Annotated in this window: 53 protein-coding genes; 22 read left to right on the top strand and 31 right to left on the bottom strand. The window is 59.7% G+C overall.

The window, feature by feature from the left end; all coding sequences use genetic code 11:
• Positions 1-440 precede the first annotated feature (440 nt).
• From AC1D35_RS04935 to AC1D35_RS04925, 3 genes are all read left to right on the top strand, one after another.
• Positions 441-1925 (top strand): cyclic nucleotide-binding domain-containing protein, encoded by a 1485-nt coding sequence (locus AC1D35_RS04935; RefSeq protein ID WP_477938289.1) that lies wholly within the window; start codon positions 441-443, stop codon positions 1923-1925.
• A 69-nt stretch (positions 1926-1994) separates the two neighbouring features.
• The gene (locus tag AC1D35_RS04930) at positions 1995-2891 is read left to right on the top strand and encodes a LysR family transcriptional regulator (RefSeq protein ID WP_477938288.1); all 897 of its coding nucleotides are present in this window, start codon (positions 1995-1997) and stop codon (positions 2889-2891) included.
• 257 nt (positions 2892-3148) lie between these two features.
• A complete protein-coding gene (locus AC1D35_RS04925; RefSeq protein WP_113301726.1) occupies positions 3149-3628 on the top strand; it encodes a carboxymuconolactone decarboxylase family protein in 480 nt (159 codons plus the stop codon).
• Between the two features lie 102 nt (positions 3629-3730).
• Here the strand turns inward: AC1D35_RS04925 and AC1D35_RS04920 are convergent, their stop codons facing one another.
• The 3 genes from AC1D35_RS04920 to AC1D35_RS04910 form a co-directional block, all read right to left on the bottom strand.
• Entirely contained in the window at positions 3731-4012 is a 282-nt protein-coding gene (locus AC1D35_RS04920; protein WP_477854516.1) for a GNAT family N-acetyltransferase, read from the bottom strand.
• A 184-nt stretch (positions 4013-4196) separates the two neighbouring features.
• Positions 4197-4907, bottom strand: a complete 711-nt coding sequence (locus AC1D35_RS04915) for an MgtC/SapB family protein (RefSeq protein WP_477938287.1) — start codon at positions 4905-4907, stop codon at positions 4197-4199.
• A gap of 177 nt (positions 4908-5084) precedes the next feature.
• Complete coding sequence (locus AC1D35_RS04910; RefSeq protein WP_477938286.1) at positions 5085-5999, bottom strand: hydrogen peroxide-inducible genes activator; 915 nt, start codon at positions 5997-5999, stop codon at positions 5085-5087.
• A 206-nt stretch (positions 6000-6205) separates the two neighbouring features.
• On the opposite strand from AC1D35_RS04910, the gene katG reads away from it, so the two are divergent.
• The 4 genes from katG to AC1D35_RS04890 all read left to right on the top strand — a co-directional run bounded on the left by katG (position 6206) and on the right by AC1D35_RS04890 (position 12717).
• Positions 6206-8389 (top strand): catalase/peroxidase HPI, encoded by a 2184-nt coding sequence (gene katG, locus AC1D35_RS04905; RefSeq protein ID WP_477938285.1) that lies wholly within the window; start codon positions 6206-6208, stop codon positions 8387-8389.
• A 224-nt stretch (positions 8390-8613) separates the two neighbouring features.
• Positions 8614-10476 (top strand): glycoside hydrolase family 15 protein, encoded by a 1863-nt coding sequence (locus AC1D35_RS04900; protein WP_477938284.1) that lies wholly within the window; start codon positions 8614-8616, stop codon positions 10474-10476.
• A gap of 41 nt (positions 10477-10517) precedes the next feature.
• On the top strand, positions 10518-10730 hold the full coding sequence (locus tag AC1D35_RS04895) for a hypervirulence associated TUDOR domain-containing protein (RefSeq protein ID WP_477938283.1): 213 nt from the start codon (positions 10518-10520) through the stop codon (positions 10728-10730).
• Between the two features lie 181 nt (positions 10731-10911).
• On the top strand, positions 10912-12717 hold the full coding sequence (locus tag AC1D35_RS04890; protein WP_477938282.1) for a diguanylate cyclase: 1806 nt from the start codon (positions 10912-10914) through the stop codon (positions 12715-12717).
• A 25-nt stretch (positions 12718-12742) separates the two neighbouring features.
• Here AC1D35_RS04890 and AC1D35_RS04885 read toward each other — a convergent pair whose 3' ends face one another.
• The 4 genes from AC1D35_RS04885 to AC1D35_RS04870 form a co-directional block, all read right to left on the bottom strand.
• Entirely contained in the window at positions 12743-12943 is a 201-nt protein-coding gene (locus AC1D35_RS04885) for a hypothetical protein (protein WP_113307105.1), read from the bottom strand.
• 143 nt (positions 12944-13086) lie between these two features.
• Positions 13087-14106: a quaternary amine ABC transporter ATP-binding protein gene (locus AC1D35_RS04880; RefSeq protein ID WP_477938281.1), complete on the bottom strand. Its 1020-nt coding sequence runs from the start codon at positions 14104-14106 to the stop codon at positions 13087-13089.
• On the bottom strand, positions 14099-14986 hold the full coding sequence (locus tag AC1D35_RS04875) for an ABC transporter permease (RefSeq protein WP_477854945.1): 888 nt from the start codon (positions 14984-14986) through the stop codon (positions 14099-14101). Before AC1D35_RS04875 ends, AC1D35_RS04880 begins: the two co-directional genes overlap by 8 nt.
• A gap of 106 nt (positions 14987-15092) precedes the next feature.
• A complete protein-coding gene (locus AC1D35_RS04870; RefSeq protein WP_477938280.1) occupies positions 15093-16091 on the bottom strand; it encodes an ABC transporter substrate-binding protein in 999 nt (332 codons plus the stop codon).
• A gap of 489 nt (positions 16092-16580) precedes the next feature.
• Here AC1D35_RS04870 and AC1D35_RS04865 point away from each other — a divergent pair, with 489 nt between their 5' ends.
• The 10 genes from AC1D35_RS04865 (at position 16581) to AC1D35_RS04820 (ending at position 28444) form a co-directional block, all read left to right on the top strand.
• Positions 16581-17369, top strand: a complete 789-nt coding sequence (locus AC1D35_RS04865) for a GntR family transcriptional regulator (protein ID WP_477938279.1) — start codon at positions 16581-16583, stop codon at positions 17367-17369.
• A complete protein-coding gene (gene kduI, locus AC1D35_RS04860) occupies positions 17359-18195 on the top strand; it encodes a 5-dehydro-4-deoxy-D-glucuronate isomerase (protein WP_477938278.1) in 837 nt (278 codons plus the stop codon). Before AC1D35_RS04865 ends, kduI begins: the two co-directional genes overlap by 11 nt.
• 5 nt (positions 18196-18200) lie before the next feature.
• The gene (gene kduD / locus AC1D35_RS04855; protein WP_477938277.1) at positions 18201-18956 is read left to right on the top strand and encodes a 2-dehydro-3-deoxy-D-gluconate 5-dehydrogenase KduD; all 756 of its coding nucleotides are present in this window, start codon (positions 18201-18203) and stop codon (positions 18954-18956) included.
• Between the two features lie 87 nt (positions 18957-19043).
• The gene (locus AC1D35_RS04850; RefSeq protein ID WP_113301775.1) at positions 19044-19727 is read left to right on the top strand and encodes an amino acid ABC transporter permease; all 684 of its coding nucleotides are present in this window, start codon (positions 19044-19046) and stop codon (positions 19725-19727) included.
• 8 nt (positions 19728-19735) lie between these two features.
• On the top strand, positions 19736-20389 hold the full coding sequence (locus AC1D35_RS04845; protein WP_477938276.1) for an amino acid ABC transporter permease: 654 nt from the start codon (positions 19736-19738) through the stop codon (positions 20387-20389).
• Entirely contained in the window at positions 20373-21101 is a 729-nt protein-coding gene (locus tag AC1D35_RS04840) for an amino acid ABC transporter ATP-binding protein (RefSeq protein WP_477938275.1), read from the top strand. The genes AC1D35_RS04845 and AC1D35_RS04840 overlap by 17 nt, the downstream gene beginning before the upstream one ends.
• Before the next feature lie 110 nt (positions 21102-21211).
• On the top strand, positions 21212-22006 hold the full coding sequence (locus AC1D35_RS04835) for a transporter substrate-binding domain-containing protein (RefSeq protein ID WP_477938274.1): 795 nt from the start codon (positions 21212-21214) through the stop codon (positions 22004-22006).
• 232 nt (positions 22007-22238) lie between these two features.
• The gene (locus tag AC1D35_RS04830) at positions 22239-25865 is read left to right on the top strand and encodes a hydantoinase B/oxoprolinase family protein (RefSeq protein ID WP_477938273.1); all 3627 of its coding nucleotides are present in this window, start codon (positions 22239-22241) and stop codon (positions 25863-25865) included.
• Positions 25866-26051: 186 nt separating this feature from the next.
• The gene (locus AC1D35_RS04825; protein ID WP_477938272.1) at positions 26052-26582 is read left to right on the top strand and encodes a winged helix DNA-binding protein; all 531 of its coding nucleotides are present in this window, start codon (positions 26052-26054) and stop codon (positions 26580-26582) included.
• Between the two features lie 137 nt (positions 26583-26719).
• On the top strand, positions 26720-28444 hold the full coding sequence (locus tag AC1D35_RS04820) for a M14 family zinc carboxypeptidase (RefSeq protein ID WP_477938271.1): 1725 nt from the start codon (positions 26720-26722) through the stop codon (positions 28442-28444).
• A gap of 186 nt (positions 28445-28630) precedes the next feature.
• On the opposite strand, the gene AC1D35_RS04815 is transcribed toward AC1D35_RS04820, so the two are convergent.
• The 5 genes from AC1D35_RS04815 to AC1D35_RS04795 are packed head-to-tail and all read right to left on the bottom strand — an operon-like array spanning position 28631 to position 34599.
• Complete coding sequence (locus AC1D35_RS04815; protein WP_113301743.1) at positions 28631-30145, bottom strand: ABC transporter substrate-binding protein; 1515 nt, start codon at positions 30143-30145, stop codon at positions 28631-28633.
• A 19-nt stretch (positions 30146-30164) separates the two neighbouring features.
• A complete protein-coding gene (locus tag AC1D35_RS04810) occupies positions 30165-31874 on the bottom strand; it encodes a dipeptide ABC transporter ATP-binding protein (RefSeq protein ID WP_477938270.1) in 1710 nt (569 codons plus the stop codon).
• Entirely contained in the window at positions 31871-32722 is an 852-nt protein-coding gene (locus tag AC1D35_RS04805) for an ABC transporter permease (RefSeq protein WP_477938269.1), read from the bottom strand. The genes AC1D35_RS04810 and AC1D35_RS04805 overlap by 4 nt, the downstream gene beginning before the upstream one ends.
• Entirely contained in the window at positions 32719-33657 is a 939-nt protein-coding gene (locus AC1D35_RS04800; RefSeq protein WP_113301746.1) for an ABC transporter permease, read from the bottom strand. Before AC1D35_RS04800 ends, AC1D35_RS04805 begins: the two co-directional genes overlap by 4 nt.
• Positions 33658-33708: 51 nt before the next feature.
• Positions 33709-34599 carry a proline iminopeptidase-family hydrolase gene (locus AC1D35_RS04795; RefSeq protein WP_477938268.1) on the bottom strand — a complete coding sequence of 297 codons (891 nt, stop codon included), beginning with the start codon at positions 34597-34599 and terminating at the stop codon, positions 33709-33711.
• A gap of 126 nt (positions 34600-34725) precedes the next feature.
• On the opposite strand from AC1D35_RS04795, the gene AC1D35_RS04790 reads away from it, so the two are divergent.
• Together AC1D35_RS04790 and AC1D35_RS04785 are read left to right on the top strand one after the other, a co-directional pair.
• On the top strand, positions 34726-35508 hold the full coding sequence (locus AC1D35_RS04790; RefSeq protein WP_477938267.1) for a LuxR family transcriptional regulator: 783 nt from the start codon (positions 34726-34728) through the stop codon (positions 35506-35508).
• A 53-nt stretch (positions 35509-35561) separates the two neighbouring features.
• On the top strand, positions 35562-36476 hold the full coding sequence (locus AC1D35_RS04785; protein WP_477938266.1) for a proline iminopeptidase-family hydrolase: 915 nt from the start codon (positions 35562-35564) through the stop codon (positions 36474-36476).
• A gap of 171 nt (positions 36477-36647) precedes the next feature.
• On the opposite strand, the gene AC1D35_RS04780 is transcribed toward AC1D35_RS04785, so the two are convergent.
• From AC1D35_RS04780 to AC1D35_RS04735, 10 genes are all read right to left on the bottom strand, one after another.
• On the bottom strand, positions 36648-37598 hold the full coding sequence (locus AC1D35_RS04780; RefSeq protein ID WP_477938265.1) for a HEPN domain-containing protein: 951 nt from the start codon (positions 37596-37598) through the stop codon (positions 36648-36650).
• Between the two features lie 250 nt (positions 37599-37848).
• Entirely contained in the window at positions 37849-38760 is a 912-nt protein-coding gene (locus AC1D35_RS04775) for an ABC transporter permease (protein WP_477938264.1), read from the bottom strand.
• Positions 38757-39857, bottom strand: a complete 1101-nt coding sequence (locus tag AC1D35_RS04770) for an ABC transporter permease (protein WP_477938263.1) — start codon at positions 39855-39857, stop codon at positions 38757-38759. The genes AC1D35_RS04775 and AC1D35_RS04770 overlap by 4 nt, the downstream gene beginning before the upstream one ends.
• Positions 39854-41377: an ABC transporter ATP-binding protein gene (locus AC1D35_RS04765; protein WP_477938262.1), complete on the bottom strand. Its 1524-nt coding sequence runs from the start codon at positions 41375-41377 to the stop codon at positions 39854-39856. Before AC1D35_RS04765 ends, AC1D35_RS04770 begins: the two co-directional genes overlap by 4 nt.
• 3 nt (positions 41378-41380) lie before the next feature.
• Positions 41381-42481 (bottom strand): BMP family ABC transporter substrate-binding protein, encoded by a 1101-nt coding sequence (locus tag AC1D35_RS04760; protein WP_477938261.1) that lies wholly within the window; start codon positions 42479-42481, stop codon positions 41381-41383.
• 23 nt (positions 42482-42504) lie between these two features.
• On the bottom strand, positions 42505-43884 hold the full coding sequence (locus AC1D35_RS04755) for an amidohydrolase (RefSeq protein WP_477938260.1): 1380 nt from the start codon (positions 43882-43884) through the stop codon (positions 42505-42507).
• A gap of 1 nt (position 43885) precedes the next feature.
• Positions 43886-44545, bottom strand: coding sequence for a glutathione S-transferase family protein (locus AC1D35_RS04750; RefSeq protein WP_477938259.1), 660 nt, complete (start codon positions 44543-44545; stop codon positions 43886-43888).
• The gene (locus AC1D35_RS04745) at positions 44542-45390 is read right to left on the bottom strand and encodes an aromatic ring-hydroxylating dioxygenase subunit alpha (RefSeq protein ID WP_477938258.1); all 849 of its coding nucleotides are present in this window, start codon (positions 45388-45390) and stop codon (positions 44542-44544) included. Before AC1D35_RS04745 ends, AC1D35_RS04750 begins: the two co-directional genes overlap by 4 nt.
• Entirely contained in the window at positions 45387-46028 is a 642-nt protein-coding gene (locus tag AC1D35_RS04740; protein WP_477938257.1) for a Rieske 2Fe-2S domain-containing protein, read from the bottom strand. The genes AC1D35_RS04745 and AC1D35_RS04740 overlap by 4 nt, the downstream gene beginning before the upstream one ends.
• A 140-nt stretch (positions 46029-46168) precedes the next feature.
• Entirely contained in the window at positions 46169-46462 is a 294-nt protein-coding gene (locus tag AC1D35_RS04735; protein WP_477938256.1) for an acylphosphatase, read from the bottom strand.
• A gap of 190 nt (positions 46463-46652) precedes the next feature.
• Here AC1D35_RS04735 and AC1D35_RS04730 point away from each other — a divergent pair, with 190 nt between their 5' ends.
• Entirely contained in the window at positions 46653-47210 is a 558-nt protein-coding gene (locus AC1D35_RS04730) for a DsbA family protein (RefSeq protein WP_477938255.1), read from the top strand.
• 153 nt (positions 47211-47363) lie between these two features.
• Here the strand turns inward: AC1D35_RS04730 and AC1D35_RS04725 are convergent, their stop codons facing one another.
• Positions 47364-48653 carry a DUF763 domain-containing protein gene (locus tag AC1D35_RS04725; protein ID WP_477938254.1) on the bottom strand — a complete coding sequence of 430 codons (1290 nt, stop codon included), beginning with the start codon at positions 48651-48653 and terminating at the stop codon, positions 47364-47366.
• A gap of 262 nt (positions 48654-48915) precedes the next feature.
• Between AC1D35_RS04725 and AC1D35_RS04720 the strand changes: the two genes are divergently transcribed.
• Positions 48916-49494 (top strand): BA14K family protein, encoded by a 579-nt coding sequence (locus tag AC1D35_RS04720; RefSeq protein WP_477854968.1) that lies wholly within the window; start codon positions 48916-48918, stop codon positions 49492-49494.
• A 188-nt stretch (positions 49495-49682) separates the two neighbouring features.
• The gene (locus AC1D35_RS04715; RefSeq protein WP_477938253.1) at positions 49683-50249 is read left to right on the top strand and encodes a twin-arginine translocation signal domain-containing protein; all 567 of its coding nucleotides are present in this window, start codon (positions 49683-49685) and stop codon (positions 50247-50249) included.
• On the opposite strand, the gene AC1D35_RS04710 is transcribed toward AC1D35_RS04715, so the two are convergent.
• The 8 genes from AC1D35_RS04710 to AC1D35_RS04675 all read right to left on the bottom strand — a co-directional run bounded on the left by AC1D35_RS04710 (position 50246) and on the right by AC1D35_RS04675 (position 57472).
• Complete coding sequence (locus AC1D35_RS04710) at positions 50246-50869, bottom strand: response regulator (protein ID WP_477938252.1); 624 nt, start codon at positions 50867-50869, stop codon at positions 50246-50248. The genes AC1D35_RS04715 and AC1D35_RS04710 overlap by 4 nt on opposite strands.
• A 1-nt stretch (position 50870) precedes the next feature.
• Entirely contained in the window at positions 50871-52259 is a 1389-nt protein-coding gene (locus tag AC1D35_RS04705) for a sensor histidine kinase (protein WP_477938251.1), read from the bottom strand.
• A gap of 58 nt (positions 52260-52317) precedes the next feature.
• Positions 52318-52488, bottom strand: coding sequence for a hypothetical protein (locus tag AC1D35_RS04700; RefSeq protein WP_477836766.1), 171 nt, complete (start codon positions 52486-52488; stop codon positions 52318-52320).
• 394 nt (positions 52489-52882) lie between these two features.
• Positions 52883-53860 (bottom strand): glycosyltransferase, encoded by a 978-nt coding sequence (locus tag AC1D35_RS04695; RefSeq protein WP_162747061.1) that lies wholly within the window; start codon positions 53858-53860, stop codon positions 52883-52885.
• Positions 53861-53948: 88 nt separating this feature from the next.
• Positions 53949-54692, bottom strand: a complete 744-nt coding sequence (locus AC1D35_RS04690; RefSeq protein WP_477938250.1) for a glycosyltransferase family protein — start codon at positions 54690-54692, stop codon at positions 53949-53951.
• Positions 54685-56178, bottom strand: coding sequence for a glycosyltransferase family 2 protein (locus AC1D35_RS04685; RefSeq protein WP_113296315.1), 1494 nt, complete (start codon positions 56176-56178; stop codon positions 54685-54687). The genes AC1D35_RS04690 and AC1D35_RS04685 overlap by 8 nt, the downstream gene beginning before the upstream one ends.
• Positions 56175-56804 carry an HAD family hydrolase gene (locus AC1D35_RS04680; protein ID WP_477938249.1) on the bottom strand — a complete coding sequence of 210 codons (630 nt, stop codon included), beginning with the start codon at positions 56802-56804 and terminating at the stop codon, positions 56175-56177. Before AC1D35_RS04680 ends, AC1D35_RS04685 begins: the two co-directional genes overlap by 4 nt.
• A complete protein-coding gene (locus AC1D35_RS04675) occupies positions 56801-57472 on the bottom strand; it encodes a PI-PLC domain-containing protein (RefSeq protein WP_477938248.1) in 672 nt (223 codons plus the stop codon). The genes AC1D35_RS04680 and AC1D35_RS04675 overlap by 4 nt, the downstream gene beginning before the upstream one ends.
• Positions 57473-57671 lie beyond the last annotated feature (199 nt).

Genomic DNA, 57671 nt, shown 5'->3' with positions numbered 1-57671 from the left:
GATGTGCATAAAAGTTGCTGGGACGGTGGGTGGCGGCAGCCCGATGGATTCGTACGTCAAGGCTGTCGAACAATGGATAGCAGGCTTCGTGTCAAGCCCACCCTTGATTTAGTAGTCACGCGGACTGGTGAGTGACTATGCTATGTGTCGTGCACTGCCCAAGGCCCGATCATGCTTCTCCTTTATAACGGTGGATTTTCCTGAGACACGGCGAGAGTCAGTATCCTACTGAATCGGCTGGAACTACCAATCGAACTCTGAGCTCTCGATCTCGATGCGGGCGAAACCAAGATGCGCCAGCGGAATTTCTGAGAACCCGGAGTCGGGCTAAGCCCGACAGGAGCGACCTCGAAAGCTGTCTCTTTGCGACTATCCGGTCGCTGCGTACCAAGCAGACGCGTAGGTGTGGCTGCCTCTACCGTTATCGATGAGAAAACTGGATGCCGCAGGAAATCATTTCGTTTGTCGTCTTGCTGAACGCCCTGGGCATAGCGGGCGTCGTCGTATGGCATCTGCAAGGGCGCTCCCGGCCAAACGCGCGCCTGATCGTGCAGATCATCTTCTTTACCGCGATGACGATCGTTCTCCTGCTGAGCGGGATCGTTCCGTTTCGCTTTGACCCGCCGCATCTGGAAAGCGTAAGTGCGCTGTTTGTCTCTGCCAAGATCCTTTGGTGGGTTCATCTCTCCTGGGCCGTCATCGGCTTCCTGCGCATCTACATCGTGCTGGACGGCAGGCCGAGAGAAGCAAGGCTCATTCAGGACCTGTTGATCGCGGTCGTTTATCTCGGTGTCGCCCTGTCGGTCATGGCCTTCGTTTTCGGGGTTCCGATCGGCACGTTGCTGGCGACATCAGGCGTCATCGCCGTGATCCTCGGTCTCGCCTTGCAGAACACGCTGGGAGACGTGTTCTCCGGGATCGCTCTGACGCTGGGACGTCCCTATGTCATCGGTGATTGGATTTTGCTCAGCGACGGCACGGAAGGACGGATTGTCGCCAGCAACTGGCGCTCTACGCATCTGCTCACCGCTGCTCACAATATCGTCGTCCTGCCGAACAGCGTGCTTGCCAAGCTTGGGCTGACCAATATCAGCCAACCGGATGAAAACCATCTGATCACGCTGTCGATCCGGATTGTTCCGACACGCATGCCGCACGTCATCCTCGGCGTCATGCAGACGGTGCTCGATAGCTGCAATTCCATCATCAAGGATCCGCCGCCAGCCGTTTCGCTTGTCGGCATAGATGCCAGCGCAGTTAATGTCGAACTCTATTTTCAGGTGACCAGTCCGCTGCGGCGAGGCCTTGCCCGCAGCGAGGTGATCGATCTGGTATACCGCCACTGCAAGTCCAGTGGGCTTCAGCTTGCGATGCCGCTCAGCAAGGTGATCATGGCAAACGAGTCCCCAGCACAGAATACGTTGGTCTCCAGCGCAGGCCCGGCTCAAAGTCTTATCGAAGCGATCCCCGTTTTCTCGGTACTCACAGGCGACGAAATGACGACGCTTGCGGCATCTGCGACCAAGCGCACTTTTTCTCCCGGTGACGAGATCGCAAAAGAGGGAGACTCCCTCGCCAGCCTTATGATCATCCGGGCAGGCATCGTTTCGATGCGAAGAGATGACAGGGAGACGGCGCGCCTGGCACCGGGCGACTTTTTTGGCGAAGGGGGTTTTCTCGCCGGAATAGGAGAGAGCCACGCGCTTCAGGCGGTAACGCGGGTGACCGTCTATGAGATTGGCAAGGAGGCGTTTGCACCGCTCCTGCAAGAGCGCCCCGAACTCGCGGAAGACCTTGCGGCAAATCTCGCCCATCGCGAGGCGTTGAGCGAAAATATCGGCAATCATGCCATGCAGCACGATCGCCGCCGATCCTACCTGGTGCAAGCCATTCGATCGGTATTCCGCAACCATGCACATGGATGACCATGCGGTAACCGCAGTGGACTATCGGGGCGTTGCCACCTATCCGCAGATCAAGTTCGTGGAGGCGAGATGCGTAATTTGCTGGGCGAAACCGCGGGTTTGGTGGCATTTGTCCGGACCGTGGAAACGGGGTCCTTCAGTGCCGCGGCGCGCAGTCTGCGGACAACGCCGTCGGGCGTATCGAAGAGCATTTCCCGGCTGGAAAGCCTGTTGGGGCTGAAGCTCTTTCGTCGTTCGACGCGTATCTTGACGTTGACGCCCGACGGCGAAACCTTCTTCGGAAGCATCGCGCCGCTTCTTCGGYAGATCGAGGAATCTTCGGATGTCTTTCAGGCGGATCGCGGAGCCACCGGCCATTTACACGTAAGCCTGCCAAGCGAGCTTGCGAGGCTGCTCATGGTGCCCATCTTCACGCATTTCCTGCCGCAGCATCCCGGCATAACGCTCGATCTCGGTACGACGGATCGCCACGTGGACCTGATCCGCGAAAACTACGACATCGCCTTTCGCGTCGGCAAAGTCACGGGAAGCGACTTGATGATGCGAACGCTGATGCATCTGGACATGGCGCTGGTCGCATCTCCTGCCTTTGTCGATACATCGGGACCGGTCGGCACGGTGGAGAGGCTGCGCGAACTGCCCTTCGCGCGATATGCGATCGATGGCCACACATATCCCATTCACTTTGCCGATGGCGCGACGATGATACCGACGGGCCAGGTGGACCTCGACACGGCGACAGCGATCCGCATTGCCGCCTTGAGTGGAGTAGGCGTCGCTTATCTGATGAAATGCATCGTTCAGGAAGAGCTGGATAGAGGGGAACTGATCCAGATTCTGCCCGACCTTGAGCTGGAAACGATGCCGTTCCAGGCTGTCCACGCTTTCGGTCGAATGCCGACCTACCGCCTGCGGCTCTTTTCGGATTTCATCGAAACCGAAATGCAGAAGCGCGCATCGCGATGACCTAGCTCACGGGACCGCGACAGATGCAGCAGTCCCGCCTGAAATCTTGGCCAGCCATTTTGCCGCCTACTTGCCTGTGTCCGCTGCATTGCCGGCAGGCCACGTGAAGTAAATGGTGCCGTCACGCTCGGCCCATCCCCCAACCGATGTTTAGCTACCGCTTTTTCCGGTGCTTGGTACTCATTTCATGACCGTATGCAGGCGCTTGCCTTGGCGGTCGGCTCCCCAAATCAGCAATCTCGAAAGACGAGGATGACATGACGCAAAGACTGAATTACGCCCAACTTTCGCCGGAACTCGTAAAAAAGCTCACCGCCTTCACCATGGAGCTGAATGAGAGCTCCATCGAGAAGACGATCAGGGATTTGGTCGAAATCCGCGCGTCTCAGATCAATGGCTGCAGCTTCTGCGTGGACATGCATTCCAAGGCGGCAAAGATCCACGGTGAACGCGAGCTCCGTCTCTATCACGTTGCCGCCTGGCGTGAATCGACGCTGTTCAGCCCGCGCGAGCGTGCCGCGCTTGCCTGGACGGAGGCGGTCACCAAGCTCTCCGACACCGGCGTTGCGGACGAACTCTACGAGAAGGTCCGCGGTCAACTTTCCGAGAAGGAAGTTTCCGACCTGACGTTCCAGATCATGGCCATCAACGCATGGAACCGGATCAGCGTTGCGGTCAAGGCCGTGCCGGGTTCGGCGGACAAGCTTTACGGCCTGGACAAGGCCGGACTGGAGTAGAAACCGGTCGACAGATATCGCGGCCGCATGAGAGTGCGGCCGCGGCAAAATTGACCCGCTGTGGCTGCTCCTCACGTCTTGTAGCGGCAAGAGGCGAAAATATCAGCCGGTGATCAGGTCGTTATATTCGGGGTGTTTTGCGGCATAGGCCGCCATGAACTCGCATTGCGGAACGACCTTCTGGCCGTTTTTCCTGATCTGCGCGAAGACGCCGTCAGCGAGCTTGGTTCCGATTCCAGCGCCGGAATATTCGAACGGAACTTCGGTGTGGGTAAGGACGATCTTGTCGCCCGCCATCCTGTAGTAGGCCATGGCCATTGCATTAGTGTTGATCGGCAGTTCATAGCGCTGCATCCGGCTGTTGTTCTCAACAAGAAGCGGCATGGTCATCTCCATTCGTTGCCCCAGCCTTCCGTCATCTCTTTATTTCGTCAACTAAACGATCGTTTGGCTAATTGATCGATCGATTTCATCTGGACGTGAGATCGTGCTTTCAAGCACCTCACGTGCCCTATATGAGAGCATCAGGACGGTCACTCGCTGTGAAGGACGCTTGAAGCCTTTGGTTTTATGTCACGGTGGCGCGATGCTCGAAACGCGTGACGCGAAAGTTCTTTTCCAATGATGCGGCTATTTGATCTGCGCCTGGAACACCTCCAACGGATTTCCACCTGATCTCGTAGATCAACTCGCGATGCCCGTCATTGCTATCGGTGAGCCCTGTAAAGGTTGCTTCGGAGAGCTCGAGAGCCGTTGTCTTCAGGTTCGGGATCTCGGCGTCAACCGGGAGTTTGATTGCGACCATGCCGTTCTGTTGACCGGATATCCACCGGTCTACCTGTTTCAGCGGGGAAAGGATCAGGACCGCGAGAATTGTTACGATGGCACCGACCACGATCTGTCCACCGCCGAAGCACAGGCCGATTGCCGTGATCAGCCACAGCGTGGCCGCCGTGGTTACGCCGGTTGTGATGTCGCCCCTTTTCAGGATCGCCCCGCCGCCGATAAAACCCACGCCTGTGAGTACGCCGAGCGGGAACCGCAATATGTCCATCGACCCGTTGGCGCTCTGGCTCGTCGCCAACAGGATATTTGCCTGGATCATCGAGAGACAGGCCGCCAGTCCGACGAGGATGGTCGTGCGCAATCCCGCGACGTGGCCCCCTCGCTCCCTGTCGAGGCCGATGAATGCGCCGGCGATGATCGTTGCCGTCAGACGGATTGCGATGTCCACCCAGTTCGGCGTGATCGGCATCAGGTCGATCAAATCCAATTCCATGCTCCCCTTGTCACGGATCAGCGCCTCTATTCTTGAGATGGAAGCCGATTTACACCGGGATGGCTCCCATAAGCCGGATTGCTGCCGATCGTTTCGTGCGGGAAGCTAGAGCGCAGCCGGCAAGCTGGCCAGTGGGGCAGTAAAAACCAGTCATGAAATCGGCAGGTGCAGGATCGGCTACTCCGCCGAGATCTGACGGCGCTGGCTTCCTGCCGAATGCCGGATGACCTCGGAAATCTGGAGCAGTTGTTTGGCCAGAGGCGTCGAATTGCGCCAGATGATTCCGATCGTTCGCAGGGGGCGGGGCGTGCGGAACCGGGAGATGGAGACATCCGCCGAGCGCGTCTCAACCGGTACCGCCATTTCGGGGATCAGGGTTACACCAATGCCGGCGCTGACCATCTGCACCAGCGTCGAAAGAGAACTGCCCTCCATGATTTCCCGAGGGCGTGTCGATTCTATGCCGCAAAATGACAGGGCCTGATCGCGAAAGCAGTGCCCTTCCTCAAGCAGAAGTAGGCGCATTTCGCGCAGGGCCTCGGGTTCCGGCACCGGCTTGCCTTCGTCTTCGCGGTGCCGGACCAACACGAATTCCTCTTCAAACAATTTGATCTCGGTGAGGGATGGCTGCGATACCGGCAGGGCGACCACTGCCAGATCCAGTTCGCCTYGCGCCACCTCGTGAACCAGCCTAGCTGTCAGCGTCTCGCGGACCTGTATTTCAATGCTGTCGAAGGTCCTGTTCAGATCTCTGATGATGGTTGGCAGTAAATAGGGTGCGATGGTTGGAATGATTCCGATTCTGAGCCGCGTCAGCAGCTTGTCCTGCGAAGCACGGGCAAGATCCGCGAGCTCGTCCACGGCGCGAAGAATGTCGCGGACGCGGAGCGCAAGCAGTTGCCCGAAGGCGGTGAGTTTTACTTCTTTGGCGCCCCTTTCGAAGAGGTTGCCCCCCAATTGTTCCTCAAGCTCCTTGATCTGCATGGACAGAGCGGGCTGCGAAATCGCACATGCATCGGCGGCGTGCCGGAAACGGCCATGGCGCGCCAGGGCTTCAAAATAGCGAAGCTGTTTGAGTGTAAGGTTGGTCATAATTTCAGCTTATCGCAGCCATCAGTAAATCCAACTTAAATTTATGATGGGCTTCCGATAAGAAGGAACGAAGGGGAGGATGCGCAGCGATCCTGCTGCTGACCCGTACGGGGTTGGAACGCAGTCGGGCAGGCAGCCAAGCCGAATGGTTTAGACGCACAGGCTGCCCTGAAGCGGCAGCCACAGGGAAGCAACAGGAGAAAACTATGGACCAGAAACCTGACAGCGCGGGCAAATGTCCCGTCGACCATACGGCTCACCGCAGCAGAGGGAACCGCGACTGGTGGCCGAACCATCTCGACCTGCAGATGCTTCACCATCATTCCGGTCTTTCCGACCCGATGGGCAAGGATTTCGACTATGCCGAAGAGTTCAAGAAGCTCGATCTCGAAGCAGTGAAGGCGGATCTCCATGCGTTGATGACGGATTCGCAGGACTGGTGGCCGGCGGACTTCGGCCATTACGGCGGCCTGTTCATCCGCATGGCCTGGCACAGCGCCGGCACCTATCGCATTACCGACGGCCGCRGCGGCGCCGGTCAGGGCCAGCAGCGTTTTGCGCCGCTCAACAGCTGGCCTGACAACGTCAACCTCGACAAGGCCCGCCGCCTTCTTTGGCCGATCAAGCAGAAATACGGCAACAGCATTTCATGGGCCGACCTGCTCATCCTGACTGGCAACGTCGCGCTCGAATCCATGGGCTTCAAGACCTTCGGTTTTGCCGGCGGTCGCGCCGACGTCTGGGAGCCGGAAGAGCTTTACTGGGGTCCGGAAGGCACCTGGCTCGGCGACGAGCGCTATAGCGGCGAACGCGAACTGGCAGAGCCACTTGGCGCCGTGCAGATGGGCCTCATCTATGTCAACCCGGAAGGCCCGAACGGCACTCCCGATGCGCTTGCATCCGCTCGCGACATCCGCGAGACCTTCGCGCGCATGGCGATGAATGACGAAGAGACCGTGGCGCTGATTGCCGGTGGCCACACTTTCGGCAAGACCCATGGTGCCGGCGATCCGTCGTTTGTCGGCGTCGATCCTGAAGGTGGCGAGCTCGAGGCCCAGGGCCTTGGCTGGACGAGCAAATTCAACAGCGGCGTCGGTCGCGATGCCATCGGCAGCGGCCTGGAAGTCACTTGGACCCAAACGCCGACCCAGTGGAGCAACTACTTTTTCGAAAACCTCTTCGGTTTCGAATGGGAGCTGACCACGAGCCCTGGCGGTGCCAAGCAGTGGGTGGCGAAAAATGCCGAGGCTTCCATTCCGGATGCCTTCGACCCCTCGAAAAAGCAACTGCCGACCATGCTGACCAGCGATCTGGCGCTGCGTGTCGATCCGATCTACGAGAAGATCTCACGCCGTTTTCTGGAAAACCCGGACCAGTTCGCCGACGCCTTTGCCCGCGCCTGGTTTAAGCTGACCCACCGCGACATGGGTCCGAAGGTCCGCTACCTTGGCCCGGAAGTGCCGGCCGAAGACCTGATCTGGCAGGACGTCATTCCGGCCGTCGATCACCCTGTTGTCGATGACGCCGATATTGCCGAGCTGAAGGTCAAGGTCGTTGCCTCGGGCCTGTCGGTACAGGAGCTGGTCTCGACCGCCTGGGCCTCCGCCTCGAGCTTCCGCGGCTCCGACAAGCGCGGCGGCGCCAATGGCGCACGCATCCGTCTTGCTCCGCAGAAGGATTGGGAGGTCAACGAACCGGCGCAGCTCGCCAAGGTTCTGGGCGTCCTCGAAGGCATCCAGAAGGCCTTCAATGCCGCCCAGACCGGCGGCAAGAAGATCTCCCTTGCCGACCTGATCGTCCTGGCCGGCGCAGCAGGCGTCGAGAAGGCCGCAAGAGCAGGGGGGCACGACGTCGTCGTGCCGTTCACGCCGGGCCGCGCGGATGCCTCGCTGGAGCAGACCGACGTTGCATCCTTCGCAGCTCTGGAGCCGCGCATCGACGGTTTCCGCAACTATGTGAACAGCAAGCGCCTGCAGTTTATGAAGCCGGAAGAAGCGCTCGTCGACCGCGCACAACTGCTGACGCTGACCGCACCTGAGATGACGGTTCTCGTCGGCGGTCTGCGTGTGCTGAAGGCCGGCAAGCCGGAGCACGGCGTCTTCACCTCGCGTCCGGAAGCGCTGACGAACGATTTCTTCGTCAACCTGCTCGACATGGGCACGGTTTGGGCTCCCGTTGCAGGTAAGGAAGGCGTTTACGAAGGACGCGACCGCAAGACGAACGAAGTCAAGTGGACCGGCACCCGCGTCGACCTGGTCTTCGGTTCCCACTCGCAGCTTCGCGCCCTCGCCGAAGTCTACGGCCAGTCGGACGCCAAGGCGAAGTTCGTCAAGGACTTCGTCGCGGCATGGACCAAGGTCATGAACGCAGATCGTTTCGATCTCGTCTGATTGAAGCTCTGTCTGGACGCGGCGGAAACGCTGCGTCCAGACGTCCGGCGTTTAGTATTGAGCGCTCAATTCTTTCGCTATTGCGGCTGGCAACCGCCATCAACCTCCAAGTAAAACTCTTCCTGACCCAAGGCGCGCGCCCGTCGGCAGTCAATCACGATCCTTTCGGCCTGAAACCAACCCAATGCCGATGCGTTGTCGGAACACAGCGGGTGGAAGAGATCATGGATTCCAAAGCATCGACCAGAAGTTTGCATGTCTCGGGCGCGCGAGATGACGATCGCAGCATACCAAGATTGGTCGGCGATCACGGGGTGATTGGCGATCTCGCGACGATCGCTCTGGTGGCGAAGGATGGCGCGGTCGATTTTCTGTGCTGGCCGAATTTCGACAGCCCATCGATTTTTGCTGCGCTGCTGGATCCGGAACGCGGCGGCGTTTTTGAGCTTTATCCTGATATCCCCGACGCCCGCGTCACGCAGCAATATCTGCCCGACACGAATGTCTTGCTGACGCGGTGGATGGGCGTCGGGCTGAGCGCCGAGATCACCGATTTCATGGTGGTCAAGGATGCTGATCCCGACGGGCCGACAACGGTTGTCAGGCGTATACGCGCTACGCGCGGCGACGTTGCTGTCAGGATGCGTTGTGCGCCGCGTTTCAACTATGCGATGGAATCGGTCCGACCGGAGATCGTGGGCAATTGCGCGACTTGGCGCTCGCCGTCGGCGGCGGGCTTCCGCATAAGCTCTAATGTTGCGCTGATGCAGGACGGACACGATGTCATCTCGCCGGATATCCGGCTCAAGGCCGGCGAGACGGCAGATTTCGTGCTTGCCGCTGTCGATAGCGATCCGGTGGAATCGTGCGACATTCAGGCCCTCGAAGATGGCACGATCGATTATTGGCAGAATTGGGCCGGGCAATCCACCTATCGTGGGCGCTGGCGCGAGATGGTCAACCGGGCCGCCTTGGCCTTGAAGCTGCTCACCTCCCGTCGGCATGGCTCGATCATCGCCGCCGGAACCTTCGGGCTGCCGGAGGCTCCGGGTGGCACGCGCAACTGGGACTATCGCGCCACCTGGATCAGAGATGCGTCTTTTAGTGTTTATGCGCTGATGCGTCTTGGTTATCGGAAGGAGGCCGAGGCTTTCAATGCATGGATCGGAAAACGTGCGTCCAACTGCGACTACGGCGGACGACTGGATATCATGTATGCCCTCGATGGTGGCGATGTGCCCGACGAAGTTGTCCTCGACCATCTCAGTGGCTATGGCGGAGCGCGTCCGGTTCGCGTTGGCAACAAGGCCTCGGAGCAGTTTCAGCTCGACATCTACGGCGAGCTGATGGACTCGATCTATCTCAGCAACAAATATGGACATGCCATTTCGCATAAGGCGTGGCAGGGCGTGTGTGAGGTGATCGATTACGTTTGCGAGCATTGGCAGGACGCGGATGCCGGGATCTGGGAAATGCGGCGGGCGCCGCAATATTTCCTGCATTCGCGCCTGATGTGCTGGGTGGCGGTCGACCGGGCGCTGCGGCTGGCAAACAAGCGTTCCCTTGCCGCCCCCTTTGCCCGATGGCTCGAAACCCGCAACGATATTCACGATGATATATGGCAAAATTTCTGGAACAGCGAGAAGGGCCATTTCGTGCAGACGAAGCACGGCGACAGTCTGGATGCGTCACTGCTCTTGATGCCGCTTGTGCGATTTGTCAGTGCGACCGATCCACAATGGCTCGCGACGCTCCATGCAATCGGCAGGGAACTAGCGGATGATGGCGTTGTCTATCGCTACAAGAGCGCCGATGGGCTGGGCGGCCGGGAAGGGGCCTTCTCTGCCTGCTCCTTCTGGTATGCGGAATGCCTTGCCAGGGCGGGCGATCTCAAGAAAGCCCGCCGCGTCTTCGAGGCGGTATTGAACCACGCGAACCATGTCGGTCTCTATGCCGAGGAATTTGACATGAGATCGGAGCTTTCAGGGAATTTTCCGCAGGCGTTCACCCATCTCGCGCTCATCAGCGCCGCCTATTATCTGGATCGTGAACTGGATATCCGGAATGATCAGGAATGGCGGCCTTAGCAAATTGCCGCTGTAGCCGCCGAGTGTTGGAAGGAGACACAATGAGCAAGGATCTCAAGACAGGTAACAAGGTGTCGTGGAATACGAGCCAGGGAGAAACCGCCGGCAAAATTGTCAAAAAGCAGACGACGCGGACCAAGATCAGAGAGCATGAGGTGAAAGCCTCGAAGTCCGATCCGCAATATATCGTGGAGAGCGAAAAATCCGGCAAAAGGGCTGCGCACAGGCCCGATCAGCTGCACAAAAAGCAATGACTGCAGTCATTCTTTGTTGACGTGACAGGACCGTGATTGCCAAGGGTTCTGACGCCACCTCGCGTATCGGCGGGTATTTTCGATCCAGACTTTCTGCTTTTTTCCAAAACGCATAGCGCAACAACGCTGTGTTAGAAGTTTCTTTAATTCTCCTTCACTCCGATTTCGCTATCATGGCCTCATGAGAATAAGCACCATCACCAACTGGGCCTACGGCATAACCGTGATCCTTACGGCGCTTTCGGCTGTGGCCTTTATCATGTCGTCACGTAGTGCCGAAGACGAAAGGCGTGCGGTTGAGGAGCATCTCGCGCTCGACACACTTGCCGAACAGCTTCAGATGGGTGCGGAATTCTCAAGCGATGAAGCACGGCTCTATGTCATGCGGGGCGAACAGCGCCACCTTATTGCATTCAAGGCGGACGAGGAAACAGAGCGGCAGCGCGAAACAGCCGCCGAGCAGATCGCGGCGAGGGATATATCTGCCGTAGAGCGGAATATTATCGAGGACATAGACAAACAGGCCGAGGCGCTTGACGCTGTGGAAGCCGCCGCTGTCGATGCCTATCAGAAAGGAGATCGGCAGGCAGCACAGCAGGCGCTTTTTGGACCGGAGCACGAGCGGTTGCAGACGGCTCTGGTGGAATCGGCTGGGCGTTTGCGCGATATCACGGCGACACGCACCGGCGCGGCACTCGACGATGCGCGCCGGCGCAGTGACCAATGGAGCCTTGTCGCAAAGATCATGCTGGGCATCACCGGGCTGCTCTTCCTCGCCGTACTCTACTTTATCCTGCGGCGTCGCGTGGCCATGCCCCTCGTGCGCATGACGGGCATCGTCACCCGGTTGGCCAAGCAGGACTATGCCGTCGAGGTTCCTGACGATCGCCGCCACGACGAAATCGGCGAGATGAACGAGGCCATCCAGATTTTTCGCGAGAACGGCCTTGAACGCGAGCGTCTGGATGCCGAGCGGCGGGCGGACCAGCACACCAAGGATCTCATCCTGCAGATGATGCATCGCCTTCAGGCCTGTGAGAATCAGCATGAACTGGCCGATGTCGTCGCGCGCTTTGCGCCGCAGATCTTTCCGGGCATTGCCGGAAGTCTTTATACGCTGAACGAGGACAAGTCCTCTCTCGCGCAGGCCGGCACGTGGCTGGAGCCTGTCAATGCGCAGGCGGCCTTTTCGGCCAATGCCTGCTGGGGTCTGCGGCGCGGCCGCCCCCATATGAGCGGCATCGGCGATGGCGATGTGACCTGCCTTCATGTCGAAGGCAGCGGTGTTACGGCCTCCTGTTTTCCGCTGACCGCGCAGGGCGATATGATTGGCCTTCTCTATCTCGAGGAACGCGACGGGCGGGTGCCGGTGCTGGAAAATGCCCGCCTCTATCTTGAGTTGATTGCCGAGAATGTCGGACTGGCGGTCGCCAACCTGCAGCTTCGCGAGAAGCTGACCGATCTTGCGGTGCGCGATCCGTTGACCGGGCTTTTCAACCGCCGCTTCCTCGATGACACGTTGCACCGGCGCGGCCGTGACGATGCCGATGAGCCGTTGGTATGCCTGATGATCGACATCGATCATTTCAAGGGCTTCAACGACAAGTTCGGCCACGATGCCGGTGACTTGGTCATGCAATATGTCGGGCAAATCCTGCGAAATGCCGCTGCCGGATACGGCTACGCATTTCGTTTCGGCGGTGAGGAATTCACAATACTACTGCCTGACCACAGCGAAGAGGGCGGCTTCCAATTCGCCGAAATGCTGCGTGCACAGATCAGTTCAGCGGCACTCTCCCACTCAGGTCAGATTCTCGGCGCCGTGTCGGTGTCGATCGGTGTGGCTGTGTCACCCGGGGAAGGTGCAGTCGATACGCTGGTGAGCCGAGCAGATGCCGCCCTTCTGGATGCCAAGGCCAAGGGCCGCAACCGAACGGTCCTGGCAAGCAGCCTGAGCCGGAAAGCGCAGGAAACCCTACGCCCCTGATGCCTGCAAACAGGTAATCAGCCGATTAATTGCCGACTGCGCCGTGTGGCGCAAGTTCGCCGATTTCGCGGCTTGCGCCGTAATCGCGCTCATGGGCCGAACGGAAGCGGTTTTCCTGGCGACCGCTCAGATCACGGTAGTAGCGCTCAGTGATGCCGTCGGCATAGGTGCCGGTATCGACATCAAAGCTGTCAGCCGACGGCTTGATCGAGAAAAATTTGAACATCGTCAGGGTCCCTCCACAGCGAGCTATCAACACGCAGGTATGTCGTTCTGTTCCTTCCTTAAGGCTAATATAGTTAAAAAATTAACCATGTTTGAACAAGCTGCATTTGCATGGGGCAAATGCCGCTCGATTGCGGAAAAATGTCAGATCTGATGAAGAAGCAACGCCAGCAACTGTTGCAGCGAAACGCAGCCTAGCTGCTGGCCACTTGGTGACATGACAACGGCAGAGGAGACGTCGGTGCGCGACATTTCTCGCAACGCTCCCTCGATATCCATGTCCTCAGAAAGCTGAAGCCGGCTTTCGGCAGGGGCCTGTTTGGCGACCGCACCGATCTTGATGACCCGGCCGCGATTGACCTCCTTGACGAAGGCGGCAATGTAATCGTTGGCGGGATTGAGAACGATTTCAGCCGCCGAACCCTGCTGGATGACCTCGCCGTCCCGCAGGATGACGATTTTCTCCCCGAGCCGCAGTGCTTCGTCGAGATCGTGGGTGATGAAGACGACCGTCTTCTTCAGATCCTTCTGCAGGTCGAGGAGGACGGTCTGCATGTCGACGCGGATCAGCGGATCGAGTGCTGAATAGGCTTCGTCCATCAGCAGGATTTCAGCATCGTTGGTCAACGCCCGTGCAAGCCCGACACGCTGCTGCATGCCGCCCGAGAGCTGGTTCGGATAATGTTCGGCGAAGCCTTCCAGGCCGACGCGCTTGATCCAGGCATTCGCCCGTTCCTCGCGCTCTGCCTTCGCAACGCCCTGGATCTCCAGCCCATAAACGGTGTTCTGCAGCACGTTGCGGTGCGGCAGGAGCCCAAAACGCTGGAACACCATGGCGGTCTTCCGGCGTCGGAATTCGCGAAGCTGCAGCGCATCCATGCGACAGACATCCGCGCTGCCATAGAGGACTTCCCCCGATGTGGGATCGATCAGCCGGTTGATATGGCGGATCAGCGTAGACTTGCCGGAACCGGAAAGGCCCATGATTACGGTGATCCTGCCGMCCGGTATAGTGATGTTGATGTCCTTTAACCCCAGCACATGACCATGCTCCTTATTGAGCTCGGTCTTCGACATGCCTTTGCTGACGGCTTCCACATAGTCGCGGCCGCGCGGGCCGAAGATCTTGAAGAGGTTCCGGATCTCGATCGAATTGCTATCCATGCACGATCTCCCGGTGCTTCTGGAGCCGCAGACCGTAGGCCTGGCTGATGCGGTCGAAGATGATGGCAATGCCGACGATTGCCAGACCGTTGAAGACGCCGAGGGTGAAGTACTGGTTGGCAATGGCTTTAAGAACCGGCTGGCCGAGGCCCTGAACACCGATCATGGAGGCGATGACCACCATGGCGAGCGCCATCATGATCGTCTGATTGATGCCGGCCATGATGGTCGGCAGCGCCAGCGGCAGCTGGACGTTGCGAAGCTTCTGCCAGCTGGATGAGCCGAAAGCGTCTGCCGCCTCCAGTACATTCTCGTCCACCATGCGGATGCCGAGATTGGTCAGGCGGATCATCGGGGGAAGGGCGTAGATCACGACGGCGATGACGCCGGGCACGCGACCGATGCCGAGAAGCATGACGACTGGGATAAGATAGACGAAACTCGGCATCGTCTGCATGACATCGAGGATCGGATTGACGACCCTTTGCACGGCATTGGAGCGCGACATCAGGATGCCGAGCGGCAGGCCGATAACGATGGACAGCACAGTGCAGACGAGGATCATCGACACCGTCTTCATCGTGTCCTGCCACATGTCGAAATAGCCGATKATCAGAAGCGTCAGAACGCAGCCGATAACGATCTTCCAGCTGCGGGTGGCAAACCAGGCGATGGCGGCCAAAGCCAGCAGGATGATTGGCCAGGGCGTGCCGGTCAGCAGCCGTTCAGCCCAGATGAGAAAACTCTGCAACGGGCTGAAGGCTGCTTCGATACTGTCGCCATAGGCGCGGGTGAAGGCGCGAAATCCTTCATCCACGCTCTTCTTCAGCTCGCGCAGCATGTCGTCGTTCATTGTCGGAAATTTCCAGAGCCAATCCATAACGGTTCCCCAAAATAGATAGTGGCGGCGGCCGATTGTTGTTTTGGCCGTCGCGCCGAAGGATTGTCTGGGCAGCGGCAAGGCTGCCCATGTCATGTCTGAATGATTAGAGCGAAGCCTTGATCTTTTCGGCGGCTTCCGGGGAGACCCAATCCTTCCAGAGGGGTTCGTTGTTCTTCAGGAAGTATTTCGCGCCGTCTTCACCGGTTGCCTGGTTGTCGGTCATCCAGGCGATCAGCTTGTTGACGGTGTCATTGGTCCAGGCACGCTTCTTCAGGTAATCGATGGCCGGGCTGCCGCGATCGGCAAAGCTCTTGCTGATCAGCGTCTTCACGTCATCGGCCGGCCAGGCATTCGGCTTGGGATCGGCGCAATCTGCAACCGAGGTGCAACGCTTCCATTCGGCGGCATCGTATTCGGTGCCGTAGCCGAGCTTGACCATCTCGTATTTGCCGAGCAGGGAGGTCGGTGCCCAATAATAACCGACCCAGGGCTGCTTGCCCTCATAGGCCTTGGCGATCGAGCCATCGAGGCCTGCGGCCGAACCGGTGTCGACAAGCGTGAAGCCGGCTTTTTCAGCGTCATAGGCCTTGAAGAGCTGAGATGTGACGACAGTGCCGCCCCAGCCCTGCGGGCCGTTGAAGACAGCGCCCTTGCTCTTGTCTTCCGGTGCCGGGAAGAGTTCGGGATGCTTGAGAAGGTCGGGGATGGTCTTAACGTCGGGATGGGCGTCCGCGATGTATTTGGGGATCCACCAGCCCTGGATTGCGCCATCGGAGAGGATCTTGGCGCCTTCGACGACCTTGCCGCCTTCAAGGCCACGCTTGACCAGTTCCGGCTGAAGGCTGACCCAGGCTTCCGGGGCGATATCCGGTTCGCCTTTTTCTGCCATGGAGGTCAGCGTGGGGACGGTATCGCCGGTGACGATTTCGGCCGTGCAGCCATACCCTTCCTCGAGAATGATCTTGTCGAGGCTTGCGGCCACTTCCGCGGACTGCCAGTTCATGCTCGCAATCGTGACATTACCGCAATCGGCTGCAAAAACGCTGCCGTTTGCGAGCATCGTGCCGGCGGCAAAGATGGTGGATGCCAAAAGTACTTTCATTTTCTTGTTCCCTCTGGTCCGCGGTGCGTCCTTAACCCGGGCGCCGGCGGCACCGCGTGCGCCGACCCTTGCATTGAGCCTGCTTTAGGACCGCAACGGCCATTCTGGTTGCGCCAGAAAATGGCGCATTAGAACCTTCTTTCAATGCTGTCTTAAACACGGCGTCGCTGATGGAATGACGGCGTGGCGTAGTCGCGCCCTGGTTGCGCTTTTCATTCGAAGGGCCATCGGCTGAGAACGCGGACCACCATCCACTTATTGCAGATGGTTCGCGAGAATCGCTGGAACAGATCGCGACACACCCTCTTCCTTTTAACGCTTGGCGTATTTCCCCCCTCGGCCTCGTTTTCCACAATCGCAAAAACGGCTTATCGACGCGCTTGCCAGAAGTTGGATACTAATATATTACTTTTTTCATCAGGCCGATTGGAGGCGGTTCCCGATGATTTCAAACGCGCGATTGCTGATCTGCTTCTTGGAAGGAATGCGATGAATTCGCCCTCCGCAACCGTGCGCAAGAAGCGCTCCCTGCAGGGGGTCACGGTGCTTTCGCATCAGCGGGCGGCTGCCCCGCGGGCGGCGACCCTGGTCTATGATGCGCTTCTCGACGATATCGTCTCGCTGCGTCGCAAGCCGATGGAACTCCTGAACGAGAAGGAGTTGGAGGCGCAGTTCGGTGTCAGCCGCACGCCGATTCGTGAGGCGATCATCCGGCTTTCCGATGACGGCCTGGTCGACGTCTTTCCGCAATCCGGCACTTTCGTTTCCCGCATTCCGCGCCGCGCGCTTTATGAGGCAATCCTCGTGCGCAAGGCGCTGGAGGACACAACGGTTTCGATCGCCGTCGAGAAGATGACGCCGGCCGGCCTCAGGGCACTGGAGCGTAATCTTGCTGATCTGGATGCCTGCCACCGTGAAGGCGATGTGGCGAGCTTCCACGTCATCGATAATGATTTCCACCAGCTCATCAGCAACATCGCCGGGTTTCCAGGCATCTGGGCAATCATCCAGCAGGTCAAGGTTCACAGTGACCGTTATCGCCTGCTGACGCTGCCTCAGCAGGGCCGCCTGACGCGCGTCATCGAGGAACATGCCGCGGTCATCGATTGCATGCGCAACGGCGACGAGGAAGGGGCCAAGGCCGCCATGGGGTTCCATCTCGGCAAGCTGCTGCACGAAGTCGAAAAGGCCGAGATGCTCGACCCAGCCTATTTCATTGAGGATGCCCCGCAGATGGTGGCATCCGGAGGAGAGAAGGATCATTCCAATGCAGATTGACGTACGACACGCCTCCCATCCCGAAGCAGTCAGAGGCTTCGATACGGACACGCTACGGCGTCATTTCCTCGTCGAGACGGTGTTTGCACCTGACGAGATCAGGCTTACCTATTCCCACTATGACCGTATGGTCATCGGCGGTGCCGCGCCGCTCGGCACAGGCCTCGCACTCACGGCGCCAAAGGCGATCGGCCAGGACACGTTTCTGGCTGAACGTGAACTCGGCGTGCTGAATGTCGGTAGTTCGGGCCGCGTGATCGTCGACGGCACGGTTTACGCTCTGGCGAAGTATGATTGCCTCTATATCGGCAGGGGCGTTGTCGATGTCCGCTTTGAAAGTGTGGATGCCGGCAGTCCGGCAAAATTCTACCTGGTTTCCACGCCGGCTCATGCCAGCCACCCGACCGTGCTTCTGACGCGCGACAAGGCGCGGCATCTGACGCCGGGGGAGGCGGCAACCGCCAACAAGCGTTCGATCTACCAGTATATCCATCCGGAGGTCTGCCAGTCCTGCCAGCTCACCATGGGCTTCACCAGCCTGGAGACCGGCAGCATCTGGAACACCATGCCGAGCCRCACGCATGACCGACGCATGGAAGCCTATCTCTATTTCGATCTCGATGCCGACCAGCGTGTCTTCCATTTCATGGGCGAGCCGCGTGAGACGCGCCATATGCTCGTCGCCAACGAGCAGGCGATCATTTCGCCGCCCTGGTCGATCCATTCCGGCGCCGGCACCAAGAACTACAGCTTCATCTGGGCGATGGCCGGCGACAACAAGAGCTTCACCGACATGGACCATATCGCCATCGGCGATCTGAGGTGATGACGATGCAGGCTCTTTTCGACCTCTCGGGAAAAACCGCCGTCGTCACCGGTGCCAATACCGGCATCGGCCAGGGGATCGCCGCTGCATTGGCGCAAGCCGGTGCGTCGATCGTCGCCGTCGGCCGCTCGTCGATGGATGAGACGGAAGCGATGGTGACGAAGGCGGGTGCGAAATTCCACGTCATCAAGGCCGATCTCGGCACGATCGAGCCGGCCAAGCCGATCGTTGCAGAGGCGTTGGAGCGTTTTGGTAGGCTCGACATCCTCATCAACAACGCCGGCATAATCCGCCGCGCTGATGCGATCGATTTCACCGAGGAAGATTGGGATGCGGTGATGAACGTCAACCTGAAGACGGCTTTCTTCCTGTCTCAGGCCGCCGCCCGCCATATGCTTGAACAGGGCCGCGGCAAGATCATCAATATCGCTTCGCTGCTCTCCTTTCAGGGCGGCATCCGCATTCCGTCCTACACAGCCTCGAAGAGCGGTCTTGCGGGACTGACGCGGCTACTTGCCTGTGAATGGGCCGGCAAGGGCGTGAACGTCAATGCCATCGCGCCCGGCTATTTCGTCACCAACAACACGACGGCACTGCGCGAAGATGCAGATCGCAATGCGAGCATCCTTGCCCGCATTCCGGCCGGCCGCTGGGGTGAGCCAGGCGATATCGGCGGTGCCGCGGTGTTCCTGGCATCAGCAGCATCCGACTACGTGCACGGCACCGTGCTGCCGGTCGACGGAGGCTGGCTGGCGCGCTGACGCGACGGCCATGAGGACAAATGACGCTTTCCCACGGGAAAGCGGGGTCGCGTCAAAGGAGTTGACACGGCCGGAATGGAGGAGGACATGCAGTACCAGTTCGATTTTGCGGCCCTTTTGCCCTATTGGGGCGATTTCCTGTCGGGCGCGCTCGTCACGATCGAGATCACCGTCTTTTCGGTCATCATCGGTCTTGTCATCGGCGTTGCTTGCGCCATTGCCCGTCGCTCGAACATCGGCCCGCTCCGCACCCTCGTCAGCGTCTATGTCGAGACTGTGCGCAACACGCCTTTCATCGTGCAGATCTTCTTCATTTTCTTCGGGCTTTCCTCGATCGGCTTCCGCCTGCCGATCATCGCAGCTGCCGTTTTCGCCATGGTCATCAATGTCGGCGCCTATACGGCTGAGATCGTGCGTGCAGGCATGGATTCCATTCATCCGAGCCAGATCGAGGCAGCCGAAGCGCTTGGCCTGTCGAAGCTGCAGATCTACCGCGACATCATTCTCCTGCCTGCCATCGAACGCGTCTATCCGGCACTTTCCAGTCAGTTCATCCTGATGATGCTGTCGACCTCGATCGCCTCGCAGATATCAGCAGAAGAGCTGACGGGTGTCGCCAACAACATCCAGTCGAACACGTTCCGCTCGCTGGAAACGTATATGGTCGTCGCTGTCCTCTATATCGCCATCACCTATCTGATGCGGGCCGGCTTTTACGGCATCGGTCTCATCGCTTTCCCGCGCCGCCGCCGGCTCGGCACGTCGCTTTAGAGGTCGCCATGCTCGGTGGGTTTTCCTTCAATCATCTGATCTATCTGCTTGACGGTCTTGTCTGGACCGTCGTGCTATCCGCTCTCGCCTTCCTGCTTGGCGGCATTGCGGGCTTTTTTGTCATGCTATGCCGCATCTCGCGCTTCCTGTGGCTGCGCCGCGCCGCCCTTATTTACATCCAGCTGGTCCAGGGCACGCCGCTCCTGATCCAGATGTTCATCCTCTATTTCGGCCTCGGGGTGATCAACATCTCCGTGCCGGCGCTGGTGGCGGCGGGCCTCGGCATGATGATCTATTCGAGCTCCTATCTCGGTGAGATCTGGCGCGGTTCGGTCGAATCCATCTCGCGCACCCAGTTCGAGGCCGCCGAGTGCCTCGGCCTGACGCGCTGGCAGGCTCTGAGGGACGTGATCCTGCCGCAGGCGCTGAAGATCGCCACGCCGCCGACGGTCGGCTTCCTCGTCCAGCTCATCAAGAACACCTCGCTCGCCTCGGTCGTCGGTTTCCTGGAACTGACCCGTGCGGCGCAGGTCATCAACAACTCCCTGTTCCAGCCCTTCCTGGTCTTCGGCATCGCAGCGCTTTTGTATTTCTGCGTCTGCTACCCGCTGTCGGTCTGGAGCCGCTCTCTTGAGAGGAAACTCAATGTCGGTCGCCGTTAAGCTCACCAATGTCGTCAAGCGCTTCGGCGCGCTGGAAGTGCTGAAGGGCGTCTCCTTCGAGATCAATGCCGGCGAAGTGGTGGCGCTGATCGGCCAGTCCGGTTCCGGCAAGAGCACAGCACTTCGCTGCATCAACCGGCTGGAGACGATCCAGGACGGCTCGATCGAGGTGTGCGGCCACCGCGTCGAGGATCCGAAGCTCGATCTCAGAACCCTGCGGCGCGACATCGGCATGGTGTTCCAGAGCTACAACCTCTTCCCGCATATGACAGTCGCCGAAAACATCATGCTGGCGCTGCGCCGCGTGAAGGGCATACGCAAGGATCAGGCTTTCGAGATCGCCAAACAGGTACTCGCCAAGGTCGGCCTCTCCGAAAAAAATGATGCCTATCCAGAGCAGCTTTCCGGCGGCCAGCAGCAGCGTGTGGCGATCGCCCGTTCGCTTGCCATGCAGCCCAAGGTGATGCTGTTCGACGAGGTGACCTCCGCCCTCGACCCGAAGCTGACGGGCGAAGTGCTGCGCGTCATGGAAGATCTCGCCCGTGGTGGCATGACGATGATCGTCGTCACCCATGAGATGGGTTTTGCCAAGCGCGCCGCCAACCGCGTCATCTACATGCACACGGGCAAGGTCTGGGAGACGGGTGGTGCGGATATCCTGAGCAATCCGCAGACGCCGGAACTCAAGGAGTTCATGGCCGCAGAGCTTTAGACCCCGCCAAGCGCGGGAGGGAAATGCCTGCGCCGGATGGACCGGTGCGGGTTTCAGAGGAGGCCCGACAAAGAGCGGGCAGAGGCAATCAGGTAGAGGAGACTTGGAACATGCCGAAGACAATGATTTCGAAACTGGCAATTTGGGCCGGCGCAGGGCTGCTGGCGTTGGCGAGCGTTGCGCATGCCGATGTACTCGACAACATCAAGAAGGCGGGCAAGGTGCGTATCGCCGTGGCAATGGGCATTCCGGAATATTCCTTCGTCGATGAGAACCTGAAGCCTTCCGGCTCCGACGTTGAGACCGCCAAGCTGATTGCCAAGGACCTCGGCGTCGAGCTCGAGTTGGTGGAAATCACCAACGCCGCCCGTGTCCCCTCTGTGCAGACCGGCAAGGCCGACATGGTCGTCTCCTCGCTCGGTATCACCGAAGAGCGCAAGAAGGCGATCGACTATTCCGTCCCCTATGCGACCCTCGCTCTCGTCGTGGCAGCGCCGTCGACTATCGAGATCAAGAATTATGCCGATCTTGACGGCAAGCGTATTGGTGTTACCCGGGCCACGACCAACGACCAGGATATCACCGCCAATGCAAAGGGCGCCGATATCGTCCGCTTCGAGGATGACGCAACACTGATCACGTCTGTTGTATCCGGCCAGGTCGATACCGTTTCCAGCCAGTCGGCCGTAATCAATGGCATCAACAAGAAGATGGCTGACCATCCGCTGCAGGTGAAGTTCACGCAGAAGGAAACGAACCTTGGCATCGGCATACCCAAGGGCGAAGCCAATCTGAAGGCCTGGCTCGACCAGTGGGTAAAGACCAACTTCGATAACAAGGTGCTACGCGACATCTATAGCAAGTACCACAATGCTGCTCTGCCTGATGACCTGACCTCCCGTTAAGGAGAGTAGCGAGGCCGGCATTGTCACGCGCTGGCCCTCTACAATACCGTCATTTCGGCTGATCTTCTCGCCGCGACCGATGAGGCCGCGGCGTTCGATTTTCTGGGCTTAGAATTGGGCCTATGCTACGCCCTCCAAAAAGCGAACCCTACGTCGATYTCGGTTTCCACAAAACGTTGACGATTTATCGATAATTTCTTAGTGATATTCCAAATGAACGTCGGAGGCGATTTTGTTGGGCACTGCGGCTGGTAGCTGGGATTTCTGGATCGATCGTGGGGGTACCTTCACGGATATCGTCGGGCGCGACCCCTCCGGCGAGCTGCATGCCCGAAAGGTGCTCTCTGAAAATCCGGACGCTTATCGTGACGCCGCTGTTCACGGGATCCGGCAGCATCTCGGCCTGACGGCCGGTGAGGCGATCCCGGTGGGTCTGATCGGCGAGGTGCGCATGGGCACCACGGTCGCCACCAATGCGCTACTGGAGCGCAAGGGCGAGCGTCTGGCCCTGATTACTACGAAGGGTTTCCGCGACGCTTTGCGCATCGGCTATCAGGAACGCAAGAATATCTTCGCGACCGAGATCATCAAACCGGAAGCTCTCTATCAGGACGTGGTCGAGCTGAACGAGCGCGTGCTGGCCGACGGCACGGTCGAGATAGAGCTCGATGAGGCGGCAACGGAAACGGCGCTCCGCAATCTGCGCGCCAAGGGATACCGCGCCGTAGCGATCGTCTTCATGCATGCCTATAAATATCCCGAGCATGAGGCAGCGGCTGCGCGCATTGCCCGCGCCATCGGTTTCGAGCAGGTCTCCGTCAGCCACGAAGTCTCGCCGCTGATCAAGCTGGTCGGCCGCGGTGATACGACCGTTGTCGATGCCTATCTCTCGCCGGTGCTCGGCCGCTATGTGCGCCAGGTTTCCGATGAACTCGATGTGGTGCGCACAGGTGCCCGCGTCATGTTCATGATGTCGTCAGGCGGTCTGACCGCCGCAGATATGTTTCAGGGCAAGGACGCCATCCTGTCGGGGCCGGCCGGCGGTGTCGTCGGTCTTGCCAAAACCGGCGAGCAGGCAGGTTTCGGCCATGTGATCGGCTTCGATATGGGCGGCACCTCGACTGACGTGGCGCATTTCGACGGCGAGTACGAGCGGGCTTTCGAAACGGAAGTCGCCGGCGTGCGTGTCCGCGCGCCGATGATGCTGATCCATACGGTGGCTGCCGGCGGTGGTTCGGTCCTGCATTTCGAGAGCGGCCGGTTCCGCGTCGGGCCTGATTCTGCCGGCGCTTTCCCAGGTCCTGCCTGCTACCGCAATGGCGGCCCTCTTGCTGTGACCGATGCCAATGTCATGGCTGGCAAGCTGCTGCCCGATTTCTTCCCGGCGATCTTCGGCCCGAAGCAGGATCAGCCGCTCGATGTCGAGGCGGTGCGGCAAAAGTTCGCCGAGTTGGCATCGGAGATCGGTGATGGGCGCAGCCCCGAAGAAGTGGCTGACGGATTCATCCGCATCGCCGTTGCCAATATGGTCGAGGCGATCAAGAAGATTTCCGTCCAGCGCGGCTATGACGTGACGCGCTATGCGCTCAACTGCTTCGGTGGCGCCGGCGGCCAGCATGCCTGTCTGGTGGCTGATGCGCTGGGCATGAAGAGCATCCTGCTGCATCCGATGTCCGGGCTGCTTTCGGCCTATGGCATGGGCTTGGCCGATATCCGTTCCACGCGCCAGAAGGCGCTCGGCGTGCCGCTCGACGGAGAAGCTCCCGCAGCGATTGCCGCCCTCGGGCTGCAGTTGCAGGCTGAAGGTCTCCCGGAACTGGTTGCGCAGGGCGTGGAGGCCGACAAGATCAAAACGGTGCTTCGGGCACATATCCGCTACGCTGGTACCGATACGCTGCTCGCGGTCGAGGCGGTGTTCCCGCAAGCGGATAAGGTGGCGCGTCTTCGTAAGGAATTCGAAGTGCTGCACAAGCGCCGCTTCGGTTTCGTCGCCGAGGACAAGCCGCTGGTCGTGGAAGCCGTCGAAGTCGAATGCATCGGCGGTGCGGCGGCCGAGATCGATGTCGATCGCGGTGAGACGGGCAAGGGCGAAGCCGTGGCCGCTCGCCGGACCCTCTTTCATTCGCAGGGCGATAGCCACGATGCGGCGGTCGTTCTGCGCGACGGCATCATTCCGGGCCAGACGGTCACCGGACCGGCTATCATCATCGAGCCGAACCAGACGATCGTCGTGGAGGATGGCTGGCAGGCGAGGCTGACGATGCGCGATCACGTCGTGCTGACCCGCATCAAGGCCCTACCGGTGCGCACGGCCATCGGCACAAAGGCTGATCCGGTCATGCTGGAGATCTTCAACAATCTCTTCATGTCGATTGCCGAGCAGATGGGCGTGACGCTGCAGAACACCGCCTATTCCGTCAACATCAAGGAGCGGCTTGATTTCTCCTGCGCAGTCTTCGATGCGGAAGGCAATCTCGTTGCCAACGCGCCGCATATGCCGGTGCATCTCGGTTCCATGGATGCGTCCGTGGCGACCGCCATCCGCGAAAATCCGGTCATTCATCCGGGTGATGTCTTCCTGATCAACGCGCCCTACAATGGCGGCACGCATCTGCCTGACCTCACTGTCTGCACGCCTGTCTTCGACGATTCCGGCACGCGCATCCGCTTCTGGGTTGCGAGCCGCGGTCACCACGCCGATATCGGCGGCATCTCGCCCGGCTCCATGTCACCGCTTGCGACGCATATCGAGGAAGAAGGCGTCTATATCGACAATTTCAAGCTACTCGATCATGGTCGTTTCCGGGAAGGCGCCCTTGCCGACCTTTTGACCGGTGCGCGTTATCCGGTGCGCACGTTGGCGCAGAACGTCAACGACCTCAAGGCGCAGGTCGCCGCCAATGAAAAAGGCGTGGCGGAACTGAAGAAGATGATTGTGCACTTCGGTGAGGATGTCGTCGATGCCTATATGGGCCATGTGCAGGATAATGCTGCCGAAAGCGTGCGCCGCGTGCTCGACCGCCTGCCCGACGGCGAGTTTTCCTACGAGATGGATCAGGGCTGCAAGATCGTCGTCAAGATCTCCATCAACAGGGACAAGCGCGAGGCTACGGTCGATTTTACCGGCACGTCTGCGCAACGCCCCGATAATTTCAACGCTCCGGCACCGGTCACGCGGGCTGCCGTGCTCTATGTCTTCCGCGTGCTGGTCGAGGCGGATATTCCGATGAATGCCGGCTGCCTGCGGCCGATCCGTATCGTCATCCCCGAGGGCACCATGTTGACGCCGGCATATCCGGCAGCCGTCGTTGCCGGCAATGTCGAAGTCAGCCAGGCGGTCACCAATTGCCTTATCGGCGCCGTCGGTGCCATGGCCGCGGCGCAGGGGACGATGAACAACCTGACCTTCGGCAACGACAAATATCAATATTACGAAACCATCTGCTCAGGCGCTCCGGCCGGCCCCGGCTTCCATGGTGCGGACGCCGTGCATACACACATGACCAATTCGCGTTTGACCGATCCTGAAATCCTGGAGAGCCGTTTCCCTGTGGTGCTCGAAGATTTCCATATCCGGCCGGATTCCGGCGGCCGCGGTCAGTGGCATGCCGGCAACGGCACCCAGCGCACGATCCGCACACTCGAAACGCTGGAATTTGCCGTTCTTTCCGGCCATCGCCGTGTCGCGCCCTTCGGCCTGAAAGGTGGCGAGCCCGGGCAGACCGGCCGCAACTATGTTCGGCGCAACGATGGTACGGTAGATGAGTTGATTGGTGCCGCTCATACGGTGCTGGAAGCCGGCGAAGCCTTTACGGTCGTGACGCCAACAGGGGGCGGATACGGACCATCCGATACTTGAAGTGCATTCGGTTAAAACGATTTGAAATCAATGCAATAGTGATGCGTTCCTATATGCCGAACGCATCGGAAAATAAGGTCGGAGAAACGGCGGCAGAATAGAGGAATCTTAGCGATAATTTGTTGACAAATTATCGCTTCCGCCTAACCTGCTAGACGTACTTCAGTTCTGAGATGAGAGAGTTCATTGGATAAACCGAAGGAACGAAAAGCTCCGCGCGAATTGATCGTGTCGTCCGCCCATCTGGCGCTCGGCAGTTCTCCGGCCCTCTCCGAACTTGAATACGGGTCGATCCTATTTTCTCATGCTTTTAACCGCTGGATGGTGCGCTGCATGGCTGCTGCCGGCGCCCCGAGCCTGTCGCCAGTGGAGATCCTGATCATACATTCGGTGCGCCATCGCGGCCGTCCGAAGACGCTGTCCGATCTCTGCCTCGTGCTCGACATCGAAGACACGCATGTCGCCAATTATGCAGTCAAGAAGCTCGATGCGGCCGGTCTGGTGAAGACCGGCAAATCCGGCAAGGAAAAGGTGATCCAGGTCACTGACAAGGGGCTGGAAGCGCTGGCGCGCTATTCGGAAATCCGCGAACGGTTGCTGGTGGAGGCGACAAAACTCTCAGGCCTTTCACAGGATGAACTCTCCGACATTGCCTCCCATCTGCGAGCCTTGTCGGGATACTACGAACAGGCAGCGAGGTCGGCGGCAACCTTATGAGTAGATCGACCGAGAGCAGCAGCGCCGCCAACCCCGCCATCCTCTCGGTCCGCTCACTCTCCGTCGACTTCAGGTCCGGCCAGTTTCAGGCCGTTCGGTGACTGGCTTCGCGACTATCTCGATCCGACGGGGGAAAAATGAGCACCATCCTCAATCTCGAAATTCCGCGCACGCTCGACGTGCTGGTTTCCGGCCTGATTGCCAACCCACCGGGCAAGCCCGTCGAAGCATGGGTCTTCGATGACGAGCCCTCGCGGCGGGCAGTGGAAGAAAAACTTGCCGCCGCAGGTATCGCGGCGCGGATCCGCAGTTCCTACAAGCCGCTGGTCTATTTCTTCCTTGAGGAGCTGCATATCGCTTCCCTTGCCAAGGTGGAGATCGGTTATCCAGTTCATCCGGCCGCGGACCCGCAACGCTTCCTGATCGAAGCCTATCCGCTGGCGGCACTTGTCGGTGATGCAGAAGTCGCTTTTCACGCCAACACGCTCGATCTCACCTACGATATCAAGCTGACGACGAAGGCGGGGGAGACGAAGACCTGTACGGTTTTTGCGCCAAACGTGGTTGAGAATGACCATGTCGGCAAGCCGGTTCTGCGATGCTGCGGCTGGGCCAATGGCGAACGGCTCAAGACCGACTTCGAAGCGATATTCCTCGCGGCCGTCGATGCCGTCAAGCAGCAGACATGGGAGCGCAAGCAACCCTATTTCGACCGGCTGCGCATCACGGTCGATTTGCCGGCCAGGGATCTCGACCTCGATTTCTGCAGCGAGAGCATCAGCCTGCGCGAAGCCATGCATGAAGACCTGTTCTTCAGCCTGCGGGAATGCCTGGATGCCGAGATGGGCGCTATGGCAGGCCGGGGTGGCGCGAGGCCAGGCCAGGTCGTTCCCGATATCCGCGGTACTGACGGCAATCCGCGCATCATCATGACCGTCGAAGACTTCGGCGAGCACGAGGAAACGACTGGCGAGGATGTCGATATTGCCACGGCAACGCGGCCGCTGAAAATCGGCCAGATCCGTCGCGAACTGGCGAAGATCGAAGGCGAGCCGATCAAGGCGCTATCACGCGAAGGTCGAGAGGTGCTCGGCCGCTATCGCAAGGGACCGGGTCCGGCAGTGCTGATATCATCCGGCCAGCATGCCAATGAGACCAGCGGTCCGGTCGGAGCACTGCGCGCGGCACAGCAGCTTGCCGCCGATCCCGACCAGCATTTTGCCGTCGTGCCGGTGGAGAATATCGATGGATATGAGCTGCATCAGCGGTTGATTGTCGAAAACCCGTTCCATATGCATCACGCAGCCCGCTACACGGCCTTCGGTGACGACCTCTCCTTCACCGTTCCGCCGCCGATGTACGAGCGCGAGGCACGCGGCAAGGCTCTTGATCTCTCGTCCGCCAAGCTGCATCTCAATCTGCACGGCTATCCCTCGCATGAGTGGACGCGGCCAATGTCAGGCTACCTGCCGCGCGGTTTCGAACTCTGGACCATTCCGAAAGGCTTCTTCCTGATCGTGTGCACCCATCCCGGCTGGGAAGCGATCGGCGAGGCGATCCTTGATGAGGTGGCCGAACGCCTGGCTGAAGACAAGAGCCTCGTCGAATTCAACGCAAAGCAGATCGATTGCGTGCGTCTGCACATGCCTAACGCTCCCTTCGAGGTGCGTTACGGCATTCCTGTGCTGAAACAGGTGGGCACACTCTATCAGGCGCCGGTGACGATCATCACCGAAGCGACCGACGAGACGGTTTACGAGCAGATCTTTGTCGACTGCCATGACGCGCAGACGCGGTCAGTGCTTTATGCCGTCGAAGCCTATCGCCGGCTGGCGGCGAGCAGCGATTTTCCGTCGGCGTAGTCGGGCGCCCTCGAGTGACAATTTGCGCTCTGTTTGAACAACCATTGTACCGGCGATCGTTGATCTCCAAGGCGCCGTCTAATGCAGGCGCTATCCATACCGGAAGATCGCCGTCATCGCCGATTTCCCGTCAGGACAATGCTCCGCCGCTTTCAGGGCGACGGAGCATGCTAGGAAGGTTGAGGCTCAGTTCTTGACCGTATCTTCCAGGAAGAAGCGGCCAAGCGGATTCTGGTAGAAGTTGTCGATGTTCTTGCGGGCAACGTTGATATAGGGGCTGTAGTAGAGATCGATCCAGTTGACGTCGTCCTTCGCCGTCTTCTGCAGGTCGATATACATCTGCTCGCGCTTTTTCGGATCGAGTTCCAGGCGTGCCTTGGCGACCAGCTCCTTCACCGCTTCATTCTTGTAGTTGGTCAAGTAGTTGTTGTTGGAATCGTGGCCGAGCACGAAAGTCGTCTTCTGGTCCGGGTCGAGAATGTCGTTGGTCCAATAGTTGACCGAGATGTCGTAGTCGCCGGCAACCGTCATGTCCCATTCCTGACTGGGATCGACCTTCTGCAGGTTGGCGGTGATGCCGGCCTTGGCGAGCTGCTGCTGCAACAGCACCGCGGTCTGCTCATCCACCTCGTCGCCGGCGCGGATGAGGTAGTTCAACGTCAGGTTGGATACACCGGCATCGGCCAGCAGCTTCTTGGCCTTTTCCGGATCATAGGGGCGCTGCAGGTTGTCGGCGTAGTAATAAAGCGCGCCCTTCGGAATGTAGGAATTGGCGACCGTGCCCTGACCGAAGGTGACGGCATCGACGATCGCCTTCTTGTCGATTGCGAGATCGAGGGCCTGACGCACTTCCTTCTTGCCGAGATCGCCATGCGCATGGTTGATCAGCAGGTGATCTTCGCGCGTCGAGGGGTCGATCAGCACGTTGAGGCCTGCATCTTTCTTGAGTTCCTCGACGCGCGAGAAGGGAACGAAGATGGCCGCATCGAGCTGGCCCGCCTGCACGTTCAGCATGCGGGTATTATCGTCGGGCACCGAGATCCATTCGACGCCGTCAAGCTTCACGCGGTCCGCCTGCCAGAAATTCGGGTTCTTTTTCAGGATAACACGGTCGCCGCGACGCCATTCGTCGACCACGAAGGCGCCGGATCCGATCGGCTTTTCGCCATAGGCTTCCGCGCCCATGGATTCGATGCCGGCCTTGGAAATGACAGAGGCATTCGGCAGCGCCAGCGTCGACAGGAAAGGCGCCGAAGGGTTCTTGAGCTTGATCGTCAGCGTGTGTGGATCGGTGGCGACGGCGGTATCGATCACCTTGTAGGAATCGCTCCAGAGCGAGCCCTGGTCATCACGGATACGCAGCAGGCTGAAGGCGGCATCTTCTGCCGTCAGCGGCGAACCGTCGGAGAATTTTGCGTCGCGGATCTTGAAGATATAGGTCAGGCCGTCGTCCGACACGGTCCAGCTTTCCGCCAGGCCGGGCTCCAGCTTGGTGCCGGTCTTGTCGACGCGGATCAGCACGTCATAGACGTTCGAAAACACCCAGTTGTCGATGTTCTGTGCCGTCTTGATCGGATCGAATGTCGTCGAATCCTCGCGTCGGCCAATGGTCAGCACGCCGGCGGCTTCGGCATAACTTGCGCTGAGCGTCAGCCCGGCAAGAAGCGCTGCAAGTCCGATTGATTTCCATCTGGTGATCATGCGTTCGTTCCCTTCGTTGTTATGGCATGCGTTTGACAGGTAGGGTCGGCATCGATTGCAGCTCGTCTTCCAAACTGGCGCTGCTCAGAAGCGGCTTGTCCGGATCGATGTCGGGAATGGCGGCGATCAGCGCCGCGGTATAGGGATGCTTCGGCTGCGCGAAAACTTCTTCCGAGCGGCCTTCCTCGACGATCTCGCCGCGATACATGACGACGACGCGTTCGCAGAGATTGCGCACGATGGCCAGATCATGGGCGATGAACATCAGCGTCAGGTTCATCTTCGCGGTCAGTTCGCGAAAGAGCGCGATGATCTGCGCCTGGATCGTCACGTCGAGGGCCGCGACGCATTCGTCTGCAATGACGAGCTTCGGATCGACGGCGAGGGCCCGGGCGATGCCGGCACGCTGACATTGGCCGCCGCTCATGCTGCGGGGCTTGCGACTGGCGAATTCCCGCTCCAGCCCGACGAGATCGAGCAGTTCGCCGATCCGAGCCGGAATGGCCGAGGCCGGTACCTTGCCCTGCACCTTCAGCACCTCGGCGAGCATCTGACCGATGGTGAGCCGTGGATTGAGGGCGTTGTACGGATCCTGAAAGACCATGGCCGTCTCGCGCCGCAGCTTGGCGAGACCGGAGGCCCGTTGCTGTGCCAGATCGATACCGTCGAACGACACATGGCCAGAGGAAATCGGGGTCAGGCCCAGCACGGCGCGCGCAAGTGTGCTCTTGCCACTGCCGGATTCGCCGACAATACCGATGGTTTCGCCGGGCATGATCTGCAGGCTGACGCCTGAAACCGCGCTCACCGTTTTCGCACTGCCCTTGAACAGGCTGCCGCCGACCTTGAAGCGCACATGCAGGTCGTCGATTTCGAGGAGCGGCTTCGTCGAGGCACCTGAGGACGCGACCTCCAGCACAGGTGTCGGCRCCTCGTCCGGCATGGAAGGATGGCTGTTGATCAAGTTGATCGTATAGGGATCCTGCGGACGGGACAGGACCGCCCGTTTTGACCCCTGTTCGAGCAGCTTGCCACTGCGCATGACGGCGATGCGGTCGCAGGTCTGGGCGACGATGCCGAGATCGTGGGTGATGAGAATGATCGACAGGCCGCGTTTGTCGCGGATCTCCAGTAGCAGCTTCAGGATCTGCGCCTGGATGGTCACATCGAGCGCCGTCGTCGGCTCGTCGGCGACCAGGATCTTCGGGTCGCAGGAGAGTGCAACCCCAATCATTGCGCGCTGGCGCATGCCGCCGGAAAACTCGTGCGGGTAGCTGTCATATTGGCGCACGGGATCGGGAAAACCCACCTGTGTCAGGATTTCGATCGCTGCTATCCGCGCCTCCCTCGCGCCAAGCCCCTGGTGGTAGCGGATGCCCTCGGAAATCTGGTCGCCTATGCGCATGACCGGGTCGAGATGGCTCGTGGGGTTCTGGAAGATCATGCCGATCTCGCCACCGCGAACTTCCAGCATCTCGGCATCGCTTGCCGTCGTCAGGTCGCGCCCCTCGAGCAGCACGGTGCCGCCCTCGATCTTGATCAGCGAGGAGGGCAGGAGCCGGACGAGCGAGCGGCAGAGCAGGCTCTTGCCCGAGCCGCTTTCGCCGACCAGGCCGAGGATTTCGCCCTTGGCGAGATCGAGGGAAACATTGTCGATCAGCGTTCGAGCGCCACCATCGAGATGGACCTTGACCGTCAGGTCGCGGACGGAAAGTACTGATGCGCTCATTCGTGAACTCCGAGAAGTTCTCCGAGTGCATCACCCAGCATGCTGAAACCGAAGGCGAGGCAGACGATGGAGAGGCCCGGGAAAAGCGTGATCCACCAGGCCGTGGTGATGAAACTCTGACCTTCGGCGACCATGACGCCCCACTCGGCGAGTGGCGGCTGCACGCCGAGGCCGAGATAGCTGACAGCTGCGCCGCTGAGCAGCACCAGCGTCGCATCCGACATGGAAAAGACGATGGAGCCGGCGATCGCATTCGGGAGGAGATGACGGAACATGATCCGGAAGCGGCCGAAGCCGAGGCTGACGGCTGCGACTGCGTAGTCGCTGCTTTTCAGCACCAGCATTTGCGCGCGGATGAGACGCGCATAGGAGACCCAGCCGACCAGCGCGATGGCGATGTAGAAACTGCTGAGGCCCGGGCCGAGGATGGCGATGATCGACAACATTAGGACGAGGAACGGAAAGGCGAGGATGATATCAACGAGCCGCATGAAAACCGCATCGACGATACCGCCAAAGAAACCGGCGATGGTGCCGACCGTCGTGCCGATCAGGAATGGGAAGATGACGCCGATGACGGCGATCTGCAGATCGATGCGTGCGCCCCATATGACGCGCGAAAGGATATCGCGCCCGAAATTATCCGTGCCGAAGAGATGGTAAAGCGACGGTCCCTGTAGCCGCACATCGGCATTCTGCAGGATCGGATCATAGGGTGCGATTACGGGCGCTGCGATTGCCAGAAGCAGGAAGAACAGCAGGATGCCGGCGCCGATGACGAGCGTCAGCCGCCGGCTGAGGAAACGGCGCCAGGCGACCTGGGAGGGAGCGAAGGCCTCGACGCTCATAGCTTCACCCTCGGGTCGACGGCGACGGTGACGATATCGGCAATGAAATTGACGAGCACGGTGGCGCAGGCAAACGTCATCGCCACGCCCTGAACGACCATATAATCGCGCGAGAAAATGGCGCGCACCAGCAATTGTCCCATGCCAGGCAGGGCAAACACGCTTTCCACGACGACGGTTCCGCCGATCAGCCAACCGATATTGACGGCGAGAAGATTGATTGTCGGCACCAGCGAATTCGGCAGGACGTGGCGCCAGAAGACGATACTCTCAGGCATGCCGCGGGCGCGTGCGGCGGTCGCTACATCCGATTTCAGGGACTCGATCATGGCGGCGCGCAGGCTTCGGGTCAGTACGGTCGAGAGCGACAATGCAACCGTCAACGCCGGCAAGATGAGATGGGAGAGCTTGTCACCCAGTGTCGTGCCGTAGCCGGAGACCGGCAGGACGCCGAGTTCGACGCTGAAAAGTATGATCAGCATCAGGCCGAGCCAGAAAGGCGGAAAGCCGATCCCGAATGTGGAGATGACCCGTACTGCATGATCAGGCGCCCGGCCAGCATTGCGAGCGGCAATCGCCGACATCGGTACGGCGATCAGGATCGACATGATGACGCTTGTCAGCACCAGCGCGATCGTCGGCTCGATGCGCGTGGCGATCAGCGGAAATACGTCGATCTTGTATAGGATCGACTTGCCCATTTCGCCATTCGCGAGGTTCTTGAGAAAATAAAAGTATTGCAGCCACATGGGCTGATCGAGGCCGTATTGGGCGCGGATATTGGCAAGGGCCGTCGGTGTCGCGCGTGTGCCGAGAATATTGCGCGCGGGATCGCCGGGGATCAATCGCACCAGGATGAAGGTAATGACGCTGATGCCGAAAATGACAGGCAGAAACTGGACCGGCCGGGTCAATATGAACTTATAACGATGCATGGCGGCGCTCGCCCCCTTGTCTTCGTCGGGTTCCGATCACCTTACCCTGCATCAGCTTTCCCTGTGCCGCGATAGGAAATCGACCAGCGCGGGATAATAATCATGCGGATTTTCGTAAAACGGCATGTGGCTGGCGTTGGCGAAGACCTTGAGTTCGGCATTCGGCAGGGCCAGCTTCATGCGCAGCGCGCAGGCCGGCGTCAGTTCGTCATGTTCGCCCGCGGTAATCAGCACCGGCGTCGACACATCAGGCAGATCGGGGATGCGGTTCCAGTCCTTCAGATTGCCGATATAGAGGAATTCGTTCGGCCCCTGCATAGTCTCATAGGGACCCATGTTCCAGTCGTCGAGCGAGCGGCGCACTGGTGCCGGCCATTCCGGCAGGCGGCAGACATGGCGATAATTGAGGATCGTCACCGCCGCCTGATATTCCGGATGATTGTAAGTGCCTTGCGCCTCGTGTTTCTGCATCATCGCCACCGTCTCAGGCCCGAGGGCGGCGCGCAGCCGCTCCAGTTCGGAAATCAGGTGCGGCATGTCGGCGACTGTGTCTTCCAGGATCAGCGTCTGCAGGTTTTCCGGATAGGTCAGTGCATAGTCGATCGCCAGCCAGCCGCCCCAGGAGTGGCCGAGCATATGCACTTTGCCGAGGCCGAGCGCCTTGCGCACTGTCTCGGTTTCCTCGACATAACGGCCGATGGTCCAGAGGGATGCGTCGGTCGGCCTGTCGGAGGCGCCGGTGCCGAGCTGATCGAAGGCGACGACGCGGTAGCCCTTGTCGATGAGGCAGGAATGGGCCTCGCGCAGATAATCACAGGGGAGGCCGGGGCCGCCGTTCAGGCAGAAGATGGTCTCGCTGCCGCTGCCGAAGCTGTAAGCCACCACCTTATAGCCATCGACCTCGATTTCATGTCGCGCTTCGGGCTCGATTTCACGCCACATTGACCGCTCCGGCAGAAGATTTCGCTTGCTCAATAATTGGGCATGGCTAAATTTTTACCTTAAACCATAGTCTTCGCCAGCTATAAGAAGTGATAGGGTATGGAACCAACCCGACCGGAGCCTGCCATGCTTGATGAAATCGGAACGATCAGACGGCAATTCGTAGCCCATGAGACCCTTGACGGCCGCATCGATCAGATTTTCGGGGCGATGAAAGAGATGGGCTTCGAGGCCCTGATCTACGATTACACGCCAGTGCCTTATGACCTCGACGGCGGGATCATGATCCCTTCACTCTTGAAGTTGCGGAATATTTCGGAGGATATGCGGGAATACTGGTTCGATCGCGGCTATTTTCGCATCGATCCCGTGCAGCAGGTCGCGTTGCGCACCTCAGCGCCTTTCTTCTGGAACTACGACCGGGATGCCGACACGCTCATCAATCGTTTCATGAGCGACGACACCGCGCCGGTGACGCGCTATCTCAGCGAACGCGACATGTCGACCGGTGTCACCGTGCCCGTTCATATGCCCCGCGGGGACTATGCGACGGTGACCGGCATCCGCTTTGGCGCCAACAGTGATTTCGAGCATCAGGCGCTGCGCAACATCGCCGATTTCAATCTTCTCGCCCATGTCTTCCATGAGGCCGCCTATTCGCTTTTCGATGCCAAGGCGCTGAGCGTCGGCAAGATCCGGTTGACGGAGCGGGAGCGCGAATGCCTGCGCTATTCCGCGGAAGGTCTCTCGGCCAAGGAGATCTCGCGCATCATCGATCGGTCGGTGCCGACGGTCGTCATGCATCTCAATGCGGCGGCCAAGAAACTCGGCGCACGCAACCGCACGCAGGCTGTAGTGCGCGCTACGCATTACCGCCTGCTGGAAGATCGCCCATCCTATAACTTCTGATAGCTGCCTTCGCCTTTTCGGCGACGCTATGCTTCTCCATCGTTGCCCTCAGGATGGAGAGACTTGTGGCCGCAGTTCCGACGAAGGAAGCATATCTGCCATTTCGCGAATACCGCACATGGTATCGCATCACTGGTTCGCTCGATTCCGGCAAATTGCCGCTTGTCGTTGCCCATGGCGGCCCCGGCTGCACGCATGATTATGTGGATTCCTTCAAGGACATCGCCGAGCTCGATGGCCGTGCCGTCATTCACTACGACCAGCTCGGCAACGGCAAATCGACACGCCTGCCGGAGAAGGGGCCGGATTTCTGGACGCCGGCGCTTTTCCTGGAAGAGCTCGATGCGCTGCTGAAGCATCTCGGAATTCAGGATCGTTATGCCTTTCTCGGTCAGTCCTGGGGTGGCATGCTCGGTGCAGAACACGCCGTGCGCCAGCCGAAGGGCCTGAAGGCGCTCGTCATCGCCAATTCGCCCGCCAACATGCATACTTGGGTGGCGGAGGCAAACCGTCTGCGCGAGGAACTGCCGCAGGAAGTGCAGGATAGGCTCCTGAAGCATGAGGAAGCCGGCACCATCGCCGATCCGGACTATGTCGCAGCCTCGCGTGTTTTCTACGACCGGCATGTCTGCCGCGTCGTGCCCTGGCCGCCTGAGGTCGCGCGCACCTTCGCGACCATGGACGAAGACAATACCGTCTATCGCAACATGAACGGTCCGACCGAATTCCATGTCATCGGCACAATGAAGGATTGGACGATCGAGGATCGCCTGGCGCTCATCGAGATGCCAACTTTGTTGATTTCAGGCAAGTATGATGAAGCGACCCCGCTCGTCGTCAAACCCTATGTCGATCGGGTGAAGGGCTGCGAATGGGTGCTCTTCGAGAATTCCAGCCACATGCCGCATGTCGAGGAAAAGGAGCTTTGCCTCGACGTCGTCTCGGCCTTCCTGACTAGGCATGATTGAGGACGCACGACTGCGGCCCGTACGGCCTACATACTCGCGACGACAAGACCTGCCAGACCCATTAGCCACGCCAAGATTTGGCATTTTGTGGGCGCAGACCTGTTGCCTTGGCCTCTGAAATGCAGTCGTCGCTTTCCGGATATTGCTGTCAATCCAGATCGCTGTTTGAACTCAATTTGAGCTGTGACCTAATGCGAGACGTTCCCGACAGATTGCCTCAACGAGCCGCTGCAAAACCTGCACGCGTTCAACTAGCCATTCAAGCTCCCCGGTGCCGATTTCATAGTTCGGCGAGTATCGTGCCTCGACATAGGCACGTGACAGGAGTTCGAAACGCCGCCGCGCCGTTCGGGTGTCGCGGGGCCAGGCATCCACCAGTCGCTTGTCGATGTCTTCTGCCTTGGAGCGCAGGACCTTGATCCGGTGGGATTTCGGGCTGTAGAGCGTCAGTGTCAGAAGGACGCAATGATAGGCGCGTTCTGTCGCCTGATGCAGCATGAAGACGCCGTCTCGTAGCTTGCCGTTTGAAAGTCCAAACTGTGCGAAGGACAGCGCATCAGCTGACAATTGATACCACTGCTCAAAATTCTGCTGCGCCTCAGCCCTGGTCTCTTCCTGTGTAAGTGGTTTAGGCTGGACCAGCGGATGGCCGTCTTCCTCGTAGAGGACCGAGCCATCCCTTTTGATATCGACGAAGAACGGCCGGCCGCGTGACAGCTGGTCGTTGACGTCATGCAGGCTATGGACGATCGGAATGACCGGCGTTTCGATCCGATGGGCTATCTGTTCCTGCAGCAGGCGCTCGTCGAGCGACAGCCATAGGTCCTGCTCCTGCGCGAAGCTCTCGGAATTGGCGACAATCAGAACATCGTAATCGGAGCGATAGCCGCTCGAGCGATCCTCCACCCAGTCGCCACGGGCATAGGAACCATAGAGGATCACCTTGAGGATCTTGCCGCCGGCGCGTCTGGCCGAAAGCTTGGTCGCGCGGAACTGCTCGACCTCGTCGAAGATAATCTCCAGCACGCGGGCAAGCTCGCGCCGCTTGACTGCTGGCAGATGGTCGAGGGGATCGGTCAGGGTCAAAGCCGCATCAAAGCCTTCGGTGGGATTCGCTTCCATCGTAACGGCTCGCCTAAAGTTTCGCACCTAAACTCTTTACGAGCTCTTCAAGATAAAGACAATCCAAGATAGAAGACGGTAGCAAATACCAGATGCTAATGACCATGCCTCTCAACGATTTTGTACCTATGCGAATGGAATCATCGAGCGGGTGCGTGATTCACAAGGGCTGCGTAGAGCAGGAACCTGCTGCATTATTCCTTACACGAAGCGTCTTGTTAAATGCGCAGCCACGAGATTGACGGGGACTTCAACGCTCGAACGGCTCGCCGAGTGAGGCGACGCCGTTGAGTTTCAGCAATCGGCGGTCTGCCGAGATGATGCCGAGCACGATGATCGTCACGAGATAGGGCAGGCAAGCCAAAAGCTGCGAAGGCACGTCGAGCCCGGTTGCCTGTGCGGCGAGCCCCATCAGCGATACGGCACCGAAGAGGCATGCGCCGAGGAAAATCCGGCCCGTCAGCCAGGTTCCGAAGACGACGAGCGCAATGGCGATCCAGCCGCGGCCGGCGATCATTCCATCCGCCCAGAGCGGCGTATAGATCGTCGATGCATAGGCGCCGGCAAAGCCTGCCATCATGCCGCCGAATGCCACGGCGGCGAAACGCACGGCGATAACCGGATAACCGATGGCGTGGGCGGCTTTCGGATTTTCGCCGACGGCGCGAATGACCAGTCCAACCTTGCTATAGGTAAAACTCGCCCAGATCGCGACGGTCACCAGAAGCGAAAGCCAGACGACGATATCCTGGGTGAAGAAGCCGCCGATGACGGGAATGTCCGAAAGCCCGGGAATGGTGATCTTTGGCAATGCCTTGACCGTCAGGCTTTCATAGCTCTTGCCGAACAGTGCCGACAGGCCCTGGCCGAGAATGCCGATCGCAAGCCCCGTCGCGACCTGGTTTGCGTTGAAGCCAAGGATGATGCCGGCAAAGACAAGCGAGAGCAGGATGCCGCCGAGCCCGGCCGCGAGAAACGCCAGAATGTGGCCGCCACCGTGATAGACGATGATGAAGGCGATGACGGCGCCGAATGCCATCAAGCCCTCGACGCCGAGATTAAGCACGCCGGCGCGTTCGACCACCAATTCGCCGAGCGCCGCCAGCAGAAAGGGCGTCGCGGCCGCTAGCATGCCGGCCAGAATGAACTCGATGGCGTTCATGTCGGGCTCCTGATTGCGTCCGGTCGCCATGCGAGGCGGTAACGCACAAAGGCGATGGCGATGAGGTAGATCAGAAGCAAGCTACCCTGGAAGACGCGCACGGCAGCAATCGGCAGGTTGGCGGAGACCATGGCGTTGTCTCCGCCAATATAGAGCGCCGCCATGACGACCGAGGATAGGACGATCCCGATCGGATGCAATCCGCCAAGATAGGCGACGATGATCGCCGCATAGCCGTAACCGGTCGAGATCGAGCGCTGCAACTGGCCGAGCGGGCCTGCGACTTCGGCTGCACCCGCAAGACCCGCGGCCGCGCCACCGATCAGCAGCGAAAGCCAGATCGCCCAGCCCTCTTTGAAGCCGGCATAGCTTGCCGCACGCGGGGCTAATCCGCCGACCTGTAACTTATAGCCGATGAAGCTCTTCTGCATGAAGATCCATGCGGCGATCGACAACAGAACGGCGACGATGAGCGAGACATTGACGCGCGTTCCCTCAATCAGGATCGGCACCATGGCATCGTATTGGAACATGACCGACTGTGGGAAGTTGAAGCCATTCGGATCCTTCCAGGGGCCGAGCAGCAGATAGTTGAGAAGCTGCGCGGCAACGAAGCTCAGCATCAGCGAGACGAGGATTTCGTTGGCATTGAGCCGGACGCGCCAGAAGGCGGTGAGGGATGCCCAAACCGCGCCGCCGATAGTGCCGAGCAGCAGCATTGCCGGCCAGATCCACTGTCCGGTGGCCTCAGGCCACCAGATCGGAATGGCGGAGGCAAAGATCGCTCCGAGTACGAATTGCCCTTCAGCACCGATATTGAAGACCTTGGCGCGAAAGCCGATCGCAAGTCCCTGCGCGATGAGCAGCAACGGTCCGGCCTTTAGCAGCACTTCGGAGAAGGACGCCCAGGAGAAGAAGGGCTCGATCAGCATCGCATAGATGACCGCAGCCGGATCGCGTCCCATGACGACATAGAGGCCGAGATTGAGGATGATTGTAACGATCAGCGCGATCGGCGGGGCGAGCAGCGTGGCGACAAGCGAGGCGCGCTCACGGCGCACCAGTATGGGCAAGGCAGCAAAAGAGGCTCTGCTCATGCGGTGACCTTCTCGCGCGGTAACTGTGCACCGATCATGTATCGGCCGATCTCCTCGGGTTTGGTGTCGCGCGTGACGAGCGGCGGGCTCAGCCTGCCGTGGTGCAAAACCTGTATGAAATCACTGAGTTCGAACAATTCCTCGAGCTCCTCGGAAATGACGAGGATCGCCATGCCTTCGTTGCGCAGCGTGATCAGCCGCTTGCGGATTGCCGAAGCTGCGCCGATATCGACACCCCAGGTCGGCTGGGCAAGGAAGAGCAGTTTCGGTTCCAGCATGATTTCGCGCCCGACGATGAACTTCTGCAAATTGCCGCCGGAGAGGGAGCCGGCTTCGGCCTCGGGGCCGCGTGTGCGCACGTCGTAGTCCCGGATGCACTTATTTGTGAAGGCAGTCGCCTGCGCCTTGTCGAGCAGGCCGCGTTTGACGAGATGCAGGGGATGGGCAGTGAGCAGGCTGTTGAGGGTGAGCGACATTTCAGGAACTGCGCCGCGCCCGAGCCGATCTTCCGGAACGAAGGCTAAGTCCAGTTTCCGGCGTGCGGCCGCGTCCAGCATGCCGACGTCTTTACCCATCATGAAGATCTGGTCGCGTCGTTCTCGCGGCAGGGTGGTCTCGCCCGAAATCAGTGCGGCGAGTTCACTTTGGCCGTTTCCCGAAATCCCGGCAATGCCGAGGATCTCACCGGCGCGCACCGTTAGGCTGACATTGGAGAGCGGTACCGCGAAAGGATCATCTGCCCGGTAGTCGAGGCCGATGAGCTCCAGCCGCTTCTCGCCTTCGGTCAAGGGCAATGCCGGCGTGGATTCCGGCATCTCGCGGCCGATCATCATGCGGGCAAGGTCATGGGCGTCATGCTCGCGCGGATCAACGTGGCCGGTCACGCGTCCGCCGCGCAGGATCGTCGCGCGGTCGCAAAGCGACTGGATCTCTTCCAGCTTGTGGGAGATGAAGAGGATGGAAACGCCGCCGTCTCGCAGCCGGCGCAAGGTCTCGAACAGCTTCTCCACGGCCTGCGGCGGGAGGACCGATGTCGGCTCGTCGAGGATCAACAGTTTCGGATTGGTCATCAGGCAGCGGATGATTTCCACCCGCTGCCGCTCGCCGACGGAAAGCGAATGCACATGGACAAGCGGATCGACTTCGAGGCCGAACTCGTGCCCCAGCTTGCGGATGCGCTCCGCCAACTCGGCCTTCTTGCCGGCCACGATGAGCCTGATGTTCTCGACCACCGTCAGGCTTTCGAATAGCGAGAAATGCTGAAAGACCATGCCGATGCCGGCACGCCTTGCCTCTGCGGGAGAGGCAAGGCTGAGAGGTTGCCCGTTCCAGGCGATGGTTCCGCTGTCCGGCTGCTCGACGCCGTAGATCAGCTTCATCAGGGTCGATTTACCAGCCCCGTTTTCTCCGAGAATGGCATGGATCGAGTGGGGAGCGACGTCGAGGTCGATCTGCTCGTTAGCATGGACCTGGCCGTAGCTCTTGGAAATGCCGCGCAGCGACAGGAGCGGGCTTGCCATGGCTTACTTCGGCAGCGGCGTCTTGACACCCTTGACGTGCCAGTCCATCGCGACGATCTGAGCGTCCGTCATCGTGGCTCCCGAAGCAGCTCCTTCGCTGCCGTCGGCCTTGATGATCGGACCGCTGAAGGGCGAGAAGCTGCCGTCGGCGATCTTGGCCTCGACCTCCTTGATTTTCGTCATCGTATCGGCCGGGATAGCCGGGTTCCAGTCGACCACTTCGACGACCTTGTCGGCGACACCGAGGAAGGTATTGGCGCCCTTGAAGGTGCCGGCGAGATGCGCGTCGACCGAGGCCTTGAAGAAAGGTGACCAATCGGTGGAAACGCAGCCGAGATAGGTCTTCTCGGCATATTTCTTCATTGAGGAGTTGAGGTTGAAGGCATAGACGCCGGCGTCCTCGCAGGCGGAGATCACCGAAGGCGTATCCTGTGCATTCGAGAAGATTACGTCGCAGCCCTGCGCAATCAACGCCTTTGCGGCTTCCTGCTCTTTGGCCGGATCGAACCAGGAATTGACCCAGACGACAGAGACTTCGATGTCAGGCTTGACGGACTGTGCGCCGAGCGTGAAGGCATTGATGGAGGTGATCAGTTCGGGAATGGCGAAGGCCGAAACCGAGCCGAGCTTGCCGGTCTTGGAAACAGCCGCTGCCGCCATGCCGAGCAGGTATGTTCCCTGGAAATATTTGGCGGCGAAGGGCGAGAAATTCGGTGCGACCTGGAAACCGGACGCATGCAGGACAGTGACCTTGGGATTGCGGCGGGCAATCTGCAGTGCGCCATTCTGATAGCCGAAGGAACCGGCGATCAGGAAATGGTTTCCGTCGGCGACCGTCTTGTTCATGATGCGATCGGCATCGGGACCTTCGGCGATGTTCTCGATGATCGTGACCTTGACCTTGTCGCCGTAGGCGGCCTTGATCGGATCGATGCCGGCGGCAAGCGCATGACCCCAGCCGACATCGCCGATCGGCGAGGGTACGACAAGGGCGATGCCGAGCGGTTCGTCGGCAGCAAATGCAGTTCGGCCTGCAAAGGCCGTTGCGAGGCCGGCGGCGGCTGCGCTCTTCATGAGCGTTCTGCGGGTCAGATTGTTGGACATGTCAGTTCCCTCTTTTGGTTTTTTCAGAATTCTACGGTCGCGAGCGCCGCTTCGGCGTCCGCAAAAAGCTTGAATTCGTCGAGGCCGGTAAATTCGCCAGCCTGCCAGACGATGCGTCCATTGATCATGGTGAGGTCAGTCGGCATGCCGATCCCGACCTTGGCGATCAGGCTCAGTGGATCATGGCGCGTGCCGACATAATCCATCCGCCGTGTATCGATCGCGAAGAGATCGGCGGCCATGCCCGGCGCCAAACGGCCGATATCGCTGCGTCCGAGCAGGCTTGCGCCGCCCGTCGTTGCGTAGCTCAGGAAGTCGACCGGCGGCGGAACGGGATGAGCGCGCGTCGATGCCGTCAGGCATTGCAGCATGTAGGAGGAATGGATGCAGTGCATGAGGTTTGAATTGTCGTTCGAGGCAGCTCCATCGCAGCCAAGCCCGACGCGGAGACCAAAGGCTGACATCGCCGGAATGTCCGTTACCTCGGCACCGACGAGATAGACCGGTTCTGGGCAATGTGAGACGCCGGTGCCGCTTGCCGCCATTTTGCGCAGTTCGTCATGAGTTAGTTCCCAGCAATGGGCGTAGAATGTGTCGGGGCCGGCAAAACCGAGTTCGGTGCAGTAATCGACGGTGCGCATGCCGTGCCGTGCCTCGATGACAGGGCTTTCGCCTTCGCCGACATGCGTGTGCAAAAACACCCCACGGTCACGGGCAAGTGCCACGGATTCAACGAAAGTCTCCCGATAGCAATTGACCGGCTGGCAGGGAGCGACGACCACCTGCCGCATGCTGAAGGGGCCGGCATCGTGGTAGCTGTCGATTAGCCGGGCGCAATCGGCAATGAATTCGTCGGTGGTTTCCAGCATGGCGTCGGGGATCGTCGAGCCCTCGGATTTCGGCAGCGTGTTGCCGCCGCGCCCCGCATGGAAACGCATGCCGAGAAGCTCGGCTGCTTCGAACTGGCGATCGATCAGACGCTTTCCCGCGTGTCGGGGGAAGCAGTATTGATGGTCGAAGGCCGTTGTGCAGCCATGCTTGATCATCTCGGCCATGGCCGTGACGGAGGAATGGTAGAAGCAATCCTCTGTCAGCCGCGAGAAGATCGGGTAGATGCGGTCCAGCCATTCGATGACCGACAGCTTCGTCCAGTCGAGATCGGCCCGGTTGCGCACGAAGCATTGGAAGAAATGGTGATGCGTGTTGACGAGGCCCGGATAGACGAACCAGCCGGTCGCGTCCTGCACGATCGTGCCGGCAGGCAGCGTTTCGGCAGGCAGGTTCGCGCCAATTGCCTGGATCGCCGGACCATTGGTCAGCACGTCCACATTCCGGCGCAAGCTTGGTCCGTTGCCCTCGTTGACGACGACGGCTGCGCAGTTTTTCAGGAGGTAGCCGGTCATATCAGCTTTGCTCCTTCGCAGGATGGGGATCGGGCTTCAGTTCGTGCAGTCGGTGGATGCCGGGCATTTCGATGAAGCCACCGATGCTTCGGATGGCGCGCAGCCACAACCGGATCGTTGGGTAGGGATCGAGCGAGATGCCGCCATCMGGTGCCAGCGCCACGTAGGGGAAGCAGGCGATATCGGCGATCGTGGCATGGTTCGATGCCAGGAAGCGCATGCCACGAAGCTGCTGTTCGAAGAGACCGGCTTCCAGCTCGCGCAATGCTGCGATCCCCTGCACCTGCAGGGTCTCGATATTGCCCGGGCGCAGCAGCATCTCGTGCAGCCGCGCGCCGCCGAGGTTCGCCGTCAGCCGGTGCGAGAAGGAGAGCCACTGCTGTACCCGTGCCGTCTCCTCAGGCGTGCTAGTGCCCAGCCATTCCGGCGCGCTTTTGGCGGCGAGGTAAGCGAGGATGGCTGAGGATTCCGTCAGGACGAGATCAACATCCTCGAGGATCGGAATGGAGCCTGCCGGATTGAGTGCCAGGAGTTCCGGTCCGCGATGTTCGGCGCCGGGATGGAAATCGACAGGCCTGATGTCCAGCTTGATGCCGAGGATCGCGGCCATCAGGCGGATCTTGTAGCAGCTCGGCGAGAGAATGTAGTCGTAGAGCTTCATTGCGCCACCAACTGTGCGCCGTAGGTATAGTTATGGCGCTTGAGCCAGCGCCGATAGGCGACCGATGTCAGATCGGCCCTTGTTGGGATTTCCATGCCGGGATCGAGCGGCAGAAGCGCTGGGATCTGGTTCTCGAGTATCGAGCGATCCTGCAGGAAGATCATCTGCTGAAAATGGATGAGGTCTGTCATGGGCGTTTCGTCATCAAAGAGGGCCATCCATGGCCATACGTCGCAAAGGTCTTCTGCAAGCGGCTGCACGAAGAGGGTAATGACATCCCATTCGCCGGGCCGGGGAGGGCAGGTCTTGTAGAGCACCGAGCAGGTGGGTGCCGGCACGCGGTACATATATTCGGTGGTGATGCCGCCGGCGGCCGACTTGGCTGCCTGCGGCTGGTAGAATTTCACCTGCGTCGCCCAGACTTCATCCTCGTCGTCCCGGATCTCCACCTTGTAATTTTCGACTTCCGTATGCGGTTCGGCGCCGAGAATATCGGTATGGACGAAGGGGAAATGGGCGATGTCGAGGAAGTTCTCCACCGCCCGCAGCGGCGAGCAGCGCACCCGCACCACGCCGACATCGACGAAGCGGCGGCCGGGCTGGTCGGCCTCGGGAATCGCAAAAAGCTCCTTGGCGGGGTTGCCGATGGAGGACCAGACATGGCCATAGCGGACACGAACTGGGAGCGCGCGCCCTTCGCCGGATGTTACCCGCGCTTTGCCATCAGGCGCGCGCGCTACCTCGATGGGCTCCCCCATAAGCGCTGTCTTGCTTCCTGTTTCGGTGAGCTGGCTGAAAAGGCCGACCGGATACCATTCATCGATCATAGCGCCGGCGTTCCTCATGCGGCCTCCTTCTGGCGTGCCTCCGCCTGACGGCGTACGGCTTCGGCGATACGGGATGCAGCAATCCGATCCGCGATGCTGCATGCCTGCTCGATCATGACATGAATGAGCGTGCGATCTCCTTGTTGTATCGGCAGGAGCAGGATCAACGGAAAATGTGCGACACTGACAAGCCCGTCGGCATCCGCTTTTGCGCCGGCCGCTGCTTCGATTGCCGCGATGCCGGCCTCGGCCGTCAAAGAGCGCAACGGGACAAGATCGCCCAGGGGTGGCGGTGGTGTCGCCGGTTGGCCGACAGCAACCCATATAAGGCCATTCGATTCTTCAACTTTCTGGACCGCGACACGGATCGTTTCCGGCGGAACGAGATCGGGGTGGGCGGGGATGCGAATGCAGCCGCCCGCCGGAGAATAGCTCCAGCCATGATAAATGCAGGAGAGTGCCTCGCCACGCACGAAGCCGTGGGACAATCGCATTCCACGGTGCGGACAGCGATCTGAGGATGCCGATGCGCGCCCGGATTGACTGCGCCAGAGAGCGATCGATCCTGCTGGCGTCCAGGCAGGCAGGACGGTTGCTGGCGGCAGATCAGCAGAAAGGGCGACAGGCGTCCAGGAGCCGGCCGTATCAGATAGCATGACCTCTACTTCCTCAATTTTACCAATGCTTTAGCGCTTCTGGCCGCGCACTGTTGCCGAGCTTGCGACCTCAGTTGTCAGAGGCTTGCATAAAAAAATCGCATTGGCAACAATGATTAAATAAAGGGCAACGGATGAATTTATCCGTGCTGCGGTGTGTCGCCGGGATCTACAATCCTGCGCTGAATCTCGTCCACCCAGACGTCGATCGGCCCAAGTGAACATCCCATTTCCAGCATGTCGATCAGCTCTACAGGCCCCGCGACCTCAAGTTCGATTCGGTCGGCGCCTGTGTGAAAGAAATCCTGGGAAAGTCCAAGCTTATCAGCATGGCGGCGGATCCATGGGACGAACGATGCAGCATTGACCTCGCCAAGGATCGTCATTCGTTCCCGCAGTTCGCCCTGCCGTACCTGCATCACTGATTTACCCATCATTTCATCCGTGACGACAGCATAGCGGCTCTATGCATTTGTGAAAGAGGCATGACAGGCCAAACAGTCTTATGACTTTCATGGCACCGTGAATAAATAGAATGGGAAAACCCCCATCATCAGCGACGCCGGTTGCGCCAGTGATTATGGTGGCAGGCAATATCGATCAGCAGGACAAGAGGACATGGATATGACGGCGACTTCCTGGCAGGCAGACCCGCTCGTTTGGGGGGCTGGATCACGCGTTTTCGAGGCCTTTCTGGAGCCGACCTGCCCCTATTCCGTCAGGACGTTCAACAAGCTGGACGCGCTTCTGGAGCAGGCCGGTGCGGACAAGATCACCGTGAAGATCCGGCTGCAGTCGCAGCCATGGCATCTCTACTCCGGCGTGATCGTACGCTCTATTCTGGCGGCATCGACGATGGAAGGCGGCAAGGAGACTGCAAAGAAGGTCATGGCGGCTGTCGCCACCCATCGCGAAGAATTCGAGTTCGAGCGTCACGCCGGCGGCCCGAACATGGATGTGACGCCGAATCAGATCATCGGGCGCCTGGAGCGCTATAGCGGTGTCGAATTGAAAGAGGCCTTCGCCATTCCGGATCTCGACCGGGAGATCAAATGGCACTGCAAATATGCCCGGCAGAACGGCATCCACGTCTCTCCGACATTCATGATTGACGGGCTGGTGCGCCCGGACATGAGCAGCGGCGATGATGTTGAGACCTGGGTCAAGCTGCTCATCGGCTAGCTGCTTCGATTAGACGGGACACTCAGAACAGCTTGGTGACCGACATCATGGAGCAGGGCTCGCGTCTGGCGCGGAGCGCATTGAACGCAGCCGGTTTTCCACGATGAACCTATAACATATCCGGTCCGAGGCAGCTGATCCGAGCGCTCGCAATCAGCGGCGGGTATGGGCGCGCGCTGTTTCATCCGCTGGCATATCTTCCGGCGGCGGCTCCCGGCCGAAGACGCTTCGGCCGCCGAAGGCCGAGGATTGCCTGAATTCGTCAGCGACGATTTCCTTGAGGTCGGGGCCGGTGACATAACGCTCCAAGCTGCGTGACTGGTCGTCGAGCCGGCGCAAGGCCTGCAATTCCTCTTCGCGGCCGAGCTTTCCCTTCAGGACTGCCGATTTCATCACATTGATGGTCTCGTCATAGACCTTGAGCGGTACGGGAAAGGGATGCCTGTCCTTGCCGCCATGAGCGATCGAAAAGCGGGCGGGATCGGAAAAGCGGCACGGGGCGCCGTGCACGACTTCGGCAACGAGCGCCAGCGCCTTGACGGTGCGGGCACCAACGCCGGGCACGAGCAGCAGATCTTCGAAATCGACCGGTCCGCGATCGGCAGCTGCAGCAAGATTGCCGTGGAGACGCCGCATATTGACGTCACTTTCGCGCACATCGTGATGTGCGGGCATGATGAGATGCGGCAGCATCGGCTGTTCGGCGGGTTTCGGCTCGGGTGCAGGATTAGCGGCCAGGGCAAGGGCTGCCGCCTCGCGGATAATACGGTCCGGCCCGAGCGTTGCGAGAAGATCGAGTTGGTCGTGGCGGGATTTTTCCGCGCGCCGATCGGCCAGATTGATGATCTCGCCCTGCGAGCGGCCTTCGATGGCCGCATGCGGAGAATTGACGAAACTTTCCAATCCTTCCGAGAACCAGTGATAGCGCCTGGCCTGACGCTTGTCGCCGTTCATGCCCTGCTGGACGATGACCCAGTGACCGTCATCGGCGACGATGAAGCCGTGGAGATAGAGATCGAAACCATCCTGCACGGCTGCACTGTCCACTTTGGCGACCAGGCGGCTTGTCTTGGCAAGGCCGGCGCCATCCAGCCCGGTGCGGTCGCCGATCGCCATCAGCTCGTCCGGCGTCTTGCGCGATTGCGCGCCGCGGCCACCGCAGACATGCAGTCCGAGTTCCTTTGAAAGCGGCTTCAGCCCCCGCTTCAACGCCCCTAGAACACTGGTCGTAATCCCCGAAGAATGCCAGTCCATGCCCATCACGGCGCCGAAGGACTGAAACCAGAAGGGATGCGAAAGCCGCCGCAGAAACTCGTCACGCCCGTAATGGTGGACGATTGCCTCGGTTATCAGCGCGCCGAGCGTCGTCATGCGGTTGCCCAGCCATGGCGGCACGCGCCCTCCGTGAAGGGGGAGGTCGGCGCTGCCCGCTCTTTGCGACATGCTTCCTCTTTCTGCCTGCGACCTGCTGTGATGGATCGGATCACCCCGATAAAGCAGCTATCGGTCAAAATCGGGGCGATGGCAATAAATTCCTATCGCTGACGTTATTGCTGGAGATCGCGACCGACGGATTTGTGCTCCACTAAAGGCGATCGGCTGGAGCTACAAAAAAATGCGCGAAAAACTGCGATTTTTTGAGCCGTCACGGAACCAGAGCCCCGCATTTTCAATTTCATGTGGAGTGGAAATGGGAGACCGCGTCATGAAGTCGCTTGCTGCACCAACCATATGTCTGGCAGTGGCCGGGACCGTTCTGGTTGGCGGTCTTGGATTTGCGTCCGATGGGTTCCGCAAAGCGGAGCCACATCATTTCGCCAACCTCGATGCACCGCTCTGGACGACGACACCAACCCGCGTTGATCCCAAAACGCAAGACTACAAGCGGCTTCCACCTCTTCAGGCTGCGGCCAACGCTTCGTCTTCCACGCCTGGCGGTTTGGTTGGCATATCGGCCATTGCACCACCCGAAGCGGCCGTGACGGGGGAGATTGAGCAGCCGAAGCAGGAGTGGATGGCTGACAGCCGTCATCTCAGCCTGTGCCAACAACGCTACCGGTCCTACAATGTGGCTGACAATACGTACCAGCCTTTTGACGGCGGACCCCGCAAGCCGTGCGTGACCGACGAAGGAGCGCTTTCCGTCGGACTGCCGGCGGCGGATACAAGCCCCGACCCGCGTATGTCGTCGTGCGCTGCCCGCTATAATTCCTATCGCGTTTCGGACAATACTTACCAGCCGTTCAGCGGGCCAAGACGTCAGTGCGTTTCTCCCGTTATTTGAGCGACGCCGCTAATTCTTCCCGGTAGAAGGTTCCGTCCTTCGGAATGCGCGTTGCACCACATCAGGGACCAAAGTCCTAGGGCGCCTGGTACCTATGTCCGACCGTCTTGCAATTTCGGAACAAGCGGTCAATCTCATGCTTTCCGTTTTCGACAGGCCAGTCTGGACGAGGCACAAGGCACAGGACGATGGTGATCTCGAAACGTAATTTCCTGAAGGGCTGCGGTGCGAGTGTTCTTGCCGTTGCGACGTTTGCGCCGCTGAAGGTCGAGGTGCCGGGTTCATTTCCCTCGCTCGCCATCCAGGCAGCATTCGCAAAGAACGAAAACAGCAATGGCGGGGGAAACGGAAACGGCAATGGCGGGGGAAATGGAAACGGCAACGGCGGTAATAGCGGCGGGAATGGAAACGGTAATAGCGGGGGAAATGGCAACGGTGGGGGAAACAATGGCGGGGGAAACGGAAACGGCAATGGCGGGGGGGGTGGTAACGGTAATTCGGGCGGCAACAGCAATAGCAGTGGGAACAGCCGGTCCAGTTCGAACGGCGCCGGTAGTGCGAACAATGCGCCCTCGACATCCGGAGTACGCGCGAGCGAGGCTACGGACGGCTCGATCGACGTCCGGCATACGAACGGAATAACCGAAACCCTTCGGGCGGGACGTTACATCATGAAGGACGGCAAAGGCCGCACGATCATCAACAGGCGGGCGACATCTGCTGACGGCGCCCGGCTCGCGCGCCTTCTGCGCTAGCGTTTTTCACGCCACCGCAAGGCAGCTTCCGTCCTGTTCGTGACGCCGAGCTTTGTCAGGATCTGGGTCATATGATGCTTTACCGTTTTCTCCTGTAGATCGAGACGCAGGCCGATGTGCTTGTTTGAAAGGCCTTGCGCAACGAGATCCATCACCTCGCGTTCCCGAGGGGTAAGTGCATCCCTGTCCGATGCCTGGCCGCTCAAGGAATATTCCATGACTTTGGCCGACATCGCTGGGGAGACGTAGCGGGCCCCCTTGAAAACGGTGCGGATCGCTTCGGCCAGACCGCGTGAACCAACACCCTTGAGAATGTAGCCCTTTGCTCCGCGCTGCAGCGCTTCGACGAGCGTATCGACTTCCTCTGAGGCCGTGAGCATGAGGATTTTGGTATCCGGGCATATGGAAAGAATCTCGTCGATCACCGAGAGCCCGTCGCCGGGCATCGACACATCGAGAAGCAGCACGTCCGGCCGGGTATCGGCGGCGATCATTGCGGCATCAGATGTGTTGGCGCCTTCTCCAACGACGACAAAATCGCTGACCTCGGAGAGGCTGCGGGTCACCCCCTCGCGGAACAGCGGATGGTCGTCTACGACGCCGATCTTGATGGACGTCATTCTATTCCTCCACTTCCATCGGCGCGAACGTCATGATGACAGTCGTTCCGCCTTCGCCGGTTTTTATGTCGAATTCGCCGCCAAGGCTATCGATACGCTCTTTGAGCCCCACAAGGCCGAGGCTCGCCGGTYTCACCTGTGCCGGATCAAAACCCTCGCCTCTGTCACTGACTTCGATGCGGACGCCGCCGTCCTGTGATGTTGCCCTGACAGCCTGCTGAACGCCACCGCCGTGGCGATAGGCATTGTTGAGTGCCTCCTGAATGAAGCGATAGATGCAAATCTTCAGAGCGGGGGCAAGTTCCGGATCGTCCTCGTCAATTGTTGTATCGACGGTGGTGCCGGTCTTCTGCTGATGGGCTTCGACAACGCGTTTGACGATCTCCGTAATCGAAGCCTTCTCGATTTGCGGCAGGACCAGTCCCTTACAGATATCGCGGATCTCCTTCATCGCCTCGGCAAGGCTCGAACGGATCCAGGCGAGTTCCTTCTCGCGCGCCTCCGGCTGGGTGGCGGCATCGACCAGCAGGTTGCTGTCGAGACGCAACGATGCATAGGCGACGTGCTGGGCGGGGCCGTCATGCAGATCGGCGCCAATGCTGCGCAGATAGGTTTCGTTCAAGGCCGCGGCGCGCTGGGAGGACAATTGAAGCCTGCGTTGCAGCCCGCGATTTTCGCTGAGGAGCGCAGAGAGTTCGTCCACTCTGGCCTTTAGCGCTTCGCGCTGGACCTCGATCGTTCGGCTGCCACGAAAGACGAGAATGGAGAGGACGAGGAAGAAGATTGCGGTCAGGCCGGCCACGGCCAGCCAGCTCCAGAGCCGTGCGCGTGTGAGGCTGTCTTCCAGGCCTTCGGCCGTTTCATAGAATTCAAGCACTGCCACAGCCTCTCCCGACCAAGGCTGCAGAACAGGATTGTAAATTTCCATGAGCTCCCTGCCGAGCCTGCGCTCCTCGGCGCTTTCGGGGTCGCTTGCGACTTCGTAGCGTGCAACAAGCGAGCCCGCAAATGCTTGGGCGAGCTTGCCATTGACCGGAAACGTCTTCCCCACCAATTCCTTTTCATTGGAGTAGAGGATCGTGCCGTCACGGCGCCATAGCTTGAACGACACGAGACGGCGTCCGAGTGCGCCCTGCCCGAGCGTTTCGTCGAGCGCCTGGGCGCTTGCTTCATCGAGCAGCGATTGCTGCTGCATGTCCGGAAGCAAGGGTGCGACGACGCTATCGACGTAGAGCGCCGTTGCAGCCCCGGAATTGTGAATGACGGCATCCTCGATGAGATGGGTGACGATAAGCCCGATGACGAACATTGCGCCGAGGGATACAAGCCCTCCCATGATGAGGAATTGGGAGGCGAGGGAGCGGGCGTTCCAGCGTAAGAGCCAGTTCATTTCCAACCTGAGTTGCGACGATTCATTCAAACTATCGCATTGGCCGGACTTTTCCAGTTCACCTGGCCTCGATGAGGTCTGCGCCCGCGACGCTGGCGGTCAACTGGCCCGTGTCGCCCGACATGGCCGTACCGAAAACATAGAGTATGGCGGCAAGAAAGATGACGAGCGCCAGCAGGGATGCGTTCCATGCGCTGGAAATTTCCGGGATGTCGTTCCTGTCGTCCATGATTGAACTCCTCTTTCGATGGAGAGCCGAACGAGTGGGGAGAGAGTGCGTTCCGGCTGCGGGACTTCAGTCCGACCGTCATCAGACCAAAGTCCGAAGCAAATCCGACTGAGGTCCGAGCCTCGAAACACCGGGAATGCGGGTCGTTGGTCTGGCGGCGGTCGACCGGGCTTCCGACGGTCAACGGAGCCGCTGCTGGTGCCGTGACCGGCGCGGTTGTCGGCAGCCCGGTCGGCGCCGCGGTTGAATGCGAATGCCCGCGATGACGGCTATCGCATGCCACTGTTAAATGGCTTTCGAATGAGCAGTATTCAGGCCAGCCGGCAGCCGTGCCATAAAGGCGAGCGAAGGGCATCGCTCACGTCAATCTGGAGCGGACGGATGCTGCCGGCTTTCAACGCGATAAGGCTTGCCAGGGCGAAATTCTTCCAAAGAAGTTGGCGATGGCCGAGAGCGAGGCAGCCCGCATGCGCAACAGTCTTTGCCGGCGAAGGGCATCGACGCGCGTTCCCGGTGCCTTTGCAAGCGCTGCTCGGGCATCTCTCACCGGATCCACCAGACTGGCCGCAACTTCGGGCAAGTCATCCACTTCGGCCTCGAGGCGTGTGAGATAGGCATTGAGCCCATCTGCGGCGGCCTGCCGCAGCCGCCGGGTCGGGGCATTCCGCAGGCTACGCGTCGCCCAACGCAGATGCTCCTGGGCATGTCGGTGTAGCGCCTGCGGATGCTTATAGGCTCTGTGGTCGCCAAGCATATCGGCGACGAATGCCACTTCTCCGAGTTCGCCGCAGCGCCACCAGAGCTCCATGTCCTGGAGGTACTGCCAGGCGGGATCCCAGCGACCGGCCTTGAAGAAGACGTCGGTACGGATGGTTGCGCCCGGCATCGCGACCATATTGTTGAGCAGCAGCAATTCCCGGAACGCCTCACCGCTGTTGCTGTAACTCCATCCGAAGCGGCGGCCGGGAATGGGATCACCCTCATAGGTGATCTGACGGAAACGGCCGTGGATCAGGGCAGGGTGGCGCATTGCCGCGCGCCCGATGGCGTGTAGCGCGCCCGGCGCGAGACGGTCGTCGGCATGCAGCGTGACGAGGTAATCGGCGTTCGCACCGGCGGTATAGGCGCGATTCCAGTTGTCCGTGCGCGGCACGGTGTCCGGGTGCAGGGCCGGCTTCAGCAGTGGAGACGAGTAGGATGCGATCATTTCCCGACTGCCGTCCGTGGAGCCGTTGTCGCAGATATGCACCTCGAAGTCAGGATAATCCTGTGCGAGAGCGCTATCGAGCGCCTCGGCAAGTGTCTCAACATTGTTGAAGCAGGGTATGATAATGGCGAGAGAGGGTAATTTGTTCGATGTCCCGGCTGTCATGGTGAACTCCCGTTTACTCGGTCTCTGATCCCGTGAACGCGTGTCGAGGAAGCAGAAGGGACCCGTCTCTTCCCCCCGTCGTCGACGCCTAGCCGGCAAGGGCCGTATCTGCGATCTTGACATCGAATACGTCACGCGCCGGCAAAGTCCGGACATCCAAACCGTGTGCGACAACGCCATTCAGCATAGGGCAGACAAAAAGCAGACCGTTATGCGAGAGGCTCGCCCGGTTCTGCAGACTGTGGGCCAGAGCCAGATGAAAGACGGCGACGTTGCGGAAGGCATAGACGCCTGCCGATGCATTATCGGAAATGACGACCTTCTCCCGCGCTTCCAGCACCCGGCCATCATCTCCAATCCTAAGATAGCTGTATTGCGGATGGCGGGAGCCAAATGTCAGTGCAAGACCGCCGAGATTGGGGTCCATTGCAAAAATTGCAGCAATGTCCGCATCGCTGTCGAACATGATGTCGCAGAGATCGACGACGACGGGCGCATCCGGAAAAGCGACGAGTGCCGCACCGGCCGCAGCACTCCAGGCCGCCCCGCCGCTCATTTCGGACAGCCAGACGATCCGCGCTGCCGGATAGCGTGTCAATAATGTTTCCCTGGCGTAGCGCCGCGATACGGGCTTGTCCCTTAGTACGAAAACAGGCACCGCGCCGCCGTTCCACCAAGCGCGCGCTTCCAGCGTGGCGCCGAGCAGTGTCGTCTCTTCCACCGGCATTTCCGCCTTCACCGAGCCGTCAGCCCGTTCAAAATCATTCCCGGCCATGGGAATGATGATGTTTAGCGGCGCTGTCGCGTCCGGTCTGGTGGCGACATCATGCATAGGCAGGCTCGCGGCCTTGCAGATATTCGGCCAGGTCCTCGGGTGTGCCAAGCCCATGCATGCTCCTGACGTCGATCTCGTAAACGCCGATGCGAGCGCCGTTGCGGATGGCGTAATTATAGGCGGGGCAGACATAGAACTCGTTGTTGGTGCGGTCGTTGTGCACCATCATGTCGAGCGCCCCCTTCATGAAATCGCCGGCGCGGCGGAAGAAGTAGATGCCGACCGTCGCCAGTTCGGAGATTGGCTGCTTTTCGGCAACCCTGAGCACGAAGCCTGCCGCATCGGTTTCGGCGAAGGACCATTTCGGATCGCGCTTCGGATCGCGGAAAACGAGGATCGACCCGTCGAGATCGCGCGACATGCAGTCGTCGATGAAATCGACGATGCGCATGTCGACCACCTGGTCTGAATTGGCGATGAGAAGGGGTGCCTCCTCGTCAAGGTGCTGGCGCGCCAGAAGAACGGTGCAGGCAGTGCCCTCGGTGACATGGTCGACCGAAACGACCTCGACACCCCGCGAGCGAAGCTCGGCCACCCCATCCGCCTGGCTGTCCAGATGTTCTCGCAGTAGCAAGACCGTCGGCTGTCCGCCCGGCGGCAGGGTATTTTCCAGCACGTGCTGGATCATCGGCCGGCCAAGCACATCGATGAAGGGCTTCGGGCGGGCGAAGCCGACCTTGGCAAAACGGCTGCCCCGGCCGGCGGCCGGCACCACCAGTTGCACGGGCCGTGTGGCCTGTGCGGAGGACAGGCGGCGTACGCCGTTCACCTCGAAATTCTCGATCATTTTGGGGTTGTAGAAGCTGTGGTAACGATCCGCGGGAATGCTTGCGGAAACGACGCGGCCGCCATCCAGGATCACTTCGTTCAACGAGGAACTGACATAGTAGCGGTCTTCTACCGTGACACCGTGCCGCAAGGCGGCAGTCGCGGCCTTGAAGAAGATCTGAGCCTCGCGGAAATAGTAGAATCCGGCGATTGCCTTGTTGCTGATCACATCCTTCTCGGACGTGCGGTTGACGAGACCGTCGTCGCCGAGCGTCGCATAGGACCAGCGCGGGTGGATCGTCTCGAAAGTGATGACGCCGGCATCTGCCTCGGCCGCCTCGAATTCCGCAATCACGGATGCAAGGCGGGTGTCGATGATCTGGTCGCTGTTGGCGATAACCAGCGGCTCAGTGGGACCGATCCTGTCGATGGCCATCAGGCAAGTGCAGAGCGCGCCAGCCGTCGGGCCTTTCAGCATCACCACCTCGGAGCGGCCGTTCGTGCTCAGGTCGAAGATCCGCTCATAGGAATATTTGACGGCATCCTGCTGATCGACGACGAAGAGGAAATGCGTGTCGCCGCCGAGCGACTTCAAGTTCTCGATGGCCCACAGGATCATCGGCTTTCCGGCGACTTCGATGAGGGGGCGCGGATAAGCATAGTCTTCCGGGCTGAAATGCGGGCTTGGGCCCGTGGTGGGGAACAGGACGATCATGCCATCACCTCCGATACACGCTTGATCTCCGATACGATCCGGCCATGGATGACGTCGGCCGGCGTGCCGATCTGCATGACGTAAGCTCCGCTGTCGCGTGCGGCTTTCAGGCCGTATTCATTGTCCTCAAGGATCAGGCACTCATCCGGCCTCAGGCCGAAGCGCTCCATCGTCGTCACATACATTTCCGGATCCGGCTTGGCGCGGGTGACGTCCTCGTTGGAGACGATGAGGTCGATATATTCCATCAATCCGGCACGACGCATCATGGAGTCGATGGTGACACGGATCGAATTCGAGCAGACGGCGATTTTGTAGCCGTCATGCTTGAGGCGGCTCAACGCATACTGATGAGCAAACACCGGCTTGCAGCGGGTGTAGATCAATTCCATCGTATAGTCCTGCTTCAGCTCGTGGATCAGCTCGTTCAGCCCTTTCGGCAGGCCATTGGAACGAGAGAGGATCTCCAGCTTGCGACGGGTCGGCAGGCCGTCGAATGTAGTCAGATGCGCCTGCCGGTCGATCGGCATGCCAAAAAGATCGAGCGCCCGGTTCAGGGCCTCGTAGTGCCATTCCTTGGCGTCGATCAGCACGCCATCCATGTCGAACAACACAGCACGGATCATGTGACTTCCTCCTCAACCATCCAGGCAAAGCTCTGCTCGGCTGCATCGGGCAGATCGGTGCAGATCATCAGCCGCTCAAGTGGAAGACCGCTCTTTGCAGCCTGCCGCAATTCGCCAGACCAGGCGGCCCAGGTCGCTTCATGCGCTCGCTTGTGCAGTTCCGGCGAAACCATTGCGACATATTTGCCGTGTCTGAGATCGTCGATCGCGCGTTCGATCGACGCCGGCTTCTCGGTGAATGAATCCACCCAGACACCCTGGCAGCGTTCGTAGAWGGACGGGTAGAGCTCGACCTCGCTGAAGCGGGTGAAGACGGGGATATCGCTGTCGAGATAAGGCCTGAGATCGGGAACCGAGGCGTCGAAAACGAAGGAGCGTTTCGTCACCCCATACTGTTCGAGCATCGGCACAAGGATCGGGCAGAGACCGTCAGCCTTTATGTTGATGGCCAGCCGTCCGGGGCTGCCATTTGCCGTATAGCACTCAAGAACCCGCTCGAAAGGCAGCGCTCCGGTTGTAGGAGGATCGTGTGAAATAACCAGTTCGCCATTCAGATCGCGAACATCGAGTTCGACGCCGTGTCCGGCTGCAAATGCCTTGTCGAATGCCCCTAAACTGTTCCGCTCATGGGGCGCATGCCACCAGCCGCGATGTGCGAGTATCATCATGATGATGCCCCTCTGACCAATCTTCATATGCATGATTGTAATTTCGTCTTAACTATGCAGAAGTGAGTATAAACCGTCAATATAGAATATACACCAAAGTTGTTACTTTGGTAACACATGCAAGGCGCGTAGTAGTGCAGAATTTACCTCTGTTTTAACTAAAAAGAATGTGTGACCATGGGCACATCTAGTGTTGCAT

The sequence above is a fragment of the Rhizobium sp. P1_E6 genome (assembly GCF_056405875.1).
The sequence above is the reverse complement of the archived record's forward strand: the minus strand, read 5'-3'. Positions and strand labels throughout refer to the sequence as shown.

Bases quoted from the DNA above. Each gene is read 5' to 3' on its own strand.
- AC1D35_RS04895 (WP_477938283.1), top strand. From the start codon at position 10,518: ATGAGCAAGGATCTCAAGACAGGTAACAAGGTGTCGTGGAATACGAGC.
- AC1D35_RS04925 (WP_113301726.1), top strand. From the start codon at position 3,149: ATGACGCAAAGACTGAATTACGCCCAACTTTCGCCGGAACTCGTAAAA.
- AC1D35_RS04770 (WP_477938263.1), bottom strand. From the start codon at position 39,857: ATGAGCAGAGCCTCTTTTGCTGCCTTGCCCATACTGGTGCGCCGTGAG.
- AC1D35_RS04835 (WP_477938274.1), top strand. From the start codon at position 21,212: ATGCCGAAGACAATGATTTCGAAACTGGCAATTTGGGCCGGCGCAGGG.
- AC1D35_RS04760 (WP_477938261.1), bottom strand. From the start codon at position 42,481: ATGTCCAACAATCTGACCCGCAGAACGCTCATGAAGAGCGCAGCCGCC.
- AC1D35_RS04790 (WP_477938267.1), top strand. From the start codon at position 34,726: ATGCTTGATGAAATCGGAACGATCAGACGGCAATTCGTAGCCCATGAG.
- kduD (WP_477938277.1), top strand. From the start codon at position 18,201: ATGCAGGCTCTTTTCGACCTCTCGGGAAAAACCGCCGTCGTCACCGGT.
- AC1D35_RS04785 (WP_477938266.1), top strand. From the start codon at position 35,562: ATGGAGAGACTTGTGGCCGCAGTTCCGACGAAGGAAGCATATCTGCCA.
- AC1D35_RS04735 (WP_477938256.1), bottom strand. From the start codon at position 46,462: ATGGGTAAATCAGTGATGCAGGTACGGCAGGGCGAACTGCGGGAACGA.
- AC1D35_RS04720 (WP_477854968.1), top strand. From the start codon at position 48,916: ATGAAGTCGCTTGCTGCACCAACCATATGTCTGGCAGTGGCCGGGACC.
- AC1D35_RS04710 (WP_477938252.1), bottom strand. From the start codon at position 50,869: ATGACGTCCATCAAGATCGGCGTCGTAGACGACCATCCGCTGTTCCGC.
- AC1D35_RS04845 (WP_477938276.1), top strand. From the start codon at position 19,736: ATGCTCGGTGGGTTTTCCTTCAATCATCTGATCTATCTGCTTGACGGT.
- AC1D35_RS04730 (WP_477938255.1), top strand. From the start codon at position 46,653: ATGACGGCGACTTCCTGGCAGGCAGACCCGCTCGTTTGGGGGGCTGGA.
- AC1D35_RS04900 (WP_477938284.1), top strand. From the start codon at position 8,614: ATGGATTCCAAAGCATCGACCAGAAGTTTGCATGTCTCGGGCGCGCGA.
- AC1D35_RS04745 (WP_477938258.1), bottom strand. From the start codon at position 45,390: ATGAGGAACGCCGGCGCTATGATCGATGAATGGTATCCGGTCGGCCTT.
- AC1D35_RS04715 (WP_477938253.1), top strand. From the start codon at position 49,683: ATGGTGATCTCGAAACGTAATTTCCTGAAGGGCTGCGGTGCGAGTGTT.
- AC1D35_RS04780 (WP_477938265.1), bottom strand. From the start codon at position 37,598: ATGGAAGCGAATCCCACCGAAGGCTTTGATGCGGCTTTGACCCTGACC.
- AC1D35_RS04700 (WP_477836766.1), bottom strand. From the start codon at position 52,488: ATGGACGACAGGAACGACATCCCGGAAATTTCCAGCGCATGGAACGCA.
- AC1D35_RS04805 (WP_477938269.1), bottom strand. From the start codon at position 32,722: ATGAGCGTCGAGGCCTTCGCTCCCTCCCAGGTCGCCTGGCGCCGTTTC.
- AC1D35_RS04680 (WP_477938249.1), bottom strand. From the start codon at position 56,804: ATGATCCGTGCTGTGTTGTTCGACATGGATGGCGTGCTGATCGACGCC.
- AC1D35_RS04915 (WP_477938287.1), bottom strand. From the start codon at position 4,907: ATGGAATTGGATTTGATCGACCTGATGCCGATCACGCCGAACTGGGTG.
- AC1D35_RS04870 (WP_477938280.1), bottom strand. From the start codon at position 16,091: ATGAAAGTACTTTTGGCATCCACCATCTTTGCCGCCGGCACGATGCTC.
- AC1D35_RS04800 (WP_113301746.1), bottom strand. From the start codon at position 33,657: ATGCATCGTTATAAGTTCATATTGACCCGGCCGGTCCAGTTTCTGCCT.
- AC1D35_RS04865 (WP_477938279.1), top strand. From the start codon at position 16,581: ATGAATTCGCCCTCCGCAACCGTGCGCAAGAAGCGCTCCCTGCAGGGG.
- AC1D35_RS04885 (WP_113307105.1), bottom strand. From the start codon at position 12,943: ATGTTCAAATTTTTCTCGATCAAGCCGTCGGCTGACAGCTTTGATGTC.
- AC1D35_RS04935 (WP_477938289.1), top strand. From the start codon at position 441: ATGCCGCAGGAAATCATTTCGTTTGTCGTCTTGCTGAACGCCCTGGGC.
- AC1D35_RS04820 (WP_477938271.1), top strand. From the start codon at position 26,720: ATGAGCACCATCCTCAATCTCGAAATTCCGCGCACGCTCGACGTGCTG.
- AC1D35_RS04890 (WP_477938282.1), top strand. From the start codon at position 10,912: ATGAGAATAAGCACCATCACCAACTGGGCCTACGGCATAACCGTGATC.
- AC1D35_RS04795 (WP_477938268.1), bottom strand. From the start codon at position 34,599: ATGTGGCGTGAAATCGAGCCCGAAGCGCGACATGAAATCGAGGTCGAT.
- AC1D35_RS04920 (WP_477854516.1), bottom strand. From the start codon at position 4,012: ATGCCGCTTCTTGTTGAGAACAACAGCCGGATGCAGCGCTATGAACTG.
- AC1D35_RS04695 (WP_162747061.1), bottom strand. From the start codon at position 53,860: ATGACAGCCGGGACATCGAACAAATTACCCTCTCTCGCCATTATCATA.
- AC1D35_RS04755 (WP_477938260.1), bottom strand. From the start codon at position 43,884: ATGACCGGCTACCTCCTGAAAAACTGCGCAGCCGTCGTCGTCAACGAG.
- AC1D35_RS04690 (WP_477938250.1), bottom strand. From the start codon at position 54,692: ATGCATGATGTCGCCACCAGACCGGACGCGACAGCGCCGCTAAACATC.
- AC1D35_RS04775 (WP_477938264.1), bottom strand. From the start codon at position 38,760: ATGAACGCCATCGAGTTCATTCTGGCCGGCATGCTAGCGGCCGCGACG.
- AC1D35_RS04840 (WP_477938275.1), top strand. From the start codon at position 20,373: ATGTCGGTCGCCGTTAAGCTCACCAATGTCGTCAAGCGCTTCGGCGCG.
- AC1D35_RS04685 (WP_113296315.1), bottom strand. From the start codon at position 56,178: ATGATCGTCCTGTTCCCCACCACGGGCCCAAGCCCGCATTTCAGCCCG.
- AC1D35_RS04725 (WP_477938254.1), bottom strand. From the start codon at position 48,653: ATGTCGCAAAGAGCGGGCAGCGCCGACCTCCCCCTTCACGGAGGGCGC.
- AC1D35_RS04765 (WP_477938262.1), bottom strand. From the start codon at position 41,377: ATGGCAAGCCCGCTCCTGTCGCTGCGCGGCATTTCCAAGAGCTACGGC.
- AC1D35_RS04850 (WP_113301775.1), top strand. From the start codon at position 19,044: ATGCAGTACCAGTTCGATTTTGCGGCCCTTTTGCCCTATTGGGGCGAT.
- AC1D35_RS04815 (WP_113301743.1), bottom strand. From the start codon at position 30,145: ATGATCACCAGATGGAAATCAATCGGACTTGCAGCGCTTCTTGCCGGG.
- AC1D35_RS04740 (WP_477938257.1), bottom strand. From the start codon at position 46,028: ATGCTATCTGATACGGCCGGCTCCTGGACGCCTGTCGCCCTTTCTGCT.